This is a genomic window from Tropicibacter sp. Alg240-R139, from assembly GCF_900537075.1.
Taxonomy (GTDB): Bacteria; Pseudomonadota; Alphaproteobacteria; order Rhodobacterales; family Rhodobacteraceae; genus Falsiruegeria.
The window spans coordinates 1,366,788-1,422,298 of record NZ_UNRA01000001.1; the positions used below are offsets into that span (position 1 = coordinate 1,366,788).

The following is a 55,511-nucleotide window of genomic DNA, read 5'->3' on the forward strand; positions in this document are numbered from 1 at the left end:
CACGGCGCACGTCAATACGGTCTTGATCGTCACCAGTTCAACCGTCCGTTGGCGCAGACACAGCTGTTCCAGCGCAAGCTGGCCGACATGCAAACCGAAATCGCATTGGGCCTGCAGGCCAGCCTGCGGGTTGGTCGTCTGATGGACGAGGCCAATGCAGCACCTGAAATGGTATCAATCGTGAAACGCAACAATTGCGGCAAGGCGCTCGAGATCGCGCGCCACAGCCGCGACATGCACGGCGGCAATGGCATCAGTCTGGAGTTCCAAGTCATCCGCCACATGGTGAACCTAGAGACGGTAAACACCTATGAGGGCACTCATGACGTACACGCGCTGATCCTTGGACGCGCGCAAACTGGACTGCAAGCGTTCTACTGACATTCCAGGTTGTAAGCCTTCAAAGCCCGGGGAGTACCCGGGTTTTTTTAGTTTGTTTATTTCGTGTAACCTGAATTATGTTAAATACTAAACACAAAATTCGGCAAGATACCAAAGGGAAACGTTCCGTCACTCGATATTGGCACATCCACTTTTCCGGTCTACGGTTTTGGAACGAACACTTTGTTATCCAACAGCTCTGACACGAATTCTGGGGAGGAATTTCGCATGTCAACCGCATCAGTGAATGGAACATGACGGGCCTGACCTACGACGAAGCCGTTGTACAGGTTTTGAGCTCTGAAGCTATTTTTGAAACCACGACGGCCAAAGTTGACGGTGTCACCTATCGAGTCTTCAGGAACATCCCTCAGGATCTGCGCAGTCTTTTGCAAGCCAGCCGTGAACCACAAGACCATGGTCAGGCTGAATTCCTAGTCTATGCAGATCAACGTTATACTTTTGATGCTTTTTGCAATGACATCAATAAGATGGCACATGTTTTGCAGGATCGATTTGGCATCAAGCCACACGACAGAGTTGCAGTGGCTATGAGCAATTGCCCTGAGATTCTGATCCTGATGATGGCGATCAGTTCTATCGGGGCGACATGTGTGTTTCTGAACGCGTGGTGGACTACAAAAGAGTTGCAATATGCGCTGCAAGATACTGAAGCAAAACTTATTTTCGCAGATGACAAACGGTTGGACCGGCTGAACACTTTGCAAAATGAGTTTGGGCTGACTCTGATCAGCATAGGACAATCGCGATCTGATCCCAGCTATGCCAGCCTGATGCGGAACGAGACACACACGGCTTGGCCGACCGTAGAAATCGATCCGGACAGTGATTTTGCGATCATGTATTCATCCGGCACGACCAGCGATCCCAAGGGCGTGGCGTTGACCCATCGCGGCGCCGTGAACGCAGTTTTCACATGGTTGGTCCAGGCCGCAATCGCGCCCCTGATCAATCCCCCCGAAGACCCCGAGGTCGAAAAGCCGCGCCCTGTGACGATGATCACAACGCCATTGTTTCATGTAACTGCAACCCATCCCGGTTTCTTGCTTAGCCTGTCGGCCGGAGCCAAGGTTGTGTTAATGGACAAATGGGACGCGAACAGGGCCGTCGATCTCATCGAATCCGAGGGCGTGACGCGGTTTGTCGGTGTTCCAACCCAATCCACTGACATCCAACTTGCAGCGCAAAAAACCGGAAAACCCCTTGAAACGCTAGCACAAGTTGTAGCCGGAGGTGCAAAGCGCCCTGCCGCACAGGTCGGCGAATTGGCGCAGGCTTTTCCCAATGCCGAAATTGCGACAGGTTGGGGTATGACCGAGACTAATGCAATTGGGATCGGACTATCGGGTGACGATTACGTTGCACAGCCCGGCGCTGCGGGACGCCTGTTTCCGCCTTTGCAAGAGATAGCGTTCCTTGATGACGACGGACAGCCGGTTCCACCGGGAGAAGTCGGTGAAATAACTGTAAAAAGCCCCAGTAACATGCGGTGCTACATTAATAAAATGTCAGAAACACATGAAGCTATGCAGGCCGGTTGGTTCAAGACCGGCGATCTGGGGTTCATTGACGAGGATGGCATTATCACCATCGTGGACCGGAAAAAGAACATCATTATCCGCGGCGGTGAAAACATTGCTTGCTTGGATGTCGAAGGCAACTTGCATCAACATCCCACCATACTGGAAGCCTGTGCATTTGCGGTTCCACATGGACGTTTGGGAGAAGTGGTGGGTGCCGCCGTGCAAACGCGGCCCGGAATGACAATTACGAAGGAAGAGCTGTCTGGTTTCCTTTCAGACCGCATTGCCAAGTTCAAGATTCCAGAACACCTCTGGGTGCAAACTTCACCCCTGCCCCGTGGTGCCACCGACAAGATCGACCGGCGGGTGCTGCGCAGATCCTGTATTGCTAAACTCGGCCCGGAAACCTGGAAATAACGCGAGAAGATACTGTAATGGAAGTAGAAAACAAAATTGTCGTCGTAACTGGCGCAGCCAGTGGCATCGGTCGTGCACTGGCGCAAAGGTTTGCTGCCAATGGGGCTAAGAAAGTAATCTGCTCGGATTTGAACCTCGCAGGCGCGCAAGCTGTTGCTGAAGACATCAAGGGTGTGGCGATCGCAACCGATGTCGGTGTGGAGGCAGACATTCAATCCCTGGTGGAACAGGTCGAGACTCAAGTTGGCCCGATCGACATTTTTTGCTCGAACGCCGGAATCCTGACCCTGGGCGGAGTAGATGCTAGCAACGATGATTGGCAAAAGATCTGGGACATCAACGTGATGTCGCAGGTTTGGGCGGCGCGACACGTGATCCCACGAATGGCGGAACGTGGAGGCGGCTACCTGCTGAACACCGCATCTGCCGCTGGCTTGCTCAACCAAGTAGGTGCCGCGCCTTACGGCGTGACCAAACACGCTTCAGTAGGGCTGGCCGAATGGCTGGCCATGAGCCACGCCGATGATGGTATCGGCGTGTCGGTCTTGTGTCCGCAGGCCGTACGTTCGGAAATGACGCGCGGGCATGAAGAATCTGTTGCAGCATTAGACGGGTTGCTGGAGCCTGAAGATGTCGCCGACGCCTGTATCGACGCAATCCGTGCAGGCACATTCCTAGTGCTACCGCATCCGCAGGTTCTGGATTACATCCGTATGAAAACAGCCGATTACGACCGTTGGCTGGGTGGCATGCGAAAGTTGAACCGTCAGTTTGGGGGCAAACTGGACTGAGGACTGGGGCGCTCCCGTCCGTCGTCGATGTTTCGAACGAAACACCTCCTCCCGTTGGGCCGCTAGCGGAACCGACAAAGTCGGGATCGCTCGGGTGCGGGAGGACTAATGCTTGAAGCTGTGGTTTGGGCGCATCAGGCCCTCTTGAGCAACGCTTGCCACCAGAGTGCCGTCGCGGTTGTAGATGGATCCTCGGTTGAAACCACGGCCACGTCCGGAGAACGGCGCGTCCATCGAGTACAGATGCCAATCCTGGAACTGGATCGGCGCATGGAACCACATGGCGTGATCAAGACTTGCACCATTTACCTCGCCTTTGAACCAACTCAACCCATGCGGACGAAAAGCCGAGCTCATCAACGCCATATCTGAGGCATAAGCGATCAGGATGTGTTGCATTTGCGGATCAGCCGCAGCCGCTGCAGCCATGCGAAACCACAGGTGGTTGGTATCATCCGTGGGTTCTGGCTCGAACAGATCTCGCGGAGCGACCTCGCGGATTTCAATGGGGCGATCGCGCAGGAACTCGGCCATGTGCTGCTCCGGGATGCGGTCGATGTAGCGGTCTCGTCGCGCCTCGCGTGTTTCGAGCGTCTCGGGTCCGTCGACCTTCGGCATGGGATGTTGATAATCCCACCCCTCATCTTCGACATGAAACGACGCCGACAGGTTGAGGATTTGCTTGCCGTGCTGGATTGCCACTACACGGCGCGTCGTGAAACTTCCGCCATCACGCGCCCGATCTACCGAATAGATCACTGGAATGGACGGATCTCCTGGACGGATAAAATAGGCATGCAGGGAATGGCACAGACGATCTGGCACGGTCCGATAGGCCGCCGCCAGAGCCTGCGCAATCACCTGCCCGCCATAGATCCGAGTCGGCGTTTCACCACCCGACCCAACGCCGCGAAACAGATCGACTTCAAGCCGTTCTATATTCAGCAAGTCCAATAGTTTGGTTTCAGCATCGGTCATAGGGCGCCTCGTTTCAGCTCAACTTCCGGGTTGCAGCGTAGTCGATGAAGACATCAAAACTGTCGGGGTTCACCATCGAATCCCGGTTGACCACCTTGGCCGGATCGCCGCCAAGTAGCAGCTTTTTCACCGGAACTTCCAGCTTTTTGCCCGAAAGAGTGCGTGGAACTTCAACGATTTGCACGATCTCGTTCGGGATAAAGCGGGCCGAGACCGAAGCGCGGATGGAGCTATTGATCCTATTCTTGACCTCATCGGTCAGCGAAACACCTTCGGCCAAGACCACAAACAACGGCATGAAACTGTCACGACCCAGAAATTCCAGGTCGACAACAAGGCTATCCATGATCTCAGCCAGCCCTTCAACCGCTTGATAAATCTCGGACGACCCCATGCGTAGACCCTTACGATTGATGGTCGCATCCGAGCGGCCATAGATGACCGAACCGCCTTCTTTCGTAATCTCGATCCAGTCACCGTGGCGCCAGATATCTGGGTAGGTATCGAAATAGCTGTCGTGCAAGCGCGCGCCATCTTGATCGCCCCAAAAATACAATGGCATCGACGGCAGCGGTTCCGTGCACACCAGTTCACCAACCTCACCAAACAGCTCTTTGCCGAACGGGTCATAGCTGCGCACGGCGTTGCCGAGCAACCGGCACTGCATCTCTCCGGCACGAACTGGAAGCATTGGGTTGCCGCCAACAAATGCCCCGCAAAAATCGGTACCCCCAGATATGGGCGCCAACCAGATGTCAGCTCCAACAGCATCATAGATCCAGGCGTATCCGTCCGAAGTGAGCGGCGAACCGGTTGTCCCAACGGACACAAGCGTGGTCAGTTCCAGCTCATCGCGCGGGCGGATGCCGGATTTCGCACAGACCGTGACATAGGCCGCGCCGACACCAAGGTAAGAGATCCGTTCATCAGCGACCGACCGCCACACGGCGAGCATATCCGGGTGATTGGGCGCACCGTCATAGGCCAGCACGCACGCCCCCTGCCCTAAGGCCACAAACTGTGCATTCCACATCACCCAGCCGGAACTTGTGAGCCAGCAAAACCGGTCATCAGACTCAATGTCCTGATGCAACGATTGTTTGGCACCTTCTAGCAGGATGCCCCCGTGCCCATGAACGATGGGTTTAGGGTTCCCGGTGGTGCCCGATGAATAGACCACCCAGATCGGATGATCGAAATCTACCATTTCAATGGCCAATTCGGCGCGCGTCTTTGTCTGGTCCGCCCATGCCAGTGCACCGTCCGTGGGTTCTCCGACAACGGGCACAATAATCGTGGTCTCGACCGTCGGAAGGCCCCGCCGGATCTCGGTCAGGATACCCTGCTTGTCGTGCGTCACGCCAGCGTGAATATAGCCGTCTTGCGCGATCAGAACCTTGGGCTCGATCTGCTGAAATCGGTCAAGGATCGCCACATGCCCCATGTCCGGCGCGCACAGCGACCAGATGGCACCGAGGCTAGCGGTGGCAAGGCAGGCGATGATCGACACTTCTGTGTTGGGCAGGATCGCCACCACACGGTCGCCTTTAACTACACCATGCGCCCGCAAGTTGGCGGCAACGCTTGCAACTTGGACCGCCAACTCTGCCCAGGTCAATTCACATCGACCAAAGGTCTCAGACTGTACGATCAGGGCCGTCGCGTCTGGCTTGGTGTCAGCGTGGCGCAACATCTGATCGGCGAAATTCACCTGAGTTCCCGGGCACCACACTGCGCCTGGCATTTTGCGTTCTGCCAGAACAGTCGTCGGGGCCACGTCCGATCGGATGTCGAAATAATCCCAGATCGCCAACCAGAATGCATCAAGGTCTGACACGCTCCAATCCCACAGATCATTGTAGTCGACAAAGCTGCGACCTGTACGGCGCTCCACCCATGCCGTGAAATCGGCCATACGGCTTTGCTCGGACCGTTCCCTGGTCGGGGTCCACAGGATCTCTCGGGTGTCCGTCATGCAATCAGTGCTCCGTGCACCAAGGCCTTGAGTTCCGCGCGAGAGGAGTACGAGCTTGACGGTGACAACTGTGTGAAAAAGACGACCGACAGATCGGCCACCGGATCCATCCAGAAAAAAGTCGACGCCATACCGCCCCAGCTAAAATCGCCCACATGGCCGGCGCAGCGGGCGCGGGCCGGGTCTAGAACAACCGCGCCGCCCAGGCCAAAACCCATGCCTTCCATCGGTTGCTCGGCAAAGCTCTGCGGTCCCATCGAGGCGATGTCGCCAGGCAGATGATTGCGCATCATGAAGTTGAGCGTTTCGGGGCCTAGCAATCGCCCACCTTCGCATGTTCCACCGCGACGCAGCATTTCAACAAACTTCATATAGTCATCAATGGTCCCGACCAAGCCGCCGCCGCCTGAATGCATATCGGCAACCTGAAACGGAGACTCTCCGGCCTCGTCCACCAAGCGCAAGCTGTCGCCACCGGAGCTGGCTTCGTTCAGGGCCATGGCGTCACCTGCAAGTGGTGTATAGAGCGAAGCAAAGAGATCAACCTGTTCCGCCGCAACGGAAAAAGCGGTTTCGTCCATGTCGAGTGGTGAAAATATTTCTTCCGCAAAAAAAGCCGCCAAGGACTTGCCCGATACAACCTCGACCACGCGGCCCAGGATATCATTGCTCACCGAATACTCCCATCGCGCACCCGGCTGAAAGGCCAGCGGCAAGGCGGCGACATGATCTGCCATATCAGCCAAAGCACCCTGGTTTGGTTTGAACAGCAGGTCCTGTTCTTCCATCGCCTTTGGCAGAACACCGGGATTGAACGGATAGCTGAGCCCGCTGGTATGCGTCAAAAGCTGGTGTAGTGTTGGTGCGTGGCTGGGTTCGACCTGATCAATGTGCTCAGCCCCCGGAACAAGGGCCTGCATGTCATTGAAAGAAGGTATGAAATTCGAAACAGGCGCGTCCAGGTGAAACAAACCCCGCTCCGCCAGCATCATGATTGCGACCGAGGTGATTGGCTTGGTCATGGAATAGACGCGCGCCACGGTATCCCGTTCGAAAGGCAGATCTTTTTCGACACTTCTCTGGCCAACCGCATTGAAATACACCTCTTCCCCACCTCGCTTGATTAGTGCGGAGCATCCTGCATATTTCCGATCACCTACATAGCGATCCATCCATGATCCAATGCGGCTCAAGCGGCCCTGGTCAAATCCAAAATGTAACTTCAAAATTTGTCCTCTCGGTTTGTGTCCGCCATTTGCCGACCACGTGTCGTCGCCCGATCCCGGCCAGCGGCCACGTCGGCAGCAGACACCTGAGCAATATGTTGATCAAAAACCTGGGCCTCGCGCGCCATCGCGCCGCTTAGCGACAGGTCAGTCCCGTCTTCGATGAGCTTGCGAATACGCCCCATCGTGATCGGGTCAGTCGTCGCGATGTACTCGCCCAGTTCTATGGCCCTGGTGATCAGTTCATCACCTGCGACCACTTCATTCACAAGACCCCACTGCAACGCTTTTTCTGCGCTTACAAATTCACCCGTAAGACTCATCTGGCGTGCGCGGTTGACCCCGATCAAACGCGGTAAAATCTGTGTCATTCCCCAACTTGGCGTGATGCCAACGCGGGCATGGGTATCGGCGAAAACAGCCGTTTCAGAGGCGATCAGGAAATCACCGAGCAACGCCAGCTCCAGGCCCCCGGTTATGGCGTATCCGTTTACGGCTGAAATAATCGGTTTCGTGCACGCTTTGGCCACAGCAAACAGACTGTTCGGACCATGCCATTCGAATTGGTTGATGGCACCGTCAACCTGGGACATCTCTTTTAGATCGACTCCGACACTGAAGGCGCGACCGCTGCCTGTCAGGACAATTGCGCGAATTTCCACTTCTTCGGACAACCCCTTGATCGCGAATGTCAATTCTTCAACCAAGGTGTGAGACATTGCGTTGAGAGCGTCGGGACGGTTCAACGTTACAACAGCGACGGCGCCGGTACGTTCGATCTGAATCAAAGAATGGGTCATGTCACCCAATCATCCGTTGCATGGCCGGTTTCGTCTCATCGCTGAACCAGCCCGTATCAGACCTGTTTGCGCCGTCACGTATCGCCTGTTCAATGATCTGGATGGTGTCGCCCCGGATCTGTTGTTTGATCGAGGCATAGGTTTGTGGCGGCAACTGTGCCAGGGCTCGCGCCTCGACCATGGCCCGATCACGCGAGCTGTCTTCGGTTAAGATGTCCAGAATGCCATAGCGATGTGCATCGACGGCGTCCAAAGGCAGGCCGGTCAACATCAACCGTCGCAAGGCGTCAGGTCCAAGCGTCGCGCGCGCTATCTCAAGGGGGCCGATCGGAAAGTCAGCACCAACGCGGACTTCAGCCAACCCAAGCTTTGTTCGGGGGCCAGCCACGCGAACGTCACTACCCAGAACAAAGAACAAGCCGCCGGCAATGGCGGCCCCATCAACCGAACAAACCACCGGCTTGGGGTTTGCAAAAAGGCTCAGAAATCCGACGTTCAATCCCTCAACAATGGCGTATTGCTGATCCAGGTTGAATTCTTGTGCCTCTTTCAGGTCCAGTCCAGCTGAATACACTTTGAAGGAACTGGTCAACACAATAGCACGAACCTCTGGATCTACGGAAAGCTCGTCCAGCAGATCTTTGAAGTCAAACAGAAAATCAGGACTGAGTGCGTTGACCGGCGCACGATTCAAGCCTATTTCAATGACCCCGTCGTCATGGTTCGTTCTGATCAAATGGTTTGTTGCGCTCATGTCCGTCTCCTTGCACGTCCTTTGCGCGACGAGCCCGATTTTCGGCCAATAACGCCGGGTCAATATCAACCGAGATCTGTCGCGCGTCGAGGGTTTCCGTACATTCCGGGCAAGTGACCTTGGGTACCATTCGTTTTCCACATGTATTATGCAGTAACTCGACCATGCCTTGGGTTCCCAGCCACTTGTCGCTCCAGGATTTGAGCATGATAATGACCGGCCATAGATCACGTCCTTTTTCGGTTAGGTGATATTCGTAACGTACAGGGCGATGGCTGTAGGCGCGTTTTTCCAGGATACCATCGGCGCACAAGCGTTTTAGGCGTTGGCTCAAGACGTGGGGCGACGCACCTGTCAGGCGCTGCATGTCCTCGAACCGGCGACGTCCCATGAACATCTCACGCAGGATCATCAGAACCCACGGATCACCCACCCGTTCAATCGCACGGGACACCGGACAAAGCGTATCCGCAAGGTCATTTCGGCTCATCGTTGACACCCTTCACTTTTTGTAGTCACCTTTCCCATAGACCGGGCTGCCTGTCAATTTCCGGTCAATTTTGGGAGGTTTGATGAAACTCTATTACGCTCAGAACACCCGCGCCGTACGCATCGCATGGTTGCTCGAAGAACTGGGGCTGGACTATGAGATCGAGAAGTTCACACTTGGCGATCGGGCCATGCGCGAACCCGACTACCTTAAAGTACATCCCATGGGCCGTGTGCCGGCGCTAGAGGACAAGGGCGTGACCATCTTTGAATCGGGTGCCATCGTGCAATACGTGTTGACCCTTTATGGCAAGGGACGCCTGCAGCCAGGGGTTGGCACACAAGAGTTCGCCAACTATTTGCAATGGTTGCATTATTGCGAAGGCATGCTTATGCCGCCGATCAATTCCATCGTCGTTGAAACCATCCTGTTGCCGCCCGAACGGCGCACCGAGTTAAATGTGAAGCGCGCGACCAAATTGCTGAACCAGATGCTGATGGTTGTGAACAACCACCTTGAGGGCCGTGAGTTTCTGGCTGGAGAATTTACCGCAGCTGACATCATGACAGGCCATTCGATTATCATGTCCGGCCGGTTGGGGGCTGACTTCTCGGACAAGCCGAACCTGCAACCCTATGCTGACCGACTGATGGCGCGGCCTGCGCTACAAAGGGCGTGGTCGCTATGAGCGGACCCGTTGTTCTTATCATCGGTGCCGGGGACTACATCGGCGCCGCCATCGCTAAGCGCTTTGCCAGCGGTGGTTTCACCGTCTGCATGGGTCGCCGCAATGGTGACAAGCTGGCCCCGCTGGTGGCCGAGATCGAAGCCGAAGGCGGCGCCGCCATCGGCTATACCCTGGATGCTCGCGACGAAGACAGTGTCATGGCAATCTTCAAACAGGTCGAAGAAGAAGTCGGCCCGATTGAGACCGTGATCTACAACGTTGGCGGCAATGTACGCTTTCCGATCCTGGACACCACGGCGCGGGTGTTTCGCAAAGTGTGGGAAATGGCCTGTTTCGCGGGTTTCTTGTCGGGTCGAGAGGCCGCGCGCTACATGGCGCCTCGCGGGCGCGGTAACATCTTCTTCACTGGCGCCTCAGCCTCGATGCGGGGCAACAGCGGCTATGCGGCTTTTTCGGCTGGCAAATCCGGCTTGCGTGCCTTGGCGCAAAGCATGGCCAAGGAATTGGGGCCAAAAAACATCCATGTCGCCCATCTGGTGATTGACGCGGGCGTCGACACAGCATTCGTTCGCGACCGCATCGCGCAATCTGGTCATGATCCTGATACACTGCCCAAAGATACTCTGATGAATCCCACGTCCGTGGCCGAGGCCTATTGGACGTTGCAACATCAGACCCGAGACGCCTGGACCTTTGAACTGGACCTGCGCCCATATGGAGAAAGATGGTGACAAAAGTTATTGATTTTCTTTATGATTTTGGATCGCCAAACGCCTATCTGGTACACAAGACGCTGCCCGATCTGGCCGCGCGCTTTGGCGCATCGGTGAACTACCTACCCGTCCTCTTGGGCGGCGTGTTCAAAGCAACGAACAACCAAAGCCCGATGCAAGCCTTTGGCGGTGTGCAGGGCAAGCTGCAATACCATGCCCGCGAAACCCAACGCTTTATCAAGCGGCACGATTTGACCTTTCACATGAACCCCCATTTCCCCGTGATGACCATCGGCGCCATGCGCGGTGCGATTTTTGCGCAAGGCAAAGATTGGGAAAGCAATTACATATCTGCCATCTTTGATGCGATGTGGGTGCATGGGCAAAAGATGGACGACACCGCTGTGATCCACGAAGTGCTCACCGAAAACAATCTGCCAGCGAAAGAGATCATTGAGGCCACGCAGGATCAATCGGTCAAACAGGGGCTAATCGACGCGACATCAGCAGCGGTGCAACGCGGTGTCTTTGGCTCGCCCACGATGTTTGTGGGCATTGAGATGTTTTTTGGAAAAGAAACGCTGCCCGAGATCGAAGAAGCCCTGATAGCATAGAATTGACCCCGCCCGGTACCGGGCGGGGTCTGTCGTCCATCAGGGACGCTTCATCTTGCAGGTGGTCGGTGCATCAGCCGATGCCATCTCGACCGAGTTTTCGGTCAACAATCCGAAGCCCGAATTGTCAAAGTCATGAGACACATCAGGGCTGTGCGCCTGCACGTGCACCGCCTGGATCGCCTGGTGATCAGCTTCACGCATCAGAACTTTTGTGCCCCAGATCGAGTCATGCTCCATCCCTTCCAACGCAGTGGCGACAGCAACCATATCGGTGGCGCTGCCAGCATCGTTGATCGCGCGTGCCAGCATTTCGATCACATTTGCAATCCGCGGCTGTCCCAGGTCATCCTCGGGATACTTCTCCTTGAACGCTTTGGCATAGGCGTCCGCGCGGTCGGAGACAGGCGGGTTCAACTGCCCCTCACCCACCAGCTTGAGCGAACCAACACCTGACTCACCAAAGGCTGCCGTGATCCCGGTCGAAGCGGCATAGTAGGTATAAATCGGACCATCAAAGCCGTTCTGCAGGACCGATTTACCCAGCCCCAGCATATCCGCGCCCCAATTTCCCGTTATCACCGCATCAGCTTCGGCTGCCATGATCTTGCGGCCATAGGGCGTGAAGTCCTTGACCTTGCCGATGGGATGCAGCTCGTTACCGACGATTTCGATGTCAGGACGCTTTTCGCCTAGGAACCTGACCGCAGCGGCGGCCACGGCCTTACCAAACGAGTAATCCTGACCGATGATGTAGACCTTTTTGATCTCGTCATTGCCCGCGATCACGTCTGTCAGAGCATCCATTTTGATATCGGCGTTGGCGTCAAAGCGGAAATGCCAGAAGTTACATTTCTCGTTGGTCAGCGCCGGGTCCACGGCGGAATAGTTCAGGAACAGCACCTGCTTATCCGGGTTGCGTTTGTTGTGCTTGTTAATCGCATCCGTCAGCGCGTTTGCCACGCCGGACGAGTTGCCTTGCGCGATGAAGCGGATTCCCTGATCAATTGCGACCTGCAGCTGAATCAACGACTCCTTGGCGCTGATCTTGTTGTCAAACGGCACGATCTCGAACATTTGACCGTCCAGAACACCGCCCTGACTATTCACAAGCGTATCGGCCGCAAATTCATACTGGTGCAACCCGTCTTCACCGGTGGCCGCGAACGGGCCTGACAGCGGGTCAATGAAAGCGATTTTGATATTTTCTGCCAAACCGGCTGCGGCGCTCAATGTCAGAGCCAATGCAGTGGTCAAACCAAACAGTTTTTTATTGCGCATATTGTATTTCTCCTCCCTAATCCAAGCCCCGGCGTTATCCGCCGTAGACCTTTTCAGGCTTACACAGTCTGACGCAAAGTCAACAAAATGATTTGTTTTTCAGGGCTTGAAGCTTAGAAAAGAAGCAGCTTCCGTCAGCAGCCCGGAATATACGCGCTCAAGCTCTTGTGGAGAGACGTGAAAGGCGGGCCCACCAACGTTCAGGCCAAAGACACGCGCGCCATCCAGCGAAAAAACTGGCACGGCTATGCCATTCACATCAGCGCGCCACGCACCAAAGCCCGTGCAATATCCTTTGGCCTCAAACTCTTCACCCGCAGCGCGTGCCGCCTGAGATAGTTGAGCTTCGCTCCCGGCACCGTCCTGCACCCCGTGGGCAATGGCCGTCTGGCGGTCGTCCTCTGACAAACCTGCCAGAATGGCGCGACCGATGGCCGAGCGAAAGAGCGGCAAGCGCGCGCCCACATGCATCGCCAACGACACGTCCTCGCGCGAGCGGTGGACAGCCACATAGACCACCTCGGCCCTGTGCATCTCGGCCAAGGCGGCGGTGATGTAGGAATTCGGACCATTGCGCAGCGTTCGCAGCACATCCGCTGCCCGGTCGCAAATGTCCATGCCCGCCAGCACACCAAATCCCAGCTGCAGGACGCCAACGCCCAGGCGATAGTTGCCTGTGCTCGTATCATTGACCAGATAGCCCAACTGACACAGCGTGTGCGTCAAGCGCGAGATCGTAGGTTTCGGCAGGCCGGTGCGCTCGGAAAGGTCCAGATTGCTCAGGCTCACCTCGCCGGGCCGAAAACAGCGCAAAACATCCAGCCCCCGCGCCAGGGCAGTGACAAAATTCCTGTCCTTGCCCTCTTCGGGGCCTGTGCCGAACTCTGCTTGCACCATCGCCGACCCCCGTTTCAGGATTTCAGGGCAGTCAGCCCGTGTTCTGCAAACACCTTGACAAAACTGCCCAACCGCATCGCGCGGTCTGGATTCGACGCATTGCCATCTAGCGCCCGCTTGTAAACGCCCTGAATGATCGAGGCCATGCGGAAAAAGTTGAACGACAGGTAGAAGCCGAAATTGTCGATGCCACTCAACCCGCGACGGTCGCAATATTTGGCAATGAATTCCTGATCAGTCGGCAACCCAAGCACGGCGCGATCAAGTCCGGCCATCCCGCGCCCTTCTTTGCCCGGCGGCATCTGCCATTGCATGATCACCGCAGCCAGATCGGCATAGGGGTGGCCGATGGTTGAAAGCTCCCAGTCCAACACGCCAAGACACCGGGTACCGCCCTTTTCGAACATCATGTTGTCGATGCGGTAATCGCCATGCACCAGGGTTCGCTGCCCGTCATCCTCGGGGATGCTGGCTTGCAACGCGCCGATTAGCTCATCCATTTTCGGGATGCTGTCCGTCTCGGACGCGCGGTACTGTTTGGTCCATCTCCCGATCTGACGCTCATAGTAGTTGCCCGGCGGGCCGTAGTCCGCCAGCCCAACCGCGTCGATATCGACCGAATGCAAGGCGGCCAGTACGCGGTTCATTTCGTCGATAACGGCAGAGCGAACCACGTTGTTTTCGCCCTCCATCGTTGGTTGGGCAAAGTTGCGCCCGTCCAGATGCTCCATGACATAGAACGCCGAGCCGATCACGTCGTCGTCTTCGCACAGCAGATGCATCTTGGCCACGGGCACATCCGTGTTCGCCAACGCGCTTTGCACACGGAATTCGCGATCCACCGCGTGGGCTGACTTCAGCAAAACTCCCGGCGGTTTGCGCCGCAGGACATAGTTCTGGTTCGGTGTTTTCAACAGGAATGTCGGGTTTGACTGCCCGGTTTCAAACTTGTCGGACTCCAGCGGGCCCTCGTAACCCGGCAAGTTGTCGCGCAGGTAGGCGTCCACAACATCCAGATCGAGCGATTGAGCGGTGTTGGTCATGATCTGTTCCTTAGCTGTAGGTCAGCATATCTGCGCGCGCCGTGGGTGCAAAATGCGGCGTCGCGTTGAATTCATGCAAAAAGAAAGCGCGCGGGGAAAAGATGAACCGCGTCATCGAGGTGTTCTTGACTTGCAAATTCAGCGCGATCATCTGCTCAGGCGGTGCGCTCATTGCGCTTGCCACCAGCTGCCCGATGGTCCCACCCGAACTGACCACCAGCACCTTTTGCACGTTTGTTTCTGTTGAAAAGGTCTGCGCGGCCAAAATGCGGGTTTTGAAATCAACCCAGCTTTCCGCCGCTCCCTGCAACCCACCGTTCTGCCATTCACGCAAAGTCTCACGCAAAGTGCGGAAATGGGTTTTGCGGTCGTGCTGTACCAGATCGGGGATCGTACCGCCAAACCGGGCGCGCAGCAGGTCGTGGAAATCATATTCGTTCCAACCTGCGTGCTCCTCGGGCGCGGCATTAAACCCCATCGAACACAGCGTTTCCTTTTGCCGAGTCAAAGTGCCCGTAACGATCCGGTCAGGCACCCAACCCATCTCGCGAAGAGCCGCCCCCGCCAGTGCAGACTGACGATGACCAAGCTCACTGAGTTGGTCATAATTGTCCGCCCCGAACGAGGCTTGCGCATGGCGGACGACCATCAACTCTGGCATGCCCTACCCCGCAAATTCGGCTGCCAGGCGCTTGCCTGCCGCGTGATATTCAGCGGCCACCCGATCCACCAGATCCCCTGCACCGACAATGTCCTTCACATCGCCGATACCCTGGCCCGATCCCCAGATTTCTTTCCAGGCCTTGGGTTTGGACGACCCTGAACTGAAGTTCATTGATGAGGCATCTGCCGACGGAAGGTTTTCTGGATCCATCCCTGCCCGCTCGACGGACTTTTTCAGGTAATTTCCGTCGACTCCGGTAAAGAGTGAGGAATACACGATATCTTCGGCACTGCTGTCGACGATCATCTGTTTGTATTCGTCTTGCGCGTTTGCCTCGTGCGTGGCGATGAAGGGCGAGCCCATGTACCCAAAATCAGCCCCCATGGCGCGCGCGGCCAGCAAGCTTTCGCCACAAGCTATCGCCCCCGAAAGAGCGACAGGCCCGTCAAACCATGATCTAATCTCGCGGATTAAGGCGAGCGGAGACTGCATACCTGCATGACCACCTGCCCCAGCTGCCACAGCGATCAGGCCATCGGCGCCCTTATCTATCGCCTTTTTGGCAAAGGTGTTGTTGATGACATCGTGCAATACAAGACCGCCACATGAATGGGCGGCCTCGTTCACCTCGACCCGCGCGCCTAGCGACGTGATCCAGACCGGCACGTTCCACTTGGCGCAGATATCCAGATCTCGTTCCAGCCGCCCGTTTGAACGATGCACAATCTGATTGACCGCATAAGGTGCCGCCGGATTGTCCGGGTTTTCCTGATTGTGGCGGTCCAATTCTTCGGTGATCTGCTTGAGCCAGGCCTCAAGCACCGGCGGCTCGCCGTCCGCCTCGCGTGCATTGAGCGTAGGGAACGAGCCGATGATACCGGCTTTACACTGTGCAATCACCAGTTCAGGATTTGAAATGATGAAAAGCGGCGAGCCAATCAGCGGAATTCGCAGCCCTTGCAAAGTCGAAGGCATATTGGCGTCGTCACGTTTGGATGCAGTGTCTTTCACGTCGTGTTTCCTTGTCGTTTCAAGAGCCTACCACGGAAGCGACAGGCCAGTGGCCTCGGCTGCCTTGCGGGCGTATTTCTTGGTTTGAGCAAAGGCATCGGTCAGTTCTTCTTGTCCCGTGCCGTCGTTGAGTTGGTCGAATAGTGCCGCCACATTCTCAGGCGTGATATCGCCGCCTTCCAGCAGGATTCCCGGCGTCTCATACACGCGGGTCTGCGCAAAACAGCCCGCGCCGGCGGACATGATGACCCGCGATGGCGCATCTTCGCTGACCAGATACAGCAGCCCCGGCGTGATGGTTTCCGGTTTCAGCAGTTCCAGCGCCTCGGGCGGCATCAGGCTTTCGGTCATGCGCGTGGCTGCCGTGGGGGCCAGGCAATTGACCCGAATGTCATCACGCGCGCCCTCTAGGTGCAGAACGTTCATCATGCCCATCATCGCCGCCTTCGCCGCACCATAGTTTGCCTGGCCAAAATTGCCGTAAAGACCAGACGCCGACGAGGTCAGAACTACCCGGCCATACCCCTGCTCGCGCATAATAGGCCAGCAGGCGTGGGTAACATTGGCGCTGCCGATCAGGTGCACGTCCACCACCTTGCGGAAGTCAGCCATGGTCATCTTCGAAAACGTCTTGTCTCGCAGGATACCTGCGTTGTTGACCACGATATCAATCCGGCCAAAGGCGCCCATCGTCTTGGCGACCATATCAGCCACCTGTTCCTCGTTTGAAACATCGGCGCCATGGGCAATCGCCTCGCCACCCATGGCCTTGATCTCGGCCACCACGGCTTCTGCCGCGTCAGATGATGCACCCTGCCCGTCGGTCGAAACGCCCAGATCATTGATCACCACCTTTGCGCCACGCTCGGCCAGGCCAAGCGCATGAGAGCGCCCCAGACCGATGCCCGATCCAGTGACAATGGCAACGCGGCCGTCAAATCGAATGTCCATCAGAACGACCCTTACAATGCTTTTTCAAAGATATTGCGTCCGGACATCACGTTGATGCCACCAGACACTGGTATGATCGCACCCGTGACATAGGCCCCTCCGCGTCCGCACAGGAACAACATACAGCCGGCAATATCCTCATCCCGGCCCACGCGGCCCAAAGGCACGTCGCTGCCAACCTTGGCGCGTTTCTCTTCGTCGGCCGTCGCAAAGGCCGTCATGCGCGAAACAAACGGCCCCGGTGCCAATGAGTTCACGGTGACATTGTAGCCCGCCAGTTCCTTGGCCATGATCTTGGACAGATGCATGACGGCGGCTTTTGAGGCCGAATAGCTGTAAGCGCCATCGCCCATTGGGATCTCGCCCATGACCGAGCCCACGTTGATTACCCGGGCCGGATCACCGTCTGTAGCCGAGGCCATTAGCATCGGCAGCAGCTTCTGTGTCAGATCGAACACGCCCGCGACGTTCACGTTCATAACCTTTTCCCAGGCTTCATGCGGGAACTGACCCATTGGCGCCCCCCAAGTCACGCCCGAGTTATTCATCAATATATCAAGGGCTTCTGTGCGATTTCTCACCTCTGACACGATGGAATCGATGCCTTCGGCCGATCCCACATCTCCGGCGAAACCCTCAGCCGTGCCCGGAGCGTCCAACTCGTTGAGTTGCGCGGCAACCGCTTCACATGCGTCACCTTTGCGCGAGGTGATCAGAACCCGTGCACCTGCACGAACCAACGCTTCGGCCGCCATGCGTCCGATGCCCGTAGCCCCACCTGTGACCAAAGCAGTCTTACCGTGAAGCGAGAACAGAATTTCTGGTGTCATGATAAATCCTTAAAATCCGCGCGCTTGCGCAATGATGTTCGCGTGATACCCATAGTCGCCCAGCCATTCGGCACCGACCCGGGCGCGTTTCATGTAGAACCCCATGTCAAAAGCATCGGTCATGCCGATCCCGCCATGCATCTGCACACCTTCCTGTACCGCAAGCTGCGCGGTATCCGTCGCGCGGGCTTTGGCAAGTGACACCGCCAGCGAGGCGTTTTCCGGGGTTTCGTCCAATTTTCGGCCTGCGTTCAGGATGGCCGAAGCCGTCACTTCGCATTCGCACCACAAGTGTGCAGCACGATGCTGCAACGCCTGAAACGCCCCGATTGGCACACCAAACTGCTTGCGTTCTTTCAGGTACTCGACGGTCATGCCAAAGGCCCCGGCCGCGACACCGGCCATTTCCGCTGCTAACGCAGCCTGCCCGGCCTCAATCGCGGGTTTCAAAACCGTCATGGCGTCATCCACCTGCCCCAGAACATCTTCACCGGTGGCCTCCACTTCTGCGAAACTGACCGTCGCCGCGTCTCGGTTGTCGATCATTGACTTGGCTTGGCGGGTGATGCCGACGCGATCCGCGGGCAGATCGAACAAGGTCAGAGCATCGCCAGTACGAGCAAGAACCAGCAGCCGGTCGGCATGGCCTCCATCCACGACAAACCCTTTGGAGCCATTCAGGCGGAATCCATTCCCCTCGCGCCGTGCTTCCATCTGCGTGGCATCGGGGTTGAACTTGGCGCCTTCATCAATGGCCAGAGCATAGGTCACTTCGCCCGATGCGATCCGCGCTAAGGCTGCGTTGGCCCGATCATCCGCCACCTGGCGCAAAGCCGTGGCTGCGATCACTGCGGTCGAAATGAACGGGCTGCTCACAAGCGTCTTGCCCATCTCGCCGGCCAGAACACAGGCGGCAGCGTGGCCCATATCGGACCCTCCGGCGCTTTCGGGCGCCAAGATTCCAGCCCAGCCCATATCAGCCATGGATTTCCACAAAGCAGCGTCGTGCGTCTCACCAGCATCGCGCAATCCGCGCAGATGCGCGACCGGAGCGGCCTCGTCCAGGAACCCGCGCGCGGCATCGGCCAGCATGACCTCTTCTTCGGTTGCGACTAGTTTTGCCATGATGCCTTACCCCGGAAGTCCAAGAACACGTTTCGACAAGATCGAGAGCATCACCTCGGATGTGCCCCCCTCGATCGAATTGGCCTTGGTGCGCAGCCAGTTGGGCGCGCGCCCGTCGTCCCATTCCAAGGCATCGGACCCGCCAGCGGCCATCAAGAGCTCAAGCCGCCGTTTGTTCAGCTCGGTCCCCATGTATTTCAACATGGCCGAAGCGTCGCCAACGCTGCCTCCTGCTTCGGCCTGATCCTTGTAGCGTTCCAGAGTAAGTTCTACGGCCAGCGTATCCACTTCTGCACGCATGGCGTCGCTGCGCAGCACGGGATCGGTCGCGCCAGTTTCGCAATCGGCAATCACCGCCCCCAGCGGACGACCCGTGCCCATCGACCCTCCAGCCGCCGAGATCATCTCGCGCTCATGCGTCAGCAGGTATTTGGCTACGTCCCAACCTCGGTTGATGGTTCCAACCACCTGCTCCTTGGGAAACTTCACGTCGTCAAAGAAAGTCTCGCAGAACGGCGACACGCCTGAAATCAGCTTGATTGGGCGGGTCGATACGCCCTCTGTCTCCATGTTGATCAAAACAAAAGAGATACCTTTATGCTTGGGCGCGTCCTTATCCGTGCGCACCAGGGCAAAGATCCAATCCGCCTTGTCAGCGTAAGAAGTCCAGATCTTTTGGCCATTCACCAGCCAATGATCGCCTTTGTCCTCACATTTGCTCTGTACATTGGCCAGATCGGACCCCGCACCCGGCTCGGAATAGCCCTGACACCAGCGGACCTCGCCACGCGCAATCGGGGGAAGATAGTGCAGTTTCTGTTCGTGCGTGCCGAAGTGTAAAAGTGCTGGCCCGAGCATCCAGATGCCAAAGCTCTGCAGCGGATACCGCGCATTGATGCGCCCCATTTCGGCGTGAAAAACCTTCTCTTCGTCGCGGCTCAGACCCGCGCCACCGTACTCGACCGGCCAGGTTGGCACCGTATACCCTTTGGTGACGCAGCGTTTCAGCCAGGTACGTTGGGCTTCTGACGTAAAGTTCCAGTTCTTGCCGCCCCAACAGATGGTAGTCTCATCATTGCGACCATCGCGCATCTCTCGGGGGCAGTTTTCTTCAAGCCACGCACGCAATTCGGCTTGAAAGGTGCTCAGTTTCTCGGATGTCTCTGACATGGTTCCTCCCACACACAGATCCCTGTTTCTCATACTTGTTTCGCAGTGCAGAATTGCATTTCGAAATTCGATTGACAACATGGGAACCGGGGGAAAGACTTCACGTCAAATAGCAGTACGACATGCCCGCGAGGGTCAGGGAGATATCCAGATGAAAGCCATGCTCAGCACCGCCGTGGGCGGCCCCGAAACATTGGAATTGACAGAATTGCCGGACCCGGAACCCAAGAAGGGCGAGTTGATCGTCAGGGTTCGGGCGGCAGGCGTGAACTTTCCCGACACGCTGATGATCCGCGACCTATATCAGATGAAACCACCCCGCCCCTTTGCGCCGGGCGGTGAAATCGCGGGCGACGTCGTGGCCATTGGCGAGGGTGTCTCGGGGTTCGAAGTCGGCGATCGCGTGCTGGCGCTGACGGGTCACGGTGGTTTCGCCACTCATCTGGGGTTGAAGGCGGCAAACGCGATCAAGATCCCGGATGCGATGCCGTATGAGGATGCGGCGTGCTTCATCTTCACTTATGGCACCTCGCACTATGCACTGAAAGATCGCGCGCAGATTCAGCCGGGTGAAAGCCTGCTGATCCTCGGCGCGGCCGGTGGTGTTGGTGTTGCTGCAATTGAACTGGGCAAAGCTGCGGGCGCAAAGGTGATCGCCGCTGTGTCATCCGAGGAAAAGGGTGAGTTTTGCCGCCAAGTCGGCGCTGACGAGGTGATCGTCTACCCGCGAAAGATGGACCGCGATGCGCAAAAGGTGCTGTCTGGCGAGATCAAGAAGCTGGCAGGCCCCGACGGTGTCGACGTGGTTTATGACGCCGTAGGTGGTGATTATGCAGAACCCGCATTGCGTTCGCTTGCCTGGAAAGGCCGGTTTTTGGTTGTGGGATTCCCGGCAGGTATCCCCAAGATTCCGCTAAACCTGACGCTGCTCAAGGGCAGTCAGATTGTGGGTGTCTTTTGGGGGGCGCATGTGTTCCGCGAACCGCAAGCTCACGCTGAAAACATGGGTGACCTGTTCCAGCTGTATGCCACAGGCAAGGTCAAGCCGCAGATCAGCGCGCGCTTCCTCCTAACAGACGCCCCAGCGGCTTTGGAAATGATGCAAGACCGCAAGGTGATGGGCAAAGTTGTCATCACGCTTGACTAAGGGGGACTGACCAGGATCAGGGCAGATGCGTGCAATCGTTAAACCCACGGACCACCATCGTGTCGCCCTGAATAACAAGGCGGCTGATGGATCCGTTGGCCGCGCCGTTGAACGCAAACGGTGCGGACCCGCTGGCAATCGCCATGGCCGCGCCAATCACGCCGCCATGCACAAAGGCCGCGACGCGCTGGTCGCTGTGGTTTGCCGCAATACGCAACAGCCCTGCCCGCACCCGCGCATGCAGCTGCGCCGTGGTTTCGGCCCCTGGAAGCTCACCCCACTCCTGGTTGGTTTTGGCGCGTTGGAATTCGGGCGCGCCCTCGGCCGCTTTGATCCGGTAAAGACCGCCGTCCCAGTCGCCCAGGCTGACCTCGCGCAGATCCCCCTCGATCAGCGGCGTCATGCCCAAATGGTGCGCCAGCGGCGCGGCGGTCTGATGCGTCCGCATCAACGTGGTGACATAGATGGCATCCAAAGGCTCGGTCTTCATTCGGTGCCCCACGGCCACCGCCTGCGCCTCGCCATTGGGGTGCAACGCAGGATCTCCATGTCCATCTTTCATCGGGAAGCTTTGCCCAGGAATGGCCGCCTGGCTCTCGCCGTGACGGATCAGGAACAGGTCCACGGCCCCTTTGGGCGGCTGATAAACGCTTTGGCGGTATTCACGGGCCATTTCAAACTCTCTCAATGTGTCGGGCAATCAATCCCGCGCAGATTGAGCGCAACGACAAGGGAATTGCAATGACCACCCGAACTTTGGACACTGGAACCGAGATGCTTTTGGGCTCTGTCACCGACGGCGTCGCGACCTTGACCCTGAACAATCCCAGCAAGCGAAACGCTCTGGGGGATGAGATGACTCCGGCCCTGCGCCGGATGCTGCTAGAGACCGAGGCAGACCCTGAGGTGCGCGTGCTTATCCTGACCGGCACCGACGGCGCGTTTTGCGCTGGTGGTGACATCTCCAGCATGGGCGGTGCTCTTGCAGGGGGCGGCGCGCCGATTGCCGATGACATGATCCGGCGCCTACGTGAGGCTCAGAACACCGCTTCTCTTCGGCTCTATGAATATTCCAAACCCACCATTGCCGCCCTGCCAGGCCCGGCTGCAGGGGCGGGAATGTCGCTGGCGTTGGCATGTGATCTGCGGATCACCGGACAAAGCGGTTTCCTCTATCCGGCGTTTGGGGCCATAGGCCTGAGCGGCGATTTCGGCGGCAGCTGGCTGCTCAGCCACTACATCGGACCTGCTCGCGCCAAAGAGATCTATTTCACCAATCACCGCATCATGCCGGACGAAGGCATGGCGCTTGGTCTGTTTAACCGCGTGGCCGCGGATGACGATCTGATGACAGAAACCGTAAATCTGGCTCAGCAGATTGCCAGGTATGCGCCGATGGCGCTGCGCTACATGAAAGAAAACCATAATCGAGCGCGGTCGACGGACTTGCGCACCGCCATGGATATGGAAGCCGATCGGATGATCCGAACTTTGTTGAGCGACGATCACAAAGAAGGTGCACGGGCATTCATGGAAAAGCGCAAGCCGGATTTCAGAGGGCAGTAAACCATGCAAAATCGCAAGATCACTATCGCCGAACTCCCCAAGGCTCAGCTGACACCCGAACATTTCCGGCTAGAAGATGCAGAAATGCCAACACCAGGTGATGGAGAGGTTCTGCTGCGCACCATTTTGATGTCGATTGACGCGGCCAACCGCTCGTGGATGCAGGGCGCCACCTATCGCGACGCGGTGAACGCTGGCGATACTATGCCCACCTACGCCATCTGCGAAGTGATCCAGAGCAATTCGCCCCGCTTTGTGGCAGGCGATGTGGTGGAAACCGAAAGCGTTTGGGCCGACTATGTGGTGCGGCCCGCGCGTGGACTCGAAAAACTGCCCGATGCGCGACCGCTGTCACACCTGATGTCGGTCTATGGCATTGCTGGCAAAACTGCCTTTCACGGGCTGATCAAAGTCGGCCGCCCCATCGCAGGCGAAACCGTTGTTGTCTCAGCCGCCGCCGGATCAGTGGGCGGCTATGTTGGACAGATCGCCAAAGCCCTTGGATGCCGCGTCGTCGGCATCGCCGGTGGGTCTGCGAAATGTGCCCGAGTGGTCGATGAGCTTGGATTTGACGCATGTGTGGACTATCGCGAACCGAGACTGTTCAAAGCCCTGCGCGCCGCGTGCCCCGATGGCATCGACATCTATTTCGACAATGTCGGCGGCCAGATCCTGGAAACAGCGGTGTTTCAAATGAACACCCGCGGGCGCATCGTCTGTTGCGGCGCGATCAGCCAGTATGACACCGACACGATTACAGGCCCGCGAAACTTGCCGGGGTTGGTGGTGGTCAAACGCCTGCGGATGGAGGGATTCATCGTCATGGATTTCGCCAATCAGGACGCCACCGCATTGCGCGCACTGCGCAAATGGGTCGAAGCCGGGCAAATCAAGATCGAAGAGGACATCATCGAGGGGTTGGAAAATGCGCCCAATGCGCTGATCGGGCTACTCGCAGGTGAAAACATCGGCAAACGCATGGTTCGGGTCGGCCCCGATCCCAAAGGATGAGGAGGGAAGAAAATGAGCAAGATTGACGTAGCAGTCGCCAAGGATCGCGAACAAATCGGAACCGAGATTGGCGTGTCCAACTGGTTCGACGTGGATCAAGCCATGATTGATCAATTCGCCACCGTGACCCATGACGAACAATGGATTCATGTCGACCCCGCGCGCGCTGCGGCCGAGACTCCGTTTGGCGGCACCATCGCCCATGGGTTTTTGTCGCTGTCACTGGCCAGCCGCTTTGCCTATGAGTGTTTGCCGGTTCACGATGGTCAGGTCATGGGTATCAACTATGGCTTCAATAAGATCCGTTTTCTCAGCCCCGTCAAAGCCGGATCCAAACTAAGAGGTCGGTTTGATCTTCGAGCGGTCAAAAAACGCTCTGCTACCGAGATTCTGCGGGAGACCGGCCTTACCATTGAAATCGAAGGTTTGGAAACGCCTGCCCTGGTGGCTGAATGGTTAAGCCTGAGCATCTTCGAGTGACATTCGAAGATAATTCACGGGGACAACAGCCCGACGGTGCCCGTGACCACATCCCCACAGTTGTCAGCTTGCACACTTTTGGATGCTGGACAGATACTCTTGTTCCTGAGTATCAACTCGTGTGAATGGGGAAATTTGAATATGAGTAGAATTCTGGTCTTGAATGGCCCGAACTTAAACCTGTTGGGCACGCGCCAACCCGAGGTTTACGGGAGCACAACGCTGGCGATGGTTGAAGGCGCCTGTCGGCAGCACGCCCAGACCTCCGGCGCCGTTGCGACTTGCATCCAGTCTAACCATGAAGGCGCGTTGATTGATGCCATCCACGCCGCCAAAGGCACTCAGGACGGGATTGTCCTGAATGCAGGCGCTTACACTCACACCTCTATTGCCCTGATGGATGCCATCGCCTCGGTCGAATTGCCCGTGATCGAGGTTCATCTGTCGAACATCCACGCACGCGAGCAGTTTCGGCATCATTCGTTTATCGCACCGGTTGCCATTGGCCAGATCTGCGGATTTGGCGCGCAAGGTTACACCCTTGCGATCGACGCACTTCTTGGCCATCTCAAGGAGCGCGCGGACTGATGACACTGTCGGAATATCTCAACCACGTCTCATGCGCGAAAACGCTGGAAGAATTGTGGGCGGCTCACACGCAGAAAATGGCTGATTATGGCTTTGACCGACTGCTCTATGGCTATACCCGGTATAAAACGGAAACCTCTCTCGGGGACCCCGAAGATTTTGTCATCCTGTCCAATCATAGCCAGGACTACATAGACGGTTTTCTGCATTCGGGTCTGTATTTTCATGCCCCAATGCTGCATTGGGCGCTAAAGCATGAGGGCGCAAAAAGCTGGCAGATGATCAATCAGATCATGGCGGACAAGACCATGACGAAAGAGCAACGCCAAGTGTATCAGTTCAACCTCTCAAAAGGGGTGACAACGGGCTACACTGTCAGCTTCAATTCGGTGTCAGTACGGTCCAAGGGCGCGATCTCGCTTTGTGCCAAAGAGGGTTTGACCCAGGAAGACGTGGATGCTGTGTGGGCTGAGCACGGCGAAGACATTCTGTTGATGAACAACGTTGCTCATTTGAAAATCCTCACCCTGCCTTACACCGCGCCCAACCGATCTCTGACAAAACGCCAGCGCGAAGCGCTGGAATGGGTCGGCGACGGGAAGACAACTCAAGATATAGCGATTTTGATGGGGCTAACCTCGGCCACAGTTGAAAAACACCTGCGCCTCGCGCGCGAATCGCTTTCGGTTGAAACCACGGCGCAAGCTGTTTTAAAGGCCGCGCTGCACAATCAGATGTTTGTCATGGAAGTTTAAGTCATGGAAATGGTGTCATAAAAATGTGGCATTACGCGGGGTAAGGAATTCATGACTTTCCGAAAATCCCGCCAAGTTGCATGATGAGACTGTTCCGTGAGTGGTGGCTTTAGCCAGGGAACTTCGGGTACTGATCCCTGTAATTTCGGGGCTCTCCGACCTGTTCGGTGTTGGGTTTGTATTGATCCATACTCGCACCGGAGAATTTGAGGGATCCCGTCCATCCCCATCAAACGGGATCCCTCAATCGTATTCCAAGGATACGGGTTCGCCATTGGCGGACCCGTTTTCGTTTGCTCTGACGCTTGCATGGCCTGCGTTTCGCACCGCAACACCCATCCAATACAGGGTACACACCCTCGGCGGCCCACTCTTATTCGCGCTCATCCGGGCACCACGCGAGCGTTCTGCGGTGTTGCGCCGCGCCCTGCGCGGCGCTCGGCCCAACGGGAGGAGGTGTTTCGTCAGAAACATCAACGACGGGCGGGAGCGCTTCGTGGAATTCAGCACGCCCAAGATATAAAACCCCGCCTGACGATAGCCAGACGAGGTTTTTTCACTCGCTGCGAGGATCGGCGCCTTACGGCATTCCCCGCCGGGACTTAACCCTGTGCGGCCTTGGCCACTTCGGCAGCAAAGTCTTCTTTTTCGACTTCGATGCCTTCGCCCACTTCCAGACGCACGAAACCGGTGATTTCTGCGCCAGCTTCCGCGGCGGCTGCACCAACGGTCAGGTCAGGGTTCACGACAAACTGCTGGTTCAACAGAGTCGATTCCGCGACAAATTTCTTCATGCGGCCGACAATCATCTTTTCGATGACCTGCTCTGGCTTGCCGGATTCGCGCGCGATGTCCATCTGGACTTGCTTTTCCTTCTCGACCACGGACGCATCCATATCGGCCTCGGACAGAGCAGCAGGGTTCACAGCGGCAATGTGCATTGCAATCTGCTTGCCCAGGGCGTCGTCGCCGCCTTTCAGCGCAACCAGAACACCGATTTTGCCCATGCCCGCAGTAGCGGCGTTGTGCACGTAGCTTACAACAGTTGCGCCTTCCAGCGTCGCCATCCGGCGGACCGACATGTTTTCACCAATGGTGGCAATCTTCGAAGTCAGTGTGTCTGCAACGGATTTGCCACCCAGATCTGCAGCCAGCAGCGTGTCAACGTCGGCAACGTTCAAAGCAGCCTTGGCGATACCGCCAACAAATTCCTGGAAGTCGGCGTTCTTGCCAACAAAATCAGTTTCCGAGTTCACTTCGACGGCAACGCCTTTGCCACCATCAACAACAACCGCAACCAGACCTTCGGCGGCGGTACGACCTGATTTTTTGGCAGCCTTAGCCAGACCTTTGGTGCGCAGCCAGTCAATGGCGGCTTCCATATCGCCACCGGTTTCGGTCAGTGCCTTCTTGGCGTCCATCATGCCTGCGCCGGTGCTGTCGCGCAGTTCTTTCACGAGTGCTGCTGTGATTGCCATCTCTTGGCTCTCCTCAAATCAAACGGATTTGGGGCAGGTCATACCCTGCCCCATATGTCAAAGCTGTGACAGAAGCGATTAGGCTTCCGCAGGTGCTTCAGCTGCGGCTTCGGCGACGGCTTCTTCGACCGGTGCTTCTTCCATTGCGCCCAGGTCAACACCAGCCGCGCCCAGTTGGGCCGACATGCCGTCCAGAGCAGCACGGGCTGCCAGGTCGCAATACAGCGTGATGGCGCGCGATGCGTCGTCGTTGCCTGGGATGATGTAGTCAACACCGTCGGGCGAGCAGTTGGTGTCGACGACAGCCACAACTGGGATACCCAGTTTGTTTGCTTCGGCGATGGCCAGCGCTTCCTTTTTTACGTCGATGACGAACAACAGGTCCGGGGTGCCGCCCATTTCGCGGATACCGCCCAGCGACGCTTGCAGTTTGCCCTGGTCACGTTCCATGCCCAGACGCTCTTTTTTGGTCAGGCCTTCGGCGCCGCCTTCCATGGCTTCGTCGATCTCGTTCAGACGCTTGATCGATTGGGAAACGGTTTTCCAGTTGGTCAATGTACCGCCCAGCCAGCGGTGGTTCATATAGTACTGAGCCGACTTTTCAGCCGCTTCTGCGATCGGCTGAGCAGCCTGACGCTTGGTACCAACGAACAGAACGCGGCCGCCTTTTGCAACGGTGTCACGTACGGCCTGCAGAGCCAGATCCAGCATCGGAACAGTCTGGGTCAGGTCCATGATGTGGATGCCATTGCGCGAGCCGTAGATAAACGGGCCCATGCGCGGGTTCCAGCGCTGCGTCTGGTGACCAAAGTGAACGCCAGCTTCAAGCAGCTGACGCATGGAGAACTCGGGAAGAGCCATGCTCAATTTCCTTTCCGGTTTTCGCCTCAGCGGGGGTTCAGAGCGGATGCTCCAACCGGCGGACTTAACGGGGATGTCTCCCCCGATAGGCCCAAACCCCGCCTGCGGGTTTGAATGGCGCGCGTATAATTCAGGAATTACTGGGGTGCAAGGGGGTTTTGTGCTCTTTCCATCGCGTGCACATGACTTTCGCGGATCACCCGCTCCATCTCGGCTGCCAGGGCCTTGCGATTGGGAAAATCACGAACTGCGACCGGTGTATGGTAAATCAACTCGACAGAACCCTGACGACGTGCTGCCAGCGTTTTCAGCAGATGCTCGCCAAATTCCATTTCGCCCCACCAGCCATAGAACCGCGCTGGCTGGCCTTTGGGCGCATTATAGAAAACAGATACCGGCTGAACATGCATGAAATCCTGCAAATGCTCCGAGAAAAACGCCGCAAAAAGCGTGGTCTTGAAGGGCAGCACCCGCAGACCATCGGTCGAGGTGCCTTCGGGAAAGAACAAGAGCTTGTGACCCGCCTTCAGACGGGTCTCGAAAACCTCGGTCTGTTCTTTGGCCTTCTTGGGGTTTCGTTCGATGAATACTGTGCCGGTGGCCTTGGCCAGCGTGCCAATCCCCGGCCAACCAGCAACCTCGGCCTTGGACACGAAATACACGCGTTTGCGCGCGTTGAGCGAAAAGATGTCCAGCCACGAGGTATGATTGGCAACCACGGCCCCGTGTTCGGTCATCAACTGACCGCTGATGCGGTGCTCCATCCCCAGAATGCGAAAGGCAGTTCGACAGACAAACTGCACGATGAACGGCGTCATCGGGCGTTTCATACCAAAAAGCGGTACTTCGATCAGACGTAACAGCAGCAACAAGATCAGGCAGACGGTGATCAGGACGATCAAGGCCGAACCGCGCAACAGGATCAGCAGCCAGCCAACAAAGTCGATCTGGATCGGGTCTGGTGCCTCGTTGCTGTCCCAGGTGCCGTTCATGCGTTGCGCTCGCCAGTATACAGACGGCGCTGCTTCTCGTTCATCCGGGCCGTATCCAGGATCAGGCAGACGTCCGTGGTATTGAACACATGGTCGATATAGGCACCTTGCCCGACAAAGCCGCCAAGACGCAGATAAGCTTTTATCAAGGCTGGCACCTCAAGCATGGCCTCGCGGCGGCTCAGGTCTTCGGGCTGAACGCGGTTCATGTCGACGAAATGTTGCGGTTGTGCGTGCACACGTAGATCCTCGGGTGCGAGATGGTTGTGGTGCAGCATCGACAGCGGCTGTGCCAACGTGTCCACATCCGTGCCATGGAAACTGGCGACGCCGAACAGAACCTCGATCTCATGCTCGGCTACATAACCCGCCAGACCGTTCCACAGGTGAAACATCGCCATGCCGCCACGATAATCGGAATGCAAACAGGACCGACCCAATTCTAACAGCTTGCAACCGCTGTTTTTCAGAACGCTCAGGTCGTATTCATCCTCGGAGTAGAACTGCCCCAAGGCACGCGCCTGTTCGCCGCGCAGCAACCGATAGACCCCCACAACTTCGCCTTTGGTGTCATCAGTCACCAGCATATGGTCAAAAAAAGGGTCAAAATGGTCCTGTTCCAGGCACCGGTCGTGATCGACCATCTCGCCGCCGCCGCCCAACTCGCGCACAAAAACGTCGTACCGCAACCGCTGTGCGGCCAGAAGCTCGTCTACGGTTTCGGCAATTTTGACCGAAAAACTGGGTCCGGTGTCCGGCATGTATACAACTTCCGAATAGGGAGCAGGAACTTGGCGGCAATTAGCCCGAAATCACCGTTATTGGCAACACGCCGCCAGTGACGCACCAACCTTGGGTCGCGTTAATCATTCGTCAACCAGTTTCACGGATCAAAGACGGGCATCAGCGCGATGCGTGAGCCGTCGATCACCATCTTTCCCTGATCACGAAAGTTGACCGTGATTTTGCCTGCGATGTTGGACTGCACCTGTCCGACACCCCAGTCGGGATAATCAGGGTGGCGCACGTACATGCCAGGTGCAAGGATAGCATTCAGATCTGTCATGGCGCTCTCAATCTCGGGCGGGTTGGCAGGTTCAATTCGGAGGTACCCCATGGGTGAAAGCAACGTCAACCTGGCCGCTTTGATCGGTTCGCGGATCTGTCACGATCTGATTAGCCCAATTGGGGCCATCACCAATGGGCTTGAGCTGCTTGATATGGCCGGCGCGGTCGAGGGACCCGAGATGGACCTGATCGCAGACAGCGTGGGCAACGCCGGTGCGCGCATTCGCTTTTTCCGCATCGCATATGGTGCGGCCGGCGAACAGCAGATTGGACAGGCCGAAATCTCCTCTCTGCTGGCAGATGTGAACCGAGGAAACCGCATTCAGGCCCATTGGGGCCCCATCGAACCGGTGTCGCGCTCGGATGTGCGGATGGCCTTTCTGGCGCTGCAATGCTGCGAAACCGCCCTGCCCTTTGGCGGAGACGTACATGTCACCAGGCAAGACGATGAGTGGCGGATCACCGGCACCGGGTCCAAGATCGCGACGGCCATCGATCTGTGGGAAGGGCTGTTCAGTGCCGCGGGTCCTGTGCAAGTCTCGCCCGCACAGGTCCAGTTTGCTCTGTTGCCTGCCGTGGCGGCGGAAATGGACCGTCGGCTGGCCTATGATCAAGACGACACGCAGATCACGATCCGGTATTGAACCGGATCGCCATTTGGGCCTTAACCGCGTGTGGTGCCGTCGCCCGTCACCAGGTACTTGAAGCTGGTCAGCTGAGTGGCACCCACAGGCCCGCGCGCGTGCATCTTGCCCGTCGCAATGCCAATTTCGGCGCCCATTCCAAACTCGCCACCATCGGCAAACTGGGTTGAGGCGTTGTGCATCAGAATAGCACTGTCGAGACGGGTAAAGAACCGCTGCGCGGCTTCTTTATCTTCGGTCATGATGCAATCGGTGTGGTTCGAGCCGAACTTCTGGATATGCGCGATGGCTGCGTCGATGTCTGCCACGGGGCGCGCAGCGATGATCATGTCCAGGAACTCCATACCCCAATCGGCATCCGTTGCAGCATGTGTTTCGTCGATGTTCAAACCACCCTCGGCATGCACTTCAACACCCGCTGCAAGCAGGGCCCCGATCACATCACGCCCTAGGGTTTCGACCACATCCTTGTGGATCAGCAGACATTCGGCTGCGCCACAGATGCCAGTTCGCCGGGTCTTGGCGTTCATCACCACGTCGAGCGTCTTTTGCAGATCGGCGGCCTTGTCAATGTAGATATGAACAATCCCTTCAAGGTGAGCAAAAACCGGAACGCGCGCCTCGCGCTGAACCAACCCCACGAGGCCCTTGCCACCACGCGGCACAATGACGTCAACGTAATCCGTCATGGTCAACAGTTCGGACACCGCCGCACGATCGCGGGTCGGCACCAGCTGAATCGCATCCTCAGGCAAGTTGGCGGCCTTCAGCCCCTCGACCAAGCAATCGCGGATCGCGCCGGAGGAATGGAAGCTTTCTGAGCCACCGCGCAGAATCACTGCATTGCCTGATTTCAGACAAAGCGCGCCAGCGTCCGCCGTTACATTCGGGCGGCTTTCATAGATCACCCCGATCACACCCAACGGCGTACACACGCGTTGAATATGCAACCCGCTTGGCATGTCCCATTCGGTCATGACCTCACCCACCGGATCGGCCTGTTCGGCCACGGTCCGCAGACCATCAACCATGCCCTGAATGCGCGCCTCGTCCAGCATCAGACGGTCCATCATCGCGGGGCTGAGCCCTTTGTCGCGACCAAACTGCAGGTCTTTGGCGTTGGCCTCGATGATCTCGGCGCGGCGCGCCCAGACGGCATCAGCCGCAGCGATCAAAGCGGCGTGTTTGCGTTCCGCGCTGGCAAAGGCCAATTGGCGCGAGGCGGCTTTGGCACGGGCGCCCAGATCGGCCATGAGCGCGGGAATGTTGTCGAGGTCTTTCATGTCGGTCGCCTTTGGTCGGGTGCGGGGCATTTGGGGATTTTATGCCTCCGGCGGGGAAATTTGAAGCAAGAAGAAGTTTACAGCGCCATGTCATCGCGGTGGATCAACGCGGCACGGCCTGGGTAACCCAAAGTTGGTTCGATGTCGCGGGACTGTCGCCCCTTGATCGCGTCCGCCTCTTGCGCGGTATACCGACTGAGGCCCTGGCCAAGCTTACGCGCATTGGTGTCCATGATCGCCACCGGATCTCCGCGGCCGAAATCACCAGTTACTTCTGTGACGCCCGCAGGCAGCAGGCTCTTGCCGTTGCCAAGTGCTTTGGCCGCTCCGGCGTCTACGATAATCTCTCCGCGTGGTTTCATCGCCGCGATCCAACGCTTGCGCGCGGCTTGTGGATCAAGCGTGGCTGTGAACCAGGTTGAATTCGCCCCGTTTTCAAGCGTTTTCAACGGATTCAAAGGTGAACCTTCGGTGATTGCCATATCACAACCTGCCGCCGTGGCCATCTTTGCCGCCATCAGCTTGGTCTTCATTCCGCCCTTGGAAAGCCCTGAACCGGCGTCACCAGCCATCGCCTCGATCTCGGGCGTAATATAGTCGATAACATCGTAACGGGTGGCGTCAGGGTCATCATTTGGATTGCCCGTGTAGAAGCCATCAACATCCGATAGTAGGATCAGTTGATCCGCCCCCACCGTCACCGCGATCTGCGCGCCCAGACGGTCGTTGTCGCCATAGCGGATTTCATCCGTGGCCACGGTGTCGTTTTCATTGACGATCGGCACCACATCCAGGGACAACAGCGTTTCCAGCGTCGCGCGCGAGTTCAGGTAGCGGCGGCGGTTTTCGCTGTCTTCCAGCGTCACCAGAACTTGCGCCGTCTTGATATCATGCGGCGTCAGCGCCTCTTCGTAGGCACGCGCCAAACGGATTTGCCCCACCGCCGCCGCCGCCTGAGACTGTTCAAGCGACAGATCGGTCATCGGCAGGTTCAAAACCCCCCGCCCCAAAGCGATGGAGCCGGAGGACACCAGGATCACATCCGTCCCGTTGCCTTTGAGCCATGCCACATCCCGTGCCAGCGAATGTAGCCATTCAGCGCGCAGATCACCCGTTTCACGATCAACCAACAAGGCCGAGCCGATCTTGACGACGATCCGCCGCGCGGTCGTCAGGGTTGCCAAGGTTCTTCCTCCTCGACAGGTTTGTACCGCAGGCGGTCTTCGTCGATCTGAGTCCGCAGCGCCCGCAGCACGTCCGTGACGCCCGATTTGGCAACGCCGGACATGGTCATGACCTTGTGGCCGATGGCCTCTTCCAAAGCAGCGCGGGCCTCTTCCTGCTCTTCTTCGTCCAGCGCGTCGATCTTGTTCAGAACGGTCACGCGCGGCTTGTCGGCCAGATGACCGCCATAAGCTTCAAGCTCGGTGATGATTGTCTGATAGTCTTCGGCCACCGTTTCAGATGTGCCGTCGACCAGATGCAGCAGCACGGCGCAGCGTTCGACGTGACCCAGGAAGCGGTCGCCGATCCCACGCCCCTCGGACGCGCCTGCAATCAGACCCGGAATGTCGGCGATGACAAATTCGACACCGTCCACCCCCACAACGCCCAGGTTCGGGTGCAGCGTGGTGAACGGATAATCCGCGATTTTGGGTCGCGCGTTCGATGTCGCCGCCAAGAAGGTCGACTTCCCCGCATTGGGCAGGCCCAACAGGCCTACATCCGCGATCAGCTTCAGACGCAACCACAGGGTGCGTTCCACGGCTTCTTGGCCTGGGTTTGCGCGTCGCGGAGCCTGATTGGTCGACGATTTGAAATGCAGGTTGCCAAAACCGCCATTGCCACCACGCGCCAGTTGGATGCGCTCGCCAACTTCGGTCAGGTCGGCGATCACCGTCTCTTGATCCTCGTCCAGGATCTCGGTTCCCACGGGAACACGCAGAACGATCTCGTCCCCGTCCTTGCCGGTGCGCTGCTGGCCCTTGCCCGGCTGGCCGTTCTTGGCAAAGAAATGCTGCTGATAGCGGAAATCGATCAGGGTGTTCAGACCATCAACCGCTTCGGCCCAGACCGAACCGCCCTTGCCGCCGTCACCACCATCAGGACCGCCGTATTCCATGAATTTTTCACGGCGAAAGCTGACGCAACCGCCGCCGCCTGCGCCCGAGCGGATGTAGACCTTGGCCAGATCCAGGAATTTCATCGTTTTATCCTTCTCAAGCTGCACCAGTTGTGCTGCGGGCGGGCATATAGCCTGCCGAAAACTGTTTAAGACCCGCGTTTACCGCAAGGCCCCGAGGAAAGAAAGCGCTATGCGTCCTTACCCTTGTCTGCCTTGCAGGGCGGCTCTTATACTGAAGCTCATAGTTCATTTTTGTAGTTGGAATTAACAATGAAATACTTCGCTTTCCTGCCCGTTGTCCTGATCGTCGCGGCCTGTGAAAACTCAGGCGCCAGTTACAGCCCCATTGTTGATGGTGCCACGGGGCCGTCCTATCAATCAGATCTGGCCGAATGTCAGGCCTTGGCCGCGAGCAAACCTATTGTGGATGGCGACACCACAGGTGCAGTTGCCGTGGGCGTGGCCGGCGGTGCCGCAACAAGCGCGATCATCAACGACAGTTCGGACGATCTGGGTCGTGCAGCTGCTGTTGGCGCCTTGGCCGCACTCACGGCCGATGCGGTCAGCAAGACCGAAGCCCGCAAAAACATCGTTATCAATTGCATGAGAGGGCGCGGTCACAACGTGATTGGTTGATCACCCGGCAACAAGCAGCAAGCCCCAGTGAGGGGCTTGTCTCTGTTCGGCAAATTACAGCTTGCGGCTGTAGGTCCAAGTTGGAACAGCGGCATCACGCGCAACCGAAAAGCTCTCGGCGTCACCCAGATACTGGAATCCGCAATGGGTCAGCACACGGGCCGAGGCCGGGTTGTCCTGAAAGACGCTCGCGAACATATTGGCGCTGCCCAATGGGTTGGCCACCACCAGTGCTTCTACCGCCATGGAGGCGAGCCCAGTATTCCAAAAGATCGGTGCCACCCAATAGCCCACTTCGGACTGGTTGCGATCCATCTTTTGGAGCGAGATCAACCCCATCAGTTCCGGCCCGCCGTCTTTGGTGCCATCCATGGCCCAGACGTCTTCTTCCCGGTCGTCCTCCATGGCACGCGCCACAAAGGCTTCGGTCGCGGCCGGTGGTAGCGGATGCGGGATAGACGTGGTCATACGTGCCACGCGTTCGTCGGATGCATAGTGCTCAATCAGCCCCATGTCCGACTTGCGCAATGGACGCAGGTCAAACCGCTCGGTTTCAATGACCGGCTGGTAAATTATTGTATCCAGTTTCATATGTCCGCTCCTCCTCCGAACAACACAAAAAGAACGGACAAGACGGTCAGTGCCGCCAGTGTCCTCATCAAATATTTCTCGGCAGGCCGTCCTGCAACCGCCTGCGCAATTTTTTCGCCCGCAAAGGTCCAGATCGGGTGCAATACCAACTGACAACTCAACAAAACGAGAGCGATGGTCGCCGTGGCATCAAACGTTGACGTACCTGCCGAGACAAAGCCGGTGAATCCCGCCACGATCATCGCCCAGGCCTTGGGGTTGAGCGGATGCACGATCAGACCGGCCAGAAACCCCGGCGCCTTGTCCTGTCCCTTGCCCACCGACAAACGCAAGTTGGCAACTTTCCATGCCAGCCAGCAAATGTAGGTAGCCGAAGCATATTTCAGAACCGTAAACAGCCAAGGTACTTGATCAGCCAACTCCATCAATCCGTAGCCCACAGGCCAGATCACCAACTGCTTGCCCAATGCAACACCCAACACAAACGGAAATGCCGCCCGAAACCCATAGCGCGCACCTGTTGCCAGCAGGGCCATGTTGGCCGGCCCCGGCGTGCCAACCTGACTGGCGGCAAAGATCAGGAAACTGGTGGTTGCGACGGGCATGGGTGAATTTTGCTCAAGTATTATTGATCTGGCATGTCAGGAACGAGAAAGGGGACCGGCGTTTCCGCCGATCCCCCTGATTTTGACTTAACCTTCAGGTTCCGGCTGTTACTCGGCTGCTTCTGTGACGGGCATGACCGAAATGAACGTGCGCTTTTTCAGTCCCTTGTGGAACTTCACGGCGCCGTCGACGGTTGCAAAGATTGTGTGATCTTTGCCCATGCCAACGCCTTCGCCCGGCCAGAATTTGGTGCCGCGCTGACGCACGATGATGTTGCCAGCGTTTGCAGCCTGACCACCATACAGTTTTACGCCAAGGCGACGACCAGCAGAGTCGCGACCGTTACGGGAGGAACCGCCAGCTTTTTTATGTGCCATTCTCTCTCTCCTTAGCCTTGAGCCAGTTCTTTGGCCTGCTCAACCCATTCGGGTTTCACTTTGACCGTCTCGATAGCAGCAATCTGCTCGTCCGACAAGGCGGCTAGGGCAGCAAAGCTGTTGATCCCGGCGTCATTCAGCTTGGCGGCGGCGGCAGGGCCTACACCGGTCAGCTTGGTCAGATCGTCCGAACCAGCAGCAGCGGCAGGTGCCTCTGCTTTGGCAGCGGCCGGAGCAGCTTTGACGCCCGACTTGTCCGCGCCCGAAGCAAGAATCTCGGTGATACGAACCAGGGTCAGCTTCTGACGGTGGCCTTTGGTGCGCTTCGAGCTGTGCTTACGACGGCGCTTGACGAAGTGGATAACCTTTTCGCCTTTGATCTGGTCGATGACTTCGGCCTGAACCGCAGCACCGTCCACGAACGGGGCACCCACAACCGGAGCGTCGCCGCCCAGCATCAGGATGTCGTTGAATTGAACTGTTTCGCCAGCATCAGCAGTCAATTTTTCAACGCGGAGTGTGTCACCCGCCTGAACTTTGTACTGCTTGCCGCCAGTCTTGAGGACCGCAAACATGCGTCTTTCCTTTTTCTACCGCGTTCTTCGGTCCCCGGTGCCGGGCGTTCACGACCCCCGATTCACACGGGAAGCCACCTGCAAACAGCGCGCCTTTATCAGGCGAATTCATACCCTTACGGGCAATACGATAACAAAACCCGGCGCGGAATTCCGTGCCGGGATGGGCGCTTATTGTCGGATTGAAGGTTAAAGTCAACCAAATATGGGGGCTTCAAAGGTCCGTTGCCTGCAAAGCCTGCGCGACTGCAAGCCCCAGGTCAAAGGAAATCCTGTTGTACAGATCATCAAAACCTTCGAACAGGGCAGTGTTCAGTGCAATCCCGGCCTTGGTTCGCGAAAAGGCGATGTTGTCGTCCATCTGCCGCTCACTCAGCGGGCTATAGGCCATCATCAGGAAGCCATAAAGCCAGACCTGTGTATCAGCCCGGATGTCGTCCCGGCCTTCAAGGATAGTCGCCATCATGCCCTGATCATCCCTCGGCGCGCCATTCCCTTTGGCCAGGCCAAGGTAAAAATTGAAATCGGCCGTCAGCGCGCCATCGACATTCTGCTCGATCAGATTGTTGACCGCGATGTAAGTTTCGAGTTGTTGCAAAAAGCGATCATCAGGGCTCGTTCCCTCGTATCGTTCCCGCGCGGCATCTTCGATCGTGGGGTCAGCAAAAGCGAGCCGAGCCGAGTTTTCCAGAGAAATGATGGTCTGACCCAAATCACTTCCGAAAAACACAACGCTATCGCGCAACGTATCCTCGTTCAGATGAGTGTCCAAACCAGAACGGATGGCCGATACAATCCGTTCTTCCTGATAAATTTCGGAAATCACCTGCGCGAAATGATCCCCGCCCTGCCCTGCCAGCATGTCTTGGTCAATCGACGCACCATAGCGAAGACCCTCGGCGCGCAAGATCTCGGCCACTTCGTCCAACTTCATGGCGCGGGCCAGCCGATCTAGATCTTCCTCGGACCAGACGGGAAGAGCCAAAACCACAAGCGCGGCGACGGTAAGGAATGCACGCTGCAACATCAGATATCTTGTCCCGGATGTAGATCAGCCATCTTTTGCGCCAGAACCTCAAACCGGTTGGCCATAATCTCATACTGCACAGCGTTGAGCAGTTCATAGACCTCTTGCATCTTGGGGTGCTCTAATGCCGTGGTATAGTCTTCCACTTCTTCGTCCGAGAACGCCTGATAGGTATACGCAGCGCCCGCAAGAGCAGACTTTTGCAAAGCCGTTCGCAGTTCACCCTCATTCTCGCGCATCATCGCCCGCAGACCCTCAGCGTCCAGACGCAATTCCACAACCCCGGCAGCACTGGCCGCCAGAAGAAAGCGGATCTGTATCTCTTGCAGTGCACGCAAAGCTGTTTCGGCCCCCGAGATCGCCAAGTTCATCTGGTTGAGCACTTCGACACGGGATGACCCGATCCGAACAAGACCCGCAACAATGGCACGACCCTGATCCTGCTTCAGCGCGTCATCCTCGACCATATGCGAGGCATTTTCTGCCGCGACGAGTCGTTGCCCCAGGTCGCTACCATAAAACTCGACCGCGTGATCCAGAACATCCCCATCCAGCGTCTGTTCCAGAATGCCGACGGCCATTTCATGCATCTGTTCGGTGTCAAAGACCTGTTTGGTCAGGCGGCTCCAATCCGCGCCAAAGGCGTCCGGCTCCAACCCCAGCATTGTCGGCGCCGAAGACGAGGTGAGCGCAATACTGTCCAGCGCCACATTGAACCCGGTGGTTGTCAAAAAGGTCTCGATCTGGTCGCGGTCAGCGGCATCGGCGCTGCGTGGCGCCAGCGCTAACACAGCAGTAAGACACATTAGAAACACTGTAAAAGCGAAGGGAACAAGGCGCAGGTTCGCGCGAGGGGCAAAAATACTCATGGCAAGAAACCTAAGGGTTTTCGGCATCGGGACAATGGAAAAACGATCTTTGTCAAAAAACCGGAAAAATGTGCTTGCACACCCCTGCGGTTATCACTAAATCCCCGCTCACAGACCCCCGCGGAGAGGTGCCGGAGTGGTCGAACGGGGCGGTCTCGAAAACCGTTGTGGGTGCAAGCCCACCCAGGGTTCGAATCCCTGTCTCTCCGCCACTATCCCCCTGGAATTCATAAGCAATAATCGAATTTCCGGGCATAGTGTGCTTTGCGTTTATGACGCTATGCTCTGCCAGTAAGGTCATACGATGGCCCATTTTGGGGCCATCCTGCTGTGCCATTTGTGCGTCTAATACACCTTAACTGACAACCTTGGTCCTTCTTCAAACCCGCTCAGGCAACAGAAAAAGGGACAGTGCGCCTGCAGGATCTTTTGAGAACTTTTTTGTCTCGTAAACTTCAACAGAAACCGTTTCAACCACGAGCCTTCAGTGGAGTGATTTCTTTTTACATCAGAAACCGCAGGTCATAGCGCTTATGGCAAGCAAAAAGCCGTGACTAGTGTGGCTTTGGATCTCGTGGATCGGTCGCTTTTCTCAAAGGCGCGCGCCAACGCGTTTTTCTTCCAATTGGTCATCGCGATCAGCTTCGCTGTCTCCTCAGCGGCGCTTTGGATTCAGATAAGTTTGCTTGCATTTAATCGACGCGATTTGGCACCAAAGTGAATCCGTGTCAGTTGTTGGTTGGAAATGTCGCAGATACCATTGCATAGGCCACGGAACTTGGGGGCTCGACTTGCCATTCGCGAAGCAAATACTGCAATATTGATCGACTCTTCCGGTGCCGCATTCGGTATCGCTCAAAGCCCTACGACGCCCAGTTGATAATTGAATCGGACATCACCGTGAGCAAGAAAACTGAACCATACACCGACCGCATGAAGCTCCTTGAGGGGCGCTCACTGATCATAGGCATGTGGGGCAACCTGTTCATGGGTATTGCCGGTGTTGCTGCCGCAATCCTGTCGAACTCGGACGCGATCCTGGTGGATGGTCTTTTCTCTCTCATCGGGTTTACTGCTGCTATCCTGGGACGCCGCGTCAGCCAAAAGGCCGATGCCGGGCCAGATCGCATTCGCCCCGCAGGCTACGCCGCGGATGAGGCTATTTTTACGACCTTCCGGTCGCTGTCGTTGCTGGGACTGGTTCTGTTCGCCATCACCGGGGCGATTATGAATATCGTCAGCTACGCCTCTGGCGGAGCACCCAAGCCGCTCGTCTTTGGGCCGCTGATCATCTACTTCGCAGTGATCGGTACAACCTGTTTCCTATTGTGGCTGATGCATCGGTGGGCGTGGTCCCGTACCGGGAAGAAAAGCGATATTCTACGCCTAGAGGCAACAGCGGCTGCCTTTGATGGGGTCATCACGGGTGCCGCAGGGGTTGGTATGGTTGGCATTGTGCTGCTGCAGGACACAGTGCTGTCTTTTATCACACCAATCGGCGATTCCATCATCGTGATGGTCCTGTGTTCCACCGTTATCACCCGGTACTTTGCTGATTTCATGAAAGGGTTGGGCGAGCTTGCAGGCGTTACCGCGTCGCCTGAACACATCGCCACCGTACGCCGTACTGTACGTCCCACCCTGACCGAAGCCGAAGGCGTCCTGACGGACCTGTCCGTGATGAAGCTGGGGCGCACTTATGTGGTAACGGTCTATTACAACCCCGGCAGGCCTGTGACGGCGGCCGAGGTTGACGCGCTTACCTTGCAGCTGGAACACGATCTGGCGCCCGTGCTGTCCTGTGATGTCTTTGTTTTGCCCAGCGAATACGGCCGCCGGTGGCCCGATGACCTGAACCCTAAACTGAACCCAAATGTGTCACTGAAGGATGGCTAGGCCTTAACCCGGGCGTTGTCCGGATCATACAGGCACGGTTCAACCACCTTTGCTGCAACGCGTAAACCCATGACATCAATCGTCAAATCGTCGTGGCCTTGGGCAAGCTCAGGCTCGACAAATGCCATGGCTATGTTTTGCCCCACTCGGTGCCCCCAGTCGCCCGATGTCACAGTGCCGACGACCCTGTCGCCCAGCATCACTGACGCTCCGCCATGTGCCGGGGCGTCCTCGCCATCCAACACCAGCGTGACACGCAGTCGCTTGGGTCCGGCAATCTGCCGCTGAACCAACGCATCGCGACCAACAAAGTCGCCCTTGTCCAATTTGACGAAACGCGCCAACCCGGTCTCGAACGGGTCGAACTCGGTCTGCAATTCGGCTTTCCAGTGGAGATACCCTTTCTCCAGACGCATGGATTCGACGGCCCGGCTGCCAAAGAGGTTCAAACCATGCGGCCTGCCCGCTTCGCGCAGCGCCAGATACGCTCCATAAAGCTGATTGTTGGGCACGTGGATCTCATAAGCCAATTCGCCCGAAAAACTGACGGCCATGACCACTGCAGGCGCAATACCGACAAAGGACTGCCGAACCGACAACCACGGGAAGGACTGCGCCGACCAATCCCCACGCGAGGCTCTCGAAAGCACTTCACGCGCTTTGGGACCCGCCAAAACGAGGATCGTGTGTTCATTCGTGAGTGAGCGAAGTTGCACGTCTTCATCGTCACGCAAATGCGCCTGCAGCCAATCCATGTCGTGCCATTCCGACGCCGCAGCAGATCCATACCAGACGCGCCCATCCGACAGATTGGCAACAGTAGCCTCGGATTTGACCATGCCCTGATGATTGAGCAAATAGCTTAAGCCCACACGCCCGTCTTTGCGTGTCACACGCCCACAGATCATCCTATCAAGGAATGTGTGCACATCCGCGCCCGTCAGTTCGATCCGGTTGAACCCGTTGACTTCGGTCAGGCCGACGCCGCCTTGGAGCGCGGCAACTTCGGCGCCAACAACGTCAAACGTTTCGTTAAACCGGAAACTGTGGGTTTCTGTGAACTCAGGGTCGGGCTTGATGTAATCCACCCGTTCCCACCCGTTGACGACGCCAAATTCAGCCCCCTCTGCCGCCAGAACCGGGGTGAGCGGCGTCGTCTTGATCGGACGCCCTGCAGGGCGGTGCTCGTGGGGAAAGTGGAACCGGAATTCGTTCTGATAGTCTTCGATTGCCTTGAGCGCCGTGAATTCGACATTGCCATGACCGGTGAACCGGCGAGGATCAATGCACCAGGTATCATAGCAAGCCTCGCCATGAACGATCTGCTGTGCCAACAGCCAACCGTGACCACCCCCCTCTCCCAGACCGGCGCGCAAGCCGATGATACAGAACGCATTTCGCTTGCCGGGGATCGGGCCAACCAATGGTGCGCCGTCGATTGTATAGGTGATCGGGCCGTTGACCACGGTGTGAATCCCCACCTCGGCCAGCGCCGGCATCCGCGCGATAGCCCCTTCGAGCACATCGGTAACACGATCCAAGTCATCGGGGCACAGGGCGTTGACAAAATTGGGGTCGATCCCATCCATACCCCAGGTTTTGCAGTCTTGCTCGTAGAACCCCACCAACAACCCGTTCTTCTCCTGACGCGAGTAGTAGTCGCTGATTGGGCAGCGGATCAGGGGCATTCGGTGACCCGCCTCTTTGATCGCTGGGATCTCTTCGGTCAGAAAGTACTGATGCTCCATCGAAGTAACTGGATGATGCACGCCCATCATGCCACCAACTTCATTTACCCTGTAGCCACAGGCATTTACGACGATCTCTGCATGCACGTCACCCTTGGGCGTTGAGACAATCCAGCTGTCGTCCTTGAGCTGGCGTAATGCCGTAACAGGTGTGTTGCGATGCACTTCAGCTCCGGCTTTGCGCGCACGACGCGCAAGCGCCTGACACAACTGCGCAGGGTCGATGTCACCGTCGAGCGGATCCCAAAGCCCCCCCACCAAGTTATCGGTTGCCAACAACGGATGACGGCGAGCGCACTCGTCGGCGTCGATCACTTCGAAATGCACATCCATGCCGCGGGCCATCGAAGCAAAATGGCGATAGCCGTCCATCTGCGCGGGTGTGTTGGCCAAACGAATGCCACCGTCCGCGTGGTGGTAGTTGATGGGATAGTCAGGATCTTCCGACAACTCTTTGTAAAGGTTTATAGAATGCGTCTTGAGGCCGACCATGGTTTGGTTCATGCCAAAATTCGTGACCTGCGCCGCGGAATGCCAGGTGGTGCCTGACGTCAGCTCATCGCGCTCAAGCAACATGACATCTGTCCACCCCTCTTGCGTAAGGTGATAAATCGTTGAACACCCAGCGATGCCGCCGCCAATTACAACCACCCGAGCCGTCTTGCGCATATCCTGCCTCCATTATCCTGCGCAGAGAAAACGCTTGGAACGCACGTGGGGTCAACGCCACTATGATCGGCTTTGAGAACTGCACAGAAAGATTTGATTTTGCTAAATCTTCGTTGTGTCAAATTGCGTGAAGATTACCTTCCAAATATTGGTTTCTCAAAGTGAATTTTTGAATCTTTCCCGATCCGGTCAGGGGGAATGCATTTACTTTACTCCAAACCACCGGCGCCTTGATGGCAGTCATTTTGGCCCGACAATGCGCCTTGAGGGCCTCTGGTTCTACATCAAACCCTTCTGCGGGGCGAATGAATGCTGCAACGATCTCTCCCCATCGCTCATCCGGCAATCCAACCACCGCAACCTCGGCAACCGAGGGATGGGCCAGCAGCACATTCTCGATTTCCGCCGGAAAAAGGTTTTCGCCGCCACGAATGATCATTTCTTTGACCCGTCCCGTCACAGCGACGTACCCGCGCATATCCATAGTGCCCAGATCGCCAGTATGGAGCCATCCTTCTGTATCAATCGTTGCTGCTGTTGCTTCGGGGTTATCATTGTATTTCAACATCGTGCAGTAACCGCGCACGCAAATCTCTCCTATCTCGCCGATGCCTACAACCTCACTGTTGCTCGTCGAGCGGATCGAAACTTCGGTTTGGGGCATGGGTTGACCCACGGTCGTCGAAATGTCCGCAAGTGCTTCGCCCATATGATGCTGCGTGACCAGAGGCGAGCACTCGGTTTGCCCGTAGACCGTCTGAAACGTACACCCGAGCGCAGATGTTATCTTTTCCACCAGATCAGGCGCGACCATCGACCCACCGGACATGAATGTCTCAAGCGCGCTCAGATCAAAGGATCGGTTTTCCATGACCTCGAGCAAGGCAACCAACATTGTGGGCACACCCCCGGTCGCTGCGATCCTTTCCCGTTCGAATAACTCCAGCACCGCTTCAGGGACGAACATCTTGATCAGATACAAAGGGGACTGGGATTGCAGGGCGCCCAATACAGCCATTCCGCACCCGGCAGTGTGAAACAAGGGCATCATCGTGGCCCATGGCGCGCCGAGCGTTGCCCCTGTCCGTTTGGCATAAAACCGCGCGTTGTTCGTGATCCCGCGGTGGCCAAGAACTGCCCCCTTTGGAAAGCCTGTGGTGCCCGATGTGTATTGAATCTGCGCCGGGTCATCTGCTGTAACAACAGGTAATTGTGGCGATTTCTGGCCTTGCGCCAATAGCGCATCCCAATCCTCTATATCGACCACATCGCGCAAGTTTGGCAAACCCTGCGCAGCCTGGGACGCAATGTCCGCCATCGGGTTGCCCCTGAAAGACGCTGTCCGGAAAAGCGCAACCGCGCGCGATTGCTTGAGCACATAAGCCAGTTCCTGTGCCTGATAGGCGGGATTAGCGGTGACTAGCGTCAGACCGGCCAGCGCGCAGGCGTATTCCAGCAAAACCCATTCAGGGATGTTGGGGGCCCAAACGCATATGCGTTCACCAGGCTGATAGCGGGTAGATAAGGCCAGGGCGATCCGTTCGGCGTCACGAAACAATTCAGCATAGGTCCACCGACGACCATTTTTCCCTGCCTCGTCTACTTCGATTAATGCTGGCTGGTTTGGAGCTGCGTGCGCCACTTTTTGGAGCAACCCACCAACTGTGGTCCCAAGTACCACCTCGTCATCTTGTATCGGAAATTCGGATTTTGTCAGCGAAATATCATACATCGTCCCGTCCCCCTAAATCAGGGGACTATAAACGGGATTCACGACGGCCCCAAAATATTCTCAAAAACAAAAATGGCCGAGTCTCAGCGGCCCGGCCATTTTTAAAAACCTCGGTAGTGACTTAGGCGCGACGGCGACGGCCACCAGCGCGAGCACCCCGGCCACGACCTTCTTCGCCAGCTTTAGCGGGGGGCTTGTTCGCCTTGATCCACTCGCCACCGTGCGGGTCGTTGTTGGTCAGGAAGTTGGCGGCGCGAATGGCCTCCATTTCCTTGCCCGCGCGCGGCTTGGTCGAACCCAGGCCGAACATCTGGCAGAACGTCTCGTCATCCATGTCCGCAGGCAAGACAATACCCGACGCTTCAACTTCGGCGCGCTTTTCCGCGATCTTTTTGGGACCGATTGGCAGGGCCACCGGGTTCATGATCGCCGACGTCATGCCAGCGCCCATGGCCATCGGCAAGAAGGCGTTGTTGATGCCGTGACGGTTTGGCAGACCGAACGAGATGTTGGACGCGCCACAGGTAGTGTTCACGCCCAGTTCCTCGCGCAGACGACGGACCAGAGCAAAAACCTGCAAACCGGCAGTCCCCATCGCACCCACTGGCATAACCAACGGATCAACCACGATGTCATGCGCCGGAATGCCAAAGTCGGCAGCGCGTTCCACGATTTTCTTGGCAACAGCAAAGCGCACATCGGGATCTTCGGAAATGCCGGTGTCATCGTTCGAAATCGCGACGACCGGCACATTGTACTTTTTAACCAGCGGCAGGATCTGCTCCAGGCGTTCTTCTTCGCCGGTGACCGAGTTCAACAGCGGGCGACCTTCGGCAACAGCAAGACCGGTTTCCAGCGCACCGGGTACCGAGCTGTCGATACACAGCGGCACATCGACCAGACCCTGAACCAGCTCGACGATCTTTTTCATCAGCGGTGGCTCGGTCTCGTTCGGGTTGGGGTTCGAGTTGTAAACCACGCCCGCGTTGATATCGAGAACGGTCGCGCCCGCCAGAACCTGCGCCACAGCGTCCCTTTCCACGGTCGAAAAATCGCCCGCTTCCAGTTCGGCGGCCAGCTTTTTACGGCCGGTGGGGTTGATACGCTCCCCAATCACGCAGAACGGCTGGTCAAAGCCGATCACGGCCGTCTTGGTTTTGCTCTCTACGATGGTTTGCGTCATGTCTGCCTCTTAGGACGGGTTTACGGGGCGAGTGCTTTCGCCGCCATTGTTGATGGCCCAGGTGGCATTGGTCTTAATGCCACCGAGCGGGAAGAAGTGGACCTTCTCGATCTGGAAATCCGGGTTTGCCGCCTTGTGCACCGCCAGATCGGTGATGATCTCGTTCGGCTCATGTGGCAGCAGCAGCTTGGTCACGTCTTTGGCGCGCTTCTGCAACACCCTGAGCGATGGGCCAACGCCACAGGCGATGGCAAATTTGATCATCGTCTGCAGTTTCGCGGGGCCAGCGATGCCTATATGAACCGGCAGGTTCATGCCGCGCTCGGCCAACTCGTTCACCCAGTCGATAACCGGCTGTGCTTCAAAGCAGAATTGGGTTGCCAGTGCCATCTGCGCATCGGTGCGCTTGGAGAACTCCAGTTTCCAATCCAGCGCTGCATAAGTGTTGGTACGACCGCCTTTGGGGTCGATGTCCATGTTCGGCTCTGGGTGGCCTGCGACGTGCAGGTTGGTGAAACCCGCCTGATCGAACAGGCCGGTTTCCAGCAGCTGCATCGAGTCGCTGAAGTCGCCATGCGGCTCGGCAACGCCGCCAGCCAGGATCAGGCCCTGCTTGACGTCTGCTTCGCCCTGATAGCGTGAAATCCAGTCGGCCAGCGTGGCTTTGTCCTTGATGATGCGCGCCGGGAAATGCGGCATCGCGTCAAAGCCTTCGTCCTTAAGACGTTTGGCCGTTGCAACCATATCCTCGATCGGGGTGCCTTCGATGTGGGCGATGTAAACGCGGGTGTCCTCGGGCAGCAGCGCGCGAAAGTCTTCGACTTTGGCGGCAGTGCGCGGCATCACCTCGATCGAGTAATTCTTGAGGAATGCCTCGACGGTGGGATTCACCGGCCCGTTTTCGACCGTGTCACGTTTCTTGAAATTCAGCAAAGCCATCGCGGCCTCCCATAATGCTGCTGGGCTCATGCCCATCCGTCGTTGGCAATCAGCGCTTTGATGCGGTCCTGATCATATTCTGTTTCCAAACGCACGGCTTCAGCCTCAACAATCTCGGCGGGATCGCCTTCGACAGCATAGGGGGCAGCCTTGCGCCACTCGGCCAGATAGGCATCAGTGTCCTTGGCGTTCACCTTCATCGCAGCCCGGTCGATGGCTTGTTCGAACCGTTCTTCAAGTTGACGCTTGGCCCCACGGCGGCCTTTGCCGACGATGACTTGGGCTGGGATGTCGCGCCAGTAGACGATGGTGACGTCGGGCATTGATGTGATTCCTCCTGACCTGATGAACAGGTTCTAAACGGCAATATGGGTTTCGGTCGGCCTGATTTCGACACCCACCGAACTTGGAGCGACGTTTCCACGCTCGTGCCGAGGCATAGAGGATAAATTGCGCTAAGGCTTGCCCGAATTATTCAGGACAAACATGAGCCAAGCACATGTAGACAACAAAAACCCCCGCAGCGCTGGGCAGCGGGGGTTGATATCGTAGGCAACTGGTAAGCAACTAAAGAGTTAACCCACCAAACCGCCGTCTTCACGGGTCACGGCGATAATGGCTGAACGCGGCACCGTGTTGCCGCCATCGGGCCAATGGCTGTCGCCCTTTTCGCCAGGGTGCTGAATGCCCACAAACATGGTGCGGCGATCACCTGACCAGCACAGGCCGGTCACTTCGGCCTCATTGGGTCCAACCAGGAAGCGGCGGATTTCGCCGGTGACCGGGTCACCTGCCAGCATCTGGTTGTTGCCCTGACCGGCAAAGTCATCAGCGTTCGAATACTTGCCGTCCGTTTGGATCCACAGCAAGCCATTGCTGTCAAACGCCAGACCATCGGGCGAATTGAACATGTTGCCTTTGTTGACGTTGTCCGAGCCGGCGCGGTCATCTTGATGCACGGTCGGGTTGCCAGCCAGAACATAGAGGTCCCAGTCAAACCCATCAGCGGCATGATCGCCGTCCACAGGTTTCCAACGCACGATCTGTCCATATTTGTTGGCTTCACGCGGGTTTGGGCCGCCAACCGGGGTTTCATCACCACCGGCATTGGTCTTTTTGCCACGGTTCTTGTTGTTGGTCAGCGCGCAATAAACCTCGTCTGAGTTTGGGTTGGCGGTGACCCATTCGGGGCGATCCATGGTTGTCGCCCCCATTTTCGAAGCCGCTATCCGGGTGTGAATGCATATTTCGGCCTGGGTCATGCCAGTGTTGTCCGGGGTCAGTGCCAGCCATGTGCCTTTCCCAGATGCGTCGAACTTGGCTGCATAAAGTGTCCCGTTTTCCATCAGCTCGTCGGTATCGACGCCGGCCGCATATGTTCCGTTCGAGACATAGCGATACAGGAACTCACCCCGTTCATCATCGCCCATGTAGATCACCAGACGACCGTCGTTGTTGACGACACATTCAGCGTTTTCATGCTTGAAGCGTCCAAGGGCGGTGCGCTTTTTCGGGGTCGAGTTCGGGTCGCGCGGATCAATCTCAACGACGTACCCAGCACGGTTCGGTTCATTGGGAGTTTTCGAGACGTCAAAACGCTCGTCGATAGTCGCCCAGCCATAACCCCAGTCGCTAGCCGAAACGCCGTAACGCTTGAGTTCGGCCGTGACCTCGTGGTTTTCATCAGCAGCAGAGAAATAGCCGTTAAAGTTCTCTTCACACGCCAGATAAGTGCCCCAGGGCGTCTTGCCAGAACCACAGTTGTTCCAGGTGCCAAAGGTTTTTGTTCCCGAAGGATCAGCGGCGGTTTTTAACAGGTCGTGACCTGCGGCCGGGCCGGTCAGCGCCATTTCAGTCTGCGGCGTGATGCGGCGGTTGAACGGGCTGTCGATCACGATGCCCCAACCCGTCCCATCATGAGCAACCTCGACCACCGAAACACCATGGGCCAGCATGCCCTTTTCGACGTCATCAGCGTTGGCAAACTTGCCGTCTTCTCGGTTGCCCCAGATTATCTTGCGGTTGGTGTATTCGTTGTTGACCGTCATCAGTGTGCGACCTTCGTGCAGGAAAATCTCCATGCCGTCGGTGTTGTCACCAAAGGTTCGCGCCTGCGTTTCGGCGGTGCCCCGTGTGTCCTGATCAAAGGCAACACTGTCCGACCACATTGCATCGGCCCATCGCATGACGATCTCGGCCTTGTACCCCTTTGGTACAACAATGCCATCTTCGGTCGACGCGGCAACGGCGTCGAACGCGAACCGGTTGCCTGCAGCCTTGGCTCGGGTAGGAAGAACCGCACCACCCAGGGCTGCGAAACCGCCCATGGCCAGCACACCGCCCAAGAACCCGCGGCGGCTCAACGCCTCTTCGACGACATCGTCGAAATCACAACCTTCGGGGCGAGGGTTTACGGCTTCGTCAAAGTCGTCAAACGACAGGTCATGTTCTTTGGTCATAGCGTGCTCCGAATTGGCTTGCTGTGTTATTTTCCCGAATCTCGAATGCGAAATTCTTGTCGCCCTGCTCGCATGGATATGTGAAGGCGAGATGACAGTTACAATCAACTGCCTGGTGAATTCACTTGCGCGTGGGCCAAGCGCCGCCTAGGGTCAAATCAACTCGAAATCGGAGGGCGTGAAGTCATGGCGCCCAAGCGTCCCAAAGGTGCGGGCGCGTTCCCAAAAGCGGTCGAATCCCCCGCGCCTCAACGGCCGGATCCAGATGCACTTTATGCAGCGCTGGATCTGGGTACGAATAGCTGTCGCATGTTAATTGCCCAACCTAAGGGCAGTGGTTTTCATGTGGTCGACAGTTTTTCAAAGTCGGTGCAATTGGGCGCTGGTTTGGAACGAACGGGTCGCTTGTCCCGCTCGTCGATGGCGCGTACAGTTCAAGCGTTGCGCATCTGTCAGCAAAAGCTCAAACGGAACAAAGTCAAGCGGATGCGCCTGGTCGCGACCGAGGCCTGTCGCCGTGCCAAAAACTCGCGTGAGTTCATCCGTCAGGTGAAACGTGAAACCGGCCTGACGCTGGAAATCATTCTCCCCGAGGAAGAAGCCCGCCTGGCCGTGATCTCTTGTGCGCCGCTGGTTTCAACCAAAACCGAGCAGCTTTTGGTGGTGGACATTGGTGGTGGCTCTACCGAACTGGTATGGATCGACCTATCGTCGGTACCGCGCCGGGATCGCCCTGCGTCGATCACCCGAGTGCAAACCGGGTTTCATTCCCTCGACAGCCCGTTTCACGCGGCCAAGGTGGTGGACTGGATCAGTGTTCCACTGGGAGTTGCCACGTTGCGCGATCAGTTCAACGACGTCGAAGATGACGCCGCGCGCTTTGCGCTGATGAGCTGGTTTTTCGAGGAAAACCTCGCCGATTTCGCACCGTACAAGAACGAACAAGTCCGCGAGGGATTTCAAATCGTCGGAACCAGCGGCACGGTGACAACTGTCGCCGCTTCGCACTTGGGTTTGAAACGCTATGACCGGACCAAGGTCGATGGGCTGCGCATGACGTCCGATCAGATCGACAAGGTGATCCGGGGTTATCTGGAACTTGGCCCCACAGGCCGTCGACGCGACCCACGTATTGGCGAAGATCGGCAAGCCCTGATCATGTCCGGGTCAGCCATCTTGCAAGCGCTCTTGCGCTGTTGGCCTACTGATCGGCTGTCGGTTGCGGACCGGGGCCTACGTGAGGGCTTGCTTTATGCCCAGATGAGCGGCGACGGTGTGCTTGAAGACGGTCCATTCTGATCCGGTTGAAGCCGGGTGTGATAGGCTGTAAGTGATCCCGCATCTGTTTCAACGACCTTTTGGAGGCGTCCCGCATGGCAAAGACACCTGATGGCAAGAACACCTCGGGACGTGGACAGCGTGATCTCAAGGTTAAAGTCAAATCTGCGCGCGGGCGCACGCTCAGCTCGACACGCTGGTTGCAGCGGCAGTTGAATGATCCTTACGTCAAACGCGCCCAGACCGAAGGGTACCGTGGGCGGGCTGCGTTCAAGATCCTTGAAGTGGACGAGAAGTTTCGGTTTCTGGTGCCGGGCGCGCGCGTTGTCGATCTGGGTTGTGCACCGGGCGGCTGGCTCCAAGTGGCGGTCAAACGGGTGAACGCGCTGGGCGAACGTTCGGGCAAGCGGATCGGCACAGTTCTGGGTATCGATTTGCAAGAGGTTGAACCGGTTGCAGGCGCAGAAGTTCACCAACTGGATTTCATGGACGACGGGGCCGACGACCAGGTCAAGGAATGGCTGGGCGGCAAGGCGGATGTGGTCATGTCAGACATGGCAGCCTCGTCCAGCGGACACAAGCAAACCGATCATTTGCGGATTATCTCGCTATGCGAAACCGCCGCCTATTTTGCTTTTGACGTTCTGGAAGAAGGCGGCACCTTCGTAGCCAAGGTTTTGGCGGGTGGGGCCGAAGGTGATCTACAGAAACTGCTGAAGCAGAAGTTCACCAAGGTGGCGAACGTCAAGCCACCGTCGTCACGGTCGGACAGTTCCGAAAAATTCGTGGTGGCCACAGGTTTCCGGGGCTGACCCTAGCCCACTTTCTGCATCTGAAACGAGGCGCTTGCCATGTTCTGCAGAAGCAACCTGTCGCCCTTGGTCACGCGCGGAAAGGCTTTGCGGTCGATCCGTTGTGCTACCCGCTTGGACAAGGATTGCTGACGCAAAAGCTCGAACAAACGCGCATGGCGGCCTTGGTCGCGCAACTCTGGCGGCGGTTGTTCCAGGGCAACCACAGGCAGGCCCTCAGGCGTACGGGTAAATTCGAACATCTCATCCTCTTTGGCAACTGGGCAGCTGTCAGGCACCATGGCACCCAAAGCTAAACAAAGAATGAGCACGATTTTAGGCAATATCGGGGCCATCTCAGGCCTCTTATCGCGACAGATCCTCTTGCAATTGCAGTAAGGCGGGATTGCCAGGAACCTTTTCCAACGCCTCCTTGACCACACGCCGCGCTGCTTGTGGTCCACCGTTGATATGGGCCAGTTGCACCAGCATCGGCCAGGCTTCGGCCCGCTGTGGGTCCATTTCGACCACCGCGCGGAATGCGCGTTCTGCGGCCTGTGCGTTACGCATAGTCAAGGCCAGCCCACCCAGAACCAGATGTGTTTCTGGATAATCCAGGCGTGTTCGCAATGAGCGCTGCCAGTCCTGAACCCCGGCCCCGACTACCGCCTGCTGACTGCGGGTCATGGCCGATGATGGCACATTTAGCACAGCTTTGGCCGCCGCAATACGGACGGATCGCACGGGATCGCCCAATACCGGCATCAAACGCCTAAGCCGCTCCTCAGATGGTGCCGCCTGTTGCAGGCTGGCCGCGCTGGCGCGGACCAATGGGTCTGACGCGCTGAGCAGTATTGCGGTCTGCCCTGCCAGATCAGCCGAGGCCGCGCCTTGCAGCAGATAGAGCGCCGTGGCCCGCACAATACCCGCCTGTCCGTCGTCCAGCGCGATCCCCAAAAGATCGCCAGAGGCCCGGATCGGATCAATTTGCGCCCGGACAAAAGCCGACCCGTAATGCGGCTGGCGGTGCTTGGCATCGGGAAACCACTCAGCAATACGAGACGCAGCCCAGGCGGGGTCCTTATCCTCGTGACAGGTGGTGCAGGTGTCAGGGGCGCCGGTTTCTGCCGACAGATCCGGGCGCGGGATGCGAAAGCTATGATCGCTGCGCTCATCGACTTGCATATAGGTCTTTTCCGGCATGTGGCAGTTGCGGCATTGCGCGCCTTCGCTGCCCGGCTCGTGATAGTGATGTTCGGGGCTGTCATAGTCTGCAATAGGCAGGCTTGCGAAATCCGGGTTGCCTGCCAGCGAATGGCATTGCGTGCACACAGCGGTGCCTTCGGCCCGAAGCTCGCCGCTGTGCGGCTCGTGGCAGTTCATGCAGGTCACGCCCTTGGCGTACATTTTGGATTGCAGGAACGAGCCGTAGACATAGACCTCGTCCAAGATCTGCCCATCCGGGTAATAAAGCCCCGGTCGCAGCAGGCTGAGCGCATAGGTCTGATGATAGGGCGTGCCAGGAAGCGGGTTGCCGTCCTCCAGTGTTTCGCGGCGCGAATGGCAGCCTGCGCATTGCTGAATGGCGGCTTCGCCCTCGGTCCAATCCATTGTGAACCCAGTGGCAGTCAGGCCCGCAGGTGGCGTCTTGCCCGTGGTCCAGTCGATATGGGACGACGCCGGACCATGACAGGCCTCGCATCCCACCCCAATCTCGGCCTGGGTCGAGCGATAGCTGCGGGTTTGGGAGCCATATTTGCGCTTGTAGTCAGTCGCATGGCATTCGGCGCAGCGGGCGTTCCAGTTCTTGTAGGGCCCGGTCCAGTGCAGCCCGTCAACGGGCGGCAGGTCCTGATCGGGGTAAAGATGGCCCCATTCCTGACGCTCGGTGTCCCAGAAGACATCAAAGCTCTGCAGTCGTCCGTTTCCAGTCTCGAACAGATATTGCTGCAAGGGTTCGATGCCCGCGACCGAATGCGCCTTGTAATCGGTCGTGCCCCCATCCTTTTCGGTAACCCTTGCAAAATAGTCGGCACCATCGGTCGAAAACTCGACCTCCATCCCGTCATGCGCAAACTTTGTCCCGTCAAAATCCCCCTTCACCGACTGCGCGGACGGTATCATCCAGGCCTGAGCATGGTGCGAGCGATCCCAACTCTGCGCTTCGTCTTCGTGGCAGTCACGACAGGCTTCGGACCCCACGTATGCAGGTGCCTCTTGGGCTTGCAACGCACCAAAGGGTGCAAACGCGAGCAAGAGGACAGGCAGAAATGTCTTCATGGAAATCTGGCTTTCTTGGCTGATACGAAAAAGAGGCACGGATTATAATCGATCCTCGGCCCCGCCTCCGGTCCTCAGGTCGATAAGGGCGCCGTTGTATTCGGCCCCCAGGATCAGGATTGCGGAATTGAGATACAAGAAGATAAGCGCCGCCATGGCCCCGGCAAGCCCGGCATAGGTGGCGCTGTAGACAGCGAATTTGCCCAGATAGTACGAAAAACCCCACCCCGCCGCAGCCCAAAGCGCAAGGGTCAGCAGCACGCCGGGCAGGATCTGTACCAGGTTGTGCCTGCGCCCCGGCAGAACCATGTGGCAGGCCAGTACGCCACCTGCAGGAATGGCCACAACAAAAATCCAGCTGAGTCGTTCTTTTGATACCCAAGTGGGCGTTTCGCCTGGAATGGCCTCGGCGACAAGAGTGGCATAGATCGGAAAGACAACCTCGACCGCTGCGGTGATGATCAGGATCGCGCCACCGGCCACAACCAGACCGATACACAACAAGCGTGCCTGCCAGAACGGGCGTGTGTCCACATCGTGATAGGCGCGCGTCATCGCCTCGCGCACCGCGTCCACGCCGTTCGAGGCAAAGTAGATCGCTAGCAAGCCCCCCACGGTCATCACCTGCGTGCTGGCGCCTGCCAGAACCGCCTTGAGCTCGGTTTCGATCGGATCGGCGACCGCCTCGGGCCAGGTGCCGAAGATCAGCTCGATCAGATCCTCGGTGATCAAGTCGTGTGACAGGCTGCCGGCTAGGGCCACAACAAAAAGGATGAAGGGAAACAACGCCAGCATCATCGACATTGCGACATGGCTGCTCATCACCCATCCGCCCTTTTCGGCAAAGCGATAAAGCGCCAACCCAAAGGCGCGGACCGGCTCGGGAATGGCAGGGTTTGCAAGCAGACTCATATTGTAAGGATATACCCAAGCAAAGCGGGGCGCACAGGGTCAGGATTGGTCATCTTCACCCTCCAACACCTCGGTGTTGCCGACCGCCTCGGCCAAAGTGTGCCAGATGGTCACAAAAAGACCTGCTAAAACTGGCCCCAGCACCAGGCCAGACGCGCCAAACAGGCTAAGGCCGCCCAGGGTAGAGATCAGGATCATCACATCGTGCAACTTGGCGTCTCGTCCGACCAGGATCGGACGCAGCACGTTGTCGATGGTCGACACTACAAGCGCTGCCCACAAGGCAAGACCAACAGAGGCAAAATAGGCGCCGTCAATCGCCAGATAGGCGGCCCCGATAAACATCACCACAGGTGCCCCCAATCCCGGAAGCACAGCAGCAACCATCATCACCACCGTCCAAAACGCTGCTCCCTCGATACCTGCGAGCCAAAAGCTGACACCGCCAAGTACACCTTGGATGAATGCAATGGAAAGGGTGCCTTTGATCGTGGCACGGCTGACCGAAACGATACGCTCATGCAGTTTGGCTTGGGTGTCAGGGCGCAAACCAGTGTAGCGCAGCACCTGCACCATGATCGGCGTTTCAAACTGCAAAAAGA

At 57.4% G+C, this 55,511-nt stretch carries 57 protein-coding genes and 1 tRNA gene (2 of these 58 cut by a window edge); 18 read left to right on the plus strand and 40 right to left on the minus strand.

What is annotated here, in order from left to right:
• The 3 genes from G6R15_RS06585 to G6R15_RS06595 form a co-directional block, all read left to right on the plus strand.
• A protein-coding gene (locus G6R15_RS06585; protein WP_164658989.1) for an acyl-CoA dehydrogenase crosses the window boundary here: on the plus strand, nucleotides 1-381 show its end. 849 nt of this gene lie to the left of the window's left edge; the window shows 381 of its 1,230 coding nt (coding positions 850-1,230); its start codon lies beyond the left edge, outside the window; its stop codon occupies nucleotides 379-381.
• A gap of 254 nt (nucleotides 382-635) precedes the next feature.
• Complete coding sequence (locus G6R15_RS06590; RefSeq protein ID WP_164658990.1) at nucleotides 636-2,342, plus strand: class I adenylate-forming enzyme family protein; 1,707 nt, start codon at nucleotides 636-638, stop codon at nucleotides 2,340-2,342.
• 17 nt (nucleotides 2,343-2,359) lie between these two features.
• The gene (locus tag G6R15_RS06595) at nucleotides 2,360-3,133 is read left to right on the plus strand and encodes an SDR family oxidoreductase (protein ID WP_164658991.1); all 774 of its coding nucleotides are present in this window, start codon (nucleotides 2,360-2,362) and stop codon (nucleotides 3,131-3,133) included.
• A 105-nt stretch (nucleotides 3,134-3,238) separates the two neighbouring features.
• Here the strand turns inward: G6R15_RS06595 and G6R15_RS06600 are convergent, their stop codons facing one another.
• Genes G6R15_RS06600 through G6R15_RS06625 form a run of 6 tightly spaced genes read right to left on the minus strand, consistent with a single transcriptional unit; the run spans nucleotide 3,239 to nucleotide 9,356 of the window.
• Nucleotides 3,239-4,111, minus strand: coding sequence for an acyl-CoA thioesterase II (locus G6R15_RS06600; RefSeq protein ID WP_164658992.1), 873 nt, complete (start codon nucleotides 4,109-4,111; stop codon nucleotides 3,239-3,241).
• A gap of 13 nt (nucleotides 4,112-4,124) precedes the next feature.
• Nucleotides 4,125-6,086 (minus strand): acetoacetate--CoA ligase, encoded by a 1,962-nt coding sequence (locus G6R15_RS06605; protein ID WP_164658993.1) that lies wholly within the window; start codon nucleotides 6,084-6,086, stop codon nucleotides 4,125-4,127.
• Nucleotides 6,083-7,258 (minus strand): serine hydrolase, encoded by a 1,176-nt coding sequence (locus tag G6R15_RS06610; RefSeq protein ID WP_164658994.1) that lies wholly within the window; start codon nucleotides 7,256-7,258, stop codon nucleotides 6,083-6,085. Before G6R15_RS06610 ends, G6R15_RS06605 begins: the two co-directional genes overlap by 4 nt.
• Before the next feature lie 50 nt (nucleotides 7,259-7,308).
• Nucleotides 7,309-8,112, minus strand: a complete 804-nt coding sequence (locus tag G6R15_RS06615) for an enoyl-CoA hydratase (protein WP_164658995.1) — start codon at nucleotides 8,110-8,112, stop codon at nucleotides 7,309-7,311.
• 1 nt (nucleotide 8,113) lies between these two features.
• A complete protein-coding gene (locus G6R15_RS06620) occupies nucleotides 8,114-8,866 on the minus strand; it encodes an enoyl-CoA hydratase/isomerase family protein (RefSeq protein ID WP_164658996.1) in 753 nt (250 codons plus the stop codon).
• Complete coding sequence (locus G6R15_RS06625) at nucleotides 8,829-9,356, minus strand: helix-turn-helix domain-containing protein (protein ID WP_164658997.1); 528 nt, start codon at nucleotides 9,354-9,356, stop codon at nucleotides 8,829-8,831. Before G6R15_RS06625 ends, G6R15_RS06620 begins: the two co-directional genes overlap by 38 nt.
• Before the next feature lie 82 nt (nucleotides 9,357-9,438).
• Between G6R15_RS06625 and G6R15_RS06630 the strand changes: the two genes are divergently transcribed.
• The 3 genes from G6R15_RS06630 to G6R15_RS06640 are packed head-to-tail and all read left to right on the plus strand — an operon-like array spanning nucleotide 9,439 to nucleotide 11,371.
• Nucleotides 9,439-10,044 carry a glutathione S-transferase family protein gene (locus G6R15_RS06630; protein WP_164658998.1) on the plus strand — a complete coding sequence of 202 codons (606 nt, stop codon included), beginning with the start codon at nucleotides 9,439-9,441 and terminating at the stop codon, nucleotides 10,042-10,044.
• Entirely contained in the window at nucleotides 10,041-10,775 is a 735-nt protein-coding gene (locus tag G6R15_RS06635; RefSeq protein WP_164658999.1) for an SDR family oxidoreductase, read from the plus strand. Before G6R15_RS06630 ends, G6R15_RS06635 begins: the two co-directional genes overlap by 4 nt.
• Nucleotides 10,772-11,371: a 2-hydroxychromene-2-carboxylate isomerase gene (locus G6R15_RS06640; protein ID WP_205520473.1), complete on the plus strand. Its 600-nt coding sequence runs from the start codon at nucleotides 10,772-10,774 to the stop codon at nucleotides 11,369-11,371. Before G6R15_RS06635 ends, G6R15_RS06640 begins: the two co-directional genes overlap by 4 nt.
• Nucleotides 11,372-11,410: 39 nt before the next feature.
• On the opposite strand, the gene G6R15_RS06645 is transcribed toward G6R15_RS06640, so the two are convergent.
• The 9 genes from G6R15_RS06645 to G6R15_RS06685 form a co-directional block, all read right to left on the minus strand.
• Nucleotides 11,411-12,652, minus strand: a complete 1,242-nt coding sequence (locus tag G6R15_RS06645) for a branched-chain amino acid ABC transporter substrate-binding protein (protein ID WP_164659001.1) — start codon at nucleotides 12,650-12,652, stop codon at nucleotides 11,411-11,413.
• A gap of 99 nt (nucleotides 12,653-12,751) precedes the next feature.
• Nucleotides 12,752-13,549: an IclR family transcriptional regulator gene (locus G6R15_RS06650; RefSeq protein ID WP_164659002.1), complete on the minus strand. Its 798-nt coding sequence runs from the start codon at nucleotides 13,547-13,549 to the stop codon at nucleotides 12,752-12,754.
• Between the two features lie 14 nt (nucleotides 13,550-13,563).
• A complete protein-coding gene (locus G6R15_RS06655) occupies nucleotides 13,564-14,592 on the minus strand; it encodes a phosphotransferase (protein ID WP_164659003.1) in 1,029 nt (342 codons plus the stop codon).
• 10 nt (nucleotides 14,593-14,602) lie between these two features.
• A complete protein-coding gene (locus G6R15_RS06660) occupies nucleotides 14,603-15,253 on the minus strand; it encodes a histidine phosphatase family protein (protein ID WP_164659004.1) in 651 nt (216 codons plus the stop codon).
• Between the two features lie 3 nt (nucleotides 15,254-15,256).
• The gene (locus G6R15_RS06665; protein ID WP_164659278.1) at nucleotides 15,257-16,231 is read right to left on the minus strand and encodes a nitronate monooxygenase family protein; all 975 of its coding nucleotides are present in this window, start codon (nucleotides 16,229-16,231) and stop codon (nucleotides 15,257-15,259) included.
• 63 nt (nucleotides 16,232-16,294) lie between these two features.
• A complete protein-coding gene (locus tag G6R15_RS06670) occupies nucleotides 16,295-17,218 on the minus strand; it encodes an SDR family NAD(P)-dependent oxidoreductase (RefSeq protein WP_164659005.1) in 924 nt (307 codons plus the stop codon).
• 11 nt (nucleotides 17,219-17,229) lie between these two features.
• The gene (locus tag G6R15_RS06675) at nucleotides 17,230-18,048 is read right to left on the minus strand and encodes an SDR family NAD(P)-dependent oxidoreductase (protein WP_164659006.1); all 819 of its coding nucleotides are present in this window, start codon (nucleotides 18,046-18,048) and stop codon (nucleotides 17,230-17,232) included.
• Between the two features lie 9 nt (nucleotides 18,049-18,057).
• The gene (locus G6R15_RS06680) at nucleotides 18,058-19,173 is read right to left on the minus strand and encodes an acyl-CoA dehydrogenase family protein (protein WP_205520474.1); all 1,116 of its coding nucleotides are present in this window, start codon (nucleotides 19,171-19,173) and stop codon (nucleotides 18,058-18,060) included.
• Nucleotides 19,174-19,179: 6 nt separating this feature from the next.
• A complete protein-coding gene (locus G6R15_RS06685; RefSeq protein ID WP_164659007.1) occupies nucleotides 19,180-20,343 on the minus strand; it encodes an acyl-CoA dehydrogenase family protein in 1,164 nt (387 codons plus the stop codon).
• Between the two features lie 151 nt (nucleotides 20,344-20,494).
• Here G6R15_RS06685 and G6R15_RS06690 point away from each other — a divergent pair, with 151 nt between their 5' ends.
• Nucleotides 20,495-21,490: an NADPH:quinone oxidoreductase family protein gene (locus G6R15_RS06690; protein ID WP_164659008.1), complete on the plus strand. Its 996-nt coding sequence runs from the start codon at nucleotides 20,495-20,497 to the stop codon at nucleotides 21,488-21,490.
• 16 nt (nucleotides 21,491-21,506) lie between these two features.
• On the opposite strand, the gene G6R15_RS06695 is transcribed toward G6R15_RS06690, so the two are convergent.
• Nucleotides 21,507-22,163, minus strand: a complete 657-nt coding sequence (locus tag G6R15_RS06695; RefSeq protein WP_164659009.1) for a histidine phosphatase family protein — start codon at nucleotides 22,161-22,163, stop codon at nucleotides 21,507-21,509.
• Between the two features lie 68 nt (nucleotides 22,164-22,231).
• Between G6R15_RS06695 and G6R15_RS06700 the strand changes: the two genes are divergently transcribed.
• From G6R15_RS06700 to G6R15_RS06720, 5 genes are all read left to right on the plus strand, one after another.
• Nucleotides 22,232-23,056, plus strand: coding sequence for an enoyl-CoA hydratase (locus tag G6R15_RS06700; protein ID WP_164659010.1), 825 nt, complete (start codon nucleotides 22,232-22,234; stop codon nucleotides 23,054-23,056).
• 3 nt (nucleotides 23,057-23,059) lie between these two features.
• Complete coding sequence (locus G6R15_RS06705) at nucleotides 23,060-24,067, plus strand: NADP-dependent oxidoreductase (RefSeq protein ID WP_164659011.1); 1,008 nt, start codon at nucleotides 23,060-23,062, stop codon at nucleotides 24,065-24,067.
• A 12-nt stretch (nucleotides 24,068-24,079) separates the two neighbouring features.
• Entirely contained in the window at nucleotides 24,080-24,547 is a 468-nt protein-coding gene (locus tag G6R15_RS06710) for a MaoC family dehydratase (protein ID WP_164659012.1), read from the plus strand.
• Nucleotides 24,548-24,688: 141 nt separating this feature from the next.
• Complete coding sequence (gene aroQ, locus G6R15_RS06715; RefSeq protein ID WP_164659013.1) at nucleotides 24,689-25,135, plus strand: type II 3-dehydroquinate dehydratase; 447 nt, start codon at nucleotides 24,689-24,691, stop codon at nucleotides 25,133-25,135.
• On the plus strand, nucleotides 25,135-25,890 hold the full coding sequence (locus G6R15_RS06720; protein ID WP_164659014.1) for a LuxR family transcriptional regulator: 756 nt from the start codon (nucleotides 25,135-25,137) through the stop codon (nucleotides 25,888-25,890). The genes aroQ and G6R15_RS06720 overlap by 1 nt, the downstream gene beginning before the upstream one ends.
• A 602-nt stretch (nucleotides 25,891-26,492) precedes the next feature.
• Here G6R15_RS06720 and tsf read toward each other — a convergent pair.
• The 5 genes from tsf to G6R15_RS06745 all read right to left on the minus strand — a co-directional run bounded on the left by tsf (nucleotide 26,493) and on the right by G6R15_RS06745 (nucleotide 30,287).
• Nucleotides 26,493-27,368, minus strand: coding sequence for a translation elongation factor Ts (gene tsf / locus G6R15_RS06725; RefSeq protein ID WP_164659015.1), 876 nt, complete (start codon nucleotides 27,366-27,368; stop codon nucleotides 26,493-26,495).
• A gap of 78 nt (nucleotides 27,369-27,446) precedes the next feature.
• Nucleotides 27,447-28,229: a 30S ribosomal protein S2 gene (gene rpsB / locus G6R15_RS06730; RefSeq protein ID WP_164659016.1), complete on the minus strand. Its 783-nt coding sequence runs from the start codon at nucleotides 28,227-28,229 to the stop codon at nucleotides 27,447-27,449.
• A 137-nt stretch (nucleotides 28,230-28,366) separates the two neighbouring features.
• Entirely contained in the window at nucleotides 28,367-29,221 is an 855-nt protein-coding gene (locus G6R15_RS06735; protein ID WP_164659017.1) for a 1-acyl-sn-glycerol-3-phosphate acyltransferase, read from the minus strand.
• The gene (locus G6R15_RS06740; protein WP_164659018.1) at nucleotides 29,218-29,982 is read right to left on the minus strand and encodes a GNAT family N-acetyltransferase; all 765 of its coding nucleotides are present in this window, start codon (nucleotides 29,980-29,982) and stop codon (nucleotides 29,218-29,220) included. The genes G6R15_RS06735 and G6R15_RS06740 overlap by 4 nt, the downstream gene beginning before the upstream one ends.
• Nucleotides 29,983-30,104: 122 nt before the next feature.
• The gene (locus G6R15_RS06745; protein ID WP_164659019.1) at nucleotides 30,105-30,287 is read right to left on the minus strand and encodes a DUF3553 domain-containing protein; all 183 of its coding nucleotides are present in this window, start codon (nucleotides 30,285-30,287) and stop codon (nucleotides 30,105-30,107) included.
• A 49-nt stretch (nucleotides 30,288-30,336) separates the two neighbouring features.
• Here G6R15_RS06745 and G6R15_RS06750 point away from each other — a divergent pair, with 49 nt between their 5' ends.
• Nucleotides 30,337-30,933, plus strand: a complete 597-nt coding sequence (locus G6R15_RS06750) for a histidine phosphotransferase family protein (RefSeq protein WP_164659020.1) — start codon at nucleotides 30,337-30,339, stop codon at nucleotides 30,931-30,933.
• Between the two features lie 20 nt (nucleotides 30,934-30,953).
• On the opposite strand, the gene G6R15_RS06755 is transcribed toward G6R15_RS06750, so the two are convergent.
• The 3 genes from G6R15_RS06755 to obgE form a co-directional block, all read right to left on the minus strand.
• Nucleotides 30,954-32,216: a glutamate-5-semialdehyde dehydrogenase gene (locus tag G6R15_RS06755; RefSeq protein ID WP_164659280.1), complete on the minus strand. Its 1,263-nt coding sequence runs from the start codon at nucleotides 32,214-32,216 to the stop codon at nucleotides 30,954-30,956.
• Between the two features lie 77 nt (nucleotides 32,217-32,293).
• Nucleotides 32,294-33,400 carry a glutamate 5-kinase gene (gene proB / locus G6R15_RS06760; RefSeq protein WP_164659021.1) on the minus strand — a complete coding sequence of 369 codons (1,107 nt, stop codon included), beginning with the start codon at nucleotides 33,398-33,400 and terminating at the stop codon, nucleotides 32,294-32,296.
• Nucleotides 33,388-34,422, minus strand: coding sequence for a GTPase ObgE (gene obgE, locus G6R15_RS06765; RefSeq protein ID WP_164659022.1), 1,035 nt, complete (start codon nucleotides 34,420-34,422; stop codon nucleotides 33,388-33,390). Before obgE ends, proB begins: the two co-directional genes overlap by 13 nt.
• A 189-nt stretch (nucleotides 34,423-34,611) precedes the next feature.
• Here obgE and G6R15_RS06770 point away from each other — a divergent pair, with 189 nt between their 5' ends.
• Nucleotides 34,612-34,977, plus strand: a complete 366-nt coding sequence (locus G6R15_RS06770; protein WP_164659023.1) for a glycine zipper family protein — start codon at nucleotides 34,612-34,614, stop codon at nucleotides 34,975-34,977.
• Nucleotides 34,978-35,031: 54 nt separating this feature from the next.
• Here G6R15_RS06770 and G6R15_RS06775 read toward each other — a convergent pair whose 3' ends face one another.
• From G6R15_RS06775 to G6R15_RS06800, 6 genes are all read right to left on the minus strand, one after another.
• Complete coding sequence (locus G6R15_RS06775) at nucleotides 35,032-35,568, minus strand: GNAT family N-acetyltransferase (RefSeq protein WP_164659024.1); 537 nt, start codon at nucleotides 35,566-35,568, stop codon at nucleotides 35,032-35,034.
• Nucleotides 35,565-36,173 carry a LysE family translocator gene (locus G6R15_RS06780; RefSeq protein WP_164659025.1) on the minus strand — a complete coding sequence of 203 codons (609 nt, stop codon included), beginning with the start codon at nucleotides 36,171-36,173 and terminating at the stop codon, nucleotides 35,565-35,567. The genes G6R15_RS06775 and G6R15_RS06780 overlap by 4 nt, the downstream gene beginning before the upstream one ends.
• 108 nt (nucleotides 36,174-36,281) lie before the next feature.
• A complete protein-coding gene (rpmA, locus tag G6R15_RS06785) occupies nucleotides 36,282-36,551 on the minus strand; it encodes a 50S ribosomal protein L27 (protein ID WP_164659026.1) in 270 nt (89 codons plus the stop codon).
• Between the two features lie 11 nt (nucleotides 36,552-36,562).
• Nucleotides 36,563-37,126: a 50S ribosomal protein L21 gene (gene rplU, locus G6R15_RS06790; RefSeq protein ID WP_164659027.1), complete on the minus strand. Its 564-nt coding sequence runs from the start codon at nucleotides 37,124-37,126 to the stop codon at nucleotides 36,563-36,565.
• Nucleotides 37,127-37,340: 214 nt separating this feature from the next.
• Nucleotides 37,341-38,153, minus strand: coding sequence for a DUF2059 domain-containing protein (locus G6R15_RS06795; RefSeq protein WP_164659028.1), 813 nt, complete (start codon nucleotides 38,151-38,153; stop codon nucleotides 37,341-37,343).
• Nucleotides 38,153-39,022, minus strand: a complete 870-nt coding sequence (locus tag G6R15_RS06800; RefSeq protein ID WP_240336676.1) for a DUF2059 domain-containing protein — start codon at nucleotides 39,020-39,022, stop codon at nucleotides 38,153-38,155. Before G6R15_RS06800 ends, G6R15_RS06795 begins: the two co-directional genes overlap by 1 nt.
• A 122-nt stretch (nucleotides 39,023-39,144) precedes the next feature.
• On the opposite strand from G6R15_RS06800, the gene G6R15_RS06805 reads away from it, so the two are divergent.
• Nucleotides 39,145-39,234: transfer RNA gene (locus tag G6R15_RS06805), tRNA-Ser, on the plus strand.
• Between the two features lie 688 nt (nucleotides 39,235-39,922).
• Entirely contained in the window at nucleotides 39,923-40,918 is a 996-nt protein-coding gene (locus G6R15_RS06810) for a cation transporter (RefSeq protein ID WP_164659029.1), read from the plus strand.
• Here G6R15_RS06810 and G6R15_RS06815 read toward each other — a convergent pair.
• The 6 genes from G6R15_RS06815 to G6R15_RS06840 all read right to left on the minus strand — a co-directional run bounded on the left by G6R15_RS06815 (nucleotide 40,915) and on the right by G6R15_RS06840 (nucleotide 49,648).
• On the minus strand, nucleotides 40,915-43,335 hold the full coding sequence (locus tag G6R15_RS06815) for an FAD-dependent oxidoreductase (protein ID WP_164659030.1): 2,421 nt from the start codon (nucleotides 43,333-43,335) through the stop codon (nucleotides 40,915-40,917). The genes G6R15_RS06810 and G6R15_RS06815 overlap by 4 nt on opposite strands.
• 118 nt (nucleotides 43,336-43,453) lie before the next feature.
• Nucleotides 43,454-45,067 (minus strand): AMP-binding protein, encoded by a 1,614-nt coding sequence (locus G6R15_RS06820; protein ID WP_164659031.1) that lies wholly within the window; start codon nucleotides 45,065-45,067, stop codon nucleotides 43,454-43,456.
• 121 nt (nucleotides 45,068-45,188) lie between these two features.
• Complete coding sequence (locus G6R15_RS06825; RefSeq protein ID WP_164659032.1) at nucleotides 45,189-46,250, minus strand: methyltetrahydrofolate cobalamin methyltransferase; 1,062 nt, start codon at nucleotides 46,248-46,250, stop codon at nucleotides 45,189-45,191.
• A gap of 9 nt (nucleotides 46,251-46,259) precedes the next feature.
• Entirely contained in the window at nucleotides 46,260-47,225 is a 966-nt protein-coding gene (locus tag G6R15_RS06830) for a methylenetetrahydrofolate reductase (protein WP_373456003.1), read from the minus strand.
• The gene (locus tag G6R15_RS06835; protein ID WP_164659033.1) at nucleotides 47,216-47,512 is read right to left on the minus strand and encodes a virulence factor; all 297 of its coding nucleotides are present in this window, start codon (nucleotides 47,510-47,512) and stop codon (nucleotides 47,216-47,218) included. Before G6R15_RS06835 ends, G6R15_RS06830 begins: the two co-directional genes overlap by 10 nt.
• Before the next feature lie 252 nt (nucleotides 47,513-47,764).
• Nucleotides 47,765-49,648: a PhoX family phosphatase gene (locus G6R15_RS06840; RefSeq protein WP_164659034.1), complete on the minus strand. Its 1,884-nt coding sequence runs from the start codon at nucleotides 49,646-49,648 to the stop codon at nucleotides 47,765-47,767.
• Nucleotides 49,649-49,834: 186 nt separating this feature from the next.
• On the opposite strand from G6R15_RS06840, the gene G6R15_RS06845 reads away from it, so the two are divergent.
• Nucleotides 49,835-50,947 (plus strand): Ppx/GppA phosphatase family protein, encoded by a 1,113-nt coding sequence (locus G6R15_RS06845; RefSeq protein ID WP_164659035.1) that lies wholly within the window; start codon nucleotides 49,835-49,837, stop codon nucleotides 50,945-50,947.
• A 74-nt stretch (nucleotides 50,948-51,021) separates the two neighbouring features.
• Entirely contained in the window at nucleotides 51,022-51,738 is a 717-nt protein-coding gene (locus tag G6R15_RS06850; RefSeq protein ID WP_164659036.1) for an RlmE family RNA methyltransferase, read from the plus strand.
• A 2-nt stretch (nucleotides 51,739-51,740) separates the two neighbouring features.
• On the opposite strand, the gene G6R15_RS06855 is transcribed toward G6R15_RS06850, so the two are convergent.
• The 4 genes in view from G6R15_RS06855 to G6R15_RS06870 are tightly spaced (at most 42 nt apart) and all read right to left on the minus strand, a layout consistent with a single transcriptional unit that may run on beyond the window.
• Nucleotides 51,741-52,049, minus strand: coding sequence for a hypothetical protein (locus G6R15_RS06855; protein WP_164659037.1), 309 nt, complete (start codon nucleotides 52,047-52,049; stop codon nucleotides 51,741-51,743).
• Between the two features lie 34 nt (nucleotides 52,050-52,083).
• Complete coding sequence (locus G6R15_RS06860; RefSeq protein ID WP_164659038.1) at nucleotides 52,084-53,997, minus strand: multiheme c-type cytochrome; 1,914 nt, start codon at nucleotides 53,995-53,997, stop codon at nucleotides 52,084-52,086.
• A gap of 42 nt (nucleotides 53,998-54,039) precedes the next feature.
• Nucleotides 54,040-54,909 (minus strand): YihY/virulence factor BrkB family protein, encoded by an 870-nt coding sequence (locus G6R15_RS06865; protein ID WP_164659039.1) that lies wholly within the window; start codon nucleotides 54,907-54,909, stop codon nucleotides 54,040-54,042.
• 39 nt (nucleotides 54,910-54,948) lie between these two features.
• Nucleotides 54,949-55,511, minus strand: partial view of an AI-2E family transporter gene (locus G6R15_RS06870; protein ID WP_164659040.1) — the 3' portion only. 526 nt of this gene lie beyond the right edge of the window; the window shows 563 of its 1,089 coding nt (coding positions 527-1,089); its start codon lies off the right edge, out of view — the gene reads right to left on this strand; the stop codon is at nucleotides 54,949-54,951.

What these genes read in the sequence shown, in the direction of transcription:
- G6R15_RS06635 (WP_164658999.1), top strand. Translation starts at nt 10,041, where the DNA reads ATGAGCGGACCCGTTGTTCTTATCATCGGTGCCGGGGACTACATCGGC.
- G6R15_RS06625 (WP_164658997.1), bottom strand. Translation starts at nt 9,356, where the DNA reads ATGAGCCGAAATGACCTTGCGGATACGCTTTGTCCGGTGTCCCGTGCG.
- G6R15_RS06735 (WP_164659017.1), bottom strand. Translation starts at nt 29,221, where the DNA reads ATGAACGGCACCTGGGACAGCAACGAGGCACCAGACCCGATCCAGATC.
- G6R15_RS06860 (WP_164659038.1), bottom strand. Translation starts at nt 53,997, where the DNA reads ATGAAGACATTTCTGCCTGTCCTCTTGCTCGCGTTTGCACCCTTTGGT.
- G6R15_RS06660 (WP_164659004.1), bottom strand. Translation starts at nt 15,253, where the DNA reads ATGCCAGAGTTGATGGTCGTCCGCCATGCGCAAGCCTCGTTCGGGGCG.
- G6R15_RS06680 (WP_205520474.1), bottom strand. Translation starts at nt 19,173, where the DNA reads ATGGCAAAACTAGTCGCAACCGAAGAAGAGGTCATGCTGGCCGATGCC.
- G6R15_RS06590 (WP_164658990.1), top strand. Translation starts at nt 636, where the DNA reads ATGACGGGCCTGACCTACGACGAAGCCGTTGTACAGGTTTTGAGCTCT.
- G6R15_RS06595 (WP_164658991.1), top strand. Translation starts at nt 2,360, where the DNA reads ATGGAAGTAGAAAACAAAATTGTCGTCGTAACTGGCGCAGCCAGTGGC.
- G6R15_RS06795 (WP_164659028.1), bottom strand. Translation starts at nt 38,153, where the DNA reads ATGTTGCAGCGTGCATTCCTTACCGTCGCCGCGCTTGTGGTTTTGGCT.
- G6R15_RS06690 (WP_164659008.1), top strand. Translation starts at nt 20,495, where the DNA reads ATGAAAGCCATGCTCAGCACCGCCGTGGGCGGCCCCGAAACATTGGAA.
- G6R15_RS06800 (WP_240336676.1), bottom strand. Translation starts at nt 39,022, where the DNA reads ATGAGTATTTTTGCCCCTCGCGCGAACCTGCGCCTTGTTCCCTTCGCT.
- G6R15_RS06820 (WP_164659031.1), bottom strand. Translation starts at nt 45,067, where the DNA reads ATGTATGATATTTCGCTGACAAAATCCGAATTTCCGATACAAGATGAC.
- G6R15_RS06750 (WP_164659020.1), top strand. Translation starts at nt 30,337, where the DNA reads ATGGGTGAAAGCAACGTCAACCTGGCCGCTTTGATCGGTTCGCGGATC.
- G6R15_RS06600 (WP_164658992.1), bottom strand. Translation starts at nt 4,111, where the DNA reads ATGACCGATGCTGAAACCAAACTATTGGACTTGCTGAATATAGAACGG.
- aroQ (WP_164659013.1), top strand. Translation starts at nt 24,689, where the DNA reads ATGAGTAGAATTCTGGTCTTGAATGGCCCGAACTTAAACCTGTTGGGC.
- G6R15_RS06705 (WP_164659011.1), top strand. Translation starts at nt 23,060, where the DNA reads ATGCAAAATCGCAAGATCACTATCGCCGAACTCCCCAAGGCTCAGCTG.
- G6R15_RS06630 (WP_164658998.1), top strand. Translation starts at nt 9,439, where the DNA reads ATGAAACTCTATTACGCTCAGAACACCCGCGCCGTACGCATCGCATGG.
- G6R15_RS06845 (WP_164659035.1), top strand. Translation starts at nt 49,835, where the DNA reads ATGGCGCCCAAGCGTCCCAAAGGTGCGGGCGCGTTCCCAAAAGCGGTC.
- G6R15_RS06655 (WP_164659003.1), bottom strand. Translation starts at nt 14,592, where the DNA reads ATGACCAACACCGCTCAATCGCTCGATCTGGATGTTGTGGACGCCTAC.
- G6R15_RS06850 (WP_164659036.1), top strand. Translation starts at nt 51,022, where the DNA reads ATGGCAAAGACACCTGATGGCAAGAACACCTCGGGACGTGGACAGCGT.
- G6R15_RS06865 (WP_164659039.1), bottom strand. Translation starts at nt 54,909, where the DNA reads ATGAGTCTGCTTGCAAACCCTGCCATTCCCGAGCCGGTCCGCGCCTTT.
- G6R15_RS06835 (WP_164659033.1), bottom strand. Translation starts at nt 47,512, where the DNA reads ATGCCCGACGTCACCATCGTCTACTGGCGCGACATCCCAGCCCAAGTC.
- G6R15_RS06620 (WP_164658996.1), bottom strand. Translation starts at nt 8,866, where the DNA reads ATGAGCGCAACAAACCATTTGATCAGAACGAACCATGACGACGGGGTC.
- G6R15_RS06700 (WP_164659010.1), top strand. Translation starts at nt 22,232, where the DNA reads ATGACCACCCGAACTTTGGACACTGGAACCGAGATGCTTTTGGGCTCT.
- G6R15_RS06685 (WP_164659007.1), bottom strand. Translation starts at nt 20,343, where the DNA reads ATGTCAGAGACATCCGAGAAACTGAGCACCTTTCAAGCCGAATTGCGT.
- G6R15_RS06615 (WP_164658995.1), bottom strand. Translation starts at nt 8,112, where the DNA reads ATGACCCATTCTTTGATTCAGATCGAACGTACCGGCGCCGTCGCTGTT.
- G6R15_RS06755 (WP_164659280.1), bottom strand. Translation starts at nt 32,216, where the DNA reads ATGAAAGACCTCGACAACATTCCCGCGCTCATGGCCGATCTGGGCGCC.
- G6R15_RS06740 (WP_164659018.1), bottom strand. Translation starts at nt 29,982, where the DNA reads ATGCCGGACACCGGACCCAGTTTTTCGGTCAAAATTGCCGAAACCGTA.
- rplU (WP_164659027.1), bottom strand. Translation starts at nt 37,126, where the DNA reads ATGTTTGCGGTCCTCAAGACTGGCGGCAAGCAGTACAAAGTTCAGGCG.
- G6R15_RS06650 (WP_164659002.1), bottom strand. Translation starts at nt 13,549, where the DNA reads ATGGTGCAAGCAGAGTTCGGCACAGGCCCCGAAGAGGGCAAGGACAGG.
- rpmA (WP_164659026.1), bottom strand. Translation starts at nt 36,551, where the DNA reads ATGGCACATAAAAAAGCTGGCGGTTCCTCCCGTAACGGTCGCGACTCT.
- rpsB (WP_164659016.1), bottom strand. Translation starts at nt 28,229, where the DNA reads ATGGCTCTTCCCGAGTTCTCCATGCGTCAGCTGCTTGAAGCTGGCGTT.
- G6R15_RS06775 (WP_164659024.1), bottom strand. Translation starts at nt 35,568, where the DNA reads ATGAAACTGGATACAATAATTTACCAGCCGGTCATTGAAACCGAGCGG.
- G6R15_RS06840 (WP_164659034.1), bottom strand. Translation starts at nt 49,648, where the DNA reads ATGACCAAAGAACATGACCTGTCGTTTGACGACTTTGACGAAGCCGTA.
- G6R15_RS06670 (WP_164659005.1), bottom strand. Translation starts at nt 17,218, where the DNA reads ATGGACATTCGATTTGACGGCCGCGTTGCCATTGTCACTGGATCGGGC.
- G6R15_RS06665 (WP_164659278.1), bottom strand. Translation starts at nt 16,231, where the DNA reads ATGCCTTCGACTTTGCAAGGGCTGCGAATTCCGCTGATTGGCTCGCCG.
- obgE (WP_164659022.1), bottom strand. Translation starts at nt 34,422, where the DNA reads ATGAAATTCCTGGATCTGGCCAAGGTCTACATCCGCTCGGGCGCAGGC.
- G6R15_RS06780 (WP_164659025.1), bottom strand. Translation starts at nt 36,173, where the DNA reads ATGCCCGTCGCAACCACCAGTTTCCTGATCTTTGCCGCCAGTCAGGTT.
- G6R15_RS06720 (WP_164659014.1), top strand. Translation starts at nt 25,135, where the DNA reads ATGACACTGTCGGAATATCTCAACCACGTCTCATGCGCGAAAACGCTG.
- G6R15_RS06825 (WP_164659032.1), bottom strand. Translation starts at nt 46,250, where the DNA reads ATGACGCAAACCATCGTAGAGAGCAAAACCAAGACGGCCGTGATCGGC.
- G6R15_RS06830 (WP_373456003.1), bottom strand. Translation starts at nt 47,225, where the DNA reads ATGGGCATGAGCCCAGCAGCATTATGGGAGGCCGCGATGGCTTTGCTG.
- G6R15_RS06645 (WP_164659001.1), bottom strand. Translation starts at nt 12,652, where the DNA reads ATGCGCAATAAAAAACTGTTTGGTTTGACCACTGCATTGGCTCTGACA.
- G6R15_RS06710 (WP_164659012.1), top strand. Translation starts at nt 24,080, where the DNA reads ATGAGCAAGATTGACGTAGCAGTCGCCAAGGATCGCGAACAAATCGGA.
- G6R15_RS06675 (WP_164659006.1), bottom strand. Translation starts at nt 18,048, where the DNA reads ATGACACCAGAAATTCTGTTCTCGCTTCACGGTAAGACTGCTTTGGTC.
- G6R15_RS06610 (WP_164658994.1), bottom strand. Translation starts at nt 7,258, where the DNA reads ATGGATCGCTATGTAGGTGATCGGAAATATGCAGGATGCTCCGCACTA.
- G6R15_RS06605 (WP_164658993.1), bottom strand. Translation starts at nt 6,086, where the DNA reads ATGACGGACACCCGAGAGATCCTGTGGACCCCGACCAGGGAACGGTCC.
- G6R15_RS06770 (WP_164659023.1), top strand. Translation starts at nt 34,612, where the DNA reads ATGAAATACTTCGCTTTCCTGCCCGTTGTCCTGATCGTCGCGGCCTGT.
- G6R15_RS06745 (WP_164659019.1), bottom strand. Translation starts at nt 30,287, where the DNA reads ATGACAGATCTGAATGCTATCCTTGCACCTGGCATGTACGTGCGCCAC.
- G6R15_RS06815 (WP_164659030.1), bottom strand. Translation starts at nt 43,335, where the DNA reads ATGCGCAAGACGGCTCGGGTGGTTGTAATTGGCGGCGGCATCGCTGGG.
- G6R15_RS06695 (WP_164659009.1), bottom strand. Translation starts at nt 22,163, where the DNA reads ATGGCCCGTGAATACCGCCAAAGCGTTTATCAGCCGCCCAAAGGGGCC.
- tsf (WP_164659015.1), bottom strand. Translation starts at nt 27,368, where the DNA reads ATGGCAATCACAGCAGCACTCGTGAAAGAACTGCGCGACAGCACCGGC.